Source organism: Roseicella sp. DB1501, assembly GCF_013112485.1.
GTDB lineage: Bacteria > Pseudomonadota > Alphaproteobacteria > Acetobacterales > Acetobacteraceae > Paracraurococcus.
Genome location: NZ_JABFHG010000020.1, coordinates 1 through 56,556 on the forward strand (window position 1 = coordinate 1; position 56,556 = coordinate 56,556).

The following is a 56,556-nucleotide window of genomic DNA, read 5'->3' on the forward strand; positions in this document are numbered from 1 at the left end:
AGCGCGCCGCCGACGCACGGGCTGACGCGCCCGAGCCGGCAACATCGATAACCCTGGCCCGAAGATCGTCCGAGTATGCCCGCGCCATCACCGCCTCCCTCCAATGGAGACGGTGAACCACACTCAGTCTCCGCCGTCACTCAGATCGTGAACCGGTGTTCAACGGACACGCTCTAGGTGCGGACCAGCGGGCAGCCGCCCTCGCGCAGCGGCCGCCAGGCCTCCTCCGGCGCGATGGAGGTGACCAGCTTGCAGAAATCGAAGCGGTGCCTCGCCTCCGCCTCCGGCTTGACCTGCCAGAGATACATGCGGTGCAGCGTCCGCCCGTCCTCGCGGATGCGCACATCGGCATTGTACATGTCGTTGACCGGCATCGCCTTCATCCTCGCCGCCACGGCATCGGCATCGGTGCCACCGACATCGCGCACCGCCTTCAGCCAGTGCGTCACGCCGGTATACATCGCCGCATGCTGCAACCCTGGCGGCGTCGTCATCCGCGCCATGTAGCGCCTGGCCCAGGCGCGGGTCGCGTCGTTCAGGTCCCAGTAGAAGCTGTCGGTCAGCACCATGCCCTCGCAGGTCCTCTGGCCGAGCGCGACGATGTCGGTGACCTGCACCAGCAGCGTGGCGATGCGGGCGCCGCCGCGCGTCAGGCCGAATTCCGCCGCCTGCTTGATGCAGTTCTGCAGGTCGATGCCGGCCAGGGCGAAGCCGACCACCTTGGCGCCCGAGGCGCGGGCCTGGATCAGGAAGCTGGAGAAATCGGCGTTGTTCAGCGGCGCCCGCACCGCACCGAGCACCTTGCCGCCGGCGGCGCGGACGGCGGCCATGGTGTCGCGCTCCAGCGCATGGCCGAAGGCGTAGTCGGAGGTGATGAAGTACCAGCTATCGCCGCCCGAGCGGGTCAGCGCCGTGCCGGTGCCATGGGCCAGCGCATAGGTGTCGAAGCCGAAATGCATGCCGTAGGGCGAGCACTTGGCCCCGGTCATGTCCGAGGTGGCCGGGCCGGTGATGACGTAGATGCGCTTCTTCTCGCGGCAGACCTCCTGGATGGCGAGGCCGGAGCTGCTGGCCGCGCCGTCGGCCAGCACGTCGATGCCGAGGCTGTCGATCCATTCCCGCGCCAGCGCCGCCGAGACATCGGCCCGGTTCTGCCCGTCCGCCTGCCGGACGGCGACCGGGCGGCCGAGCAGGCTGCCGCCGAAATCCTCGATCGCCAGCTCGGCCGCGACGCGGTTGCCCGGCCCGCCCACATCGCGGAAGGGGCCGCTCATGTCGCTCAGCAGCCCGATCTGCAGCGGTCCCTTCGCTTGAGCGCGCAGCAGGCCCGGCATGGCGAGCGGCAGCGCTCCGGCGCCCGCGAGCAGGGCGCGTCGTTCGATCCTGGACATGCTTGCTTCCTCCGGGGCGCAACGATGCCCCGGAAGCCCGGCCGGAGACAAACGAAACAGGCCCGTCGCAGTCGCCGGGCGGGTTGCTTCGCAACCCTTGGTTACGCCAGACTTGCGGAGGCGCCCATTCCGGCGCTTGGCATGAATGGAACATTCATGCCGCCGGTATCAAGCGGCGAGCCAGTCCCGCAGCAGGGCCGTGACCAGATCGGGCTCCTCAAGCGGCGGCAGGTGGCCGCAGCGCGGGATGCGGTGCAGCCGCGCGCCGGCGATCCCGGCGGCGATCTCCTCGGCCAGCGCCGGCGGCGTCAGCTGGTCCGCCTCTCCCACCGCCACCAGGGTCGGCACCCGGATGCCGGGCAGGTCCGGGCGGTTGTCCGGCCGGCCGAGGATCGCCGCCTGCTGCCGCAGGAAGGCGTCCCGCCCCACCCGCTCGGCCATAGCCATCACCTCAGCCCCGACCGGCCCCGCCAGCCGGTCCGGATGCACGAGCTGCGGCAGCAGCCGCGGCGTCACCCCGCGAAACTGGCCAGTGCGGGTGAGCGCCATCAGCCCGCGGCGGCGGCGCGCCTGCTGCGCGTCGTCCGGCCGGGCGGAGGTGTCGAGCAGCGCCAGCCGGCTGACCCGCCCAGGCGCCTGGCGCAGGATCTCGAAGGCGAGGTAGCCGCCCATGGAGAGGCCGGCCAGGGCGAAGCGCGGCGGCGCGGCGGCCAGCGCCCGGGCGGCCATGGCGCCGAGGCTGTCGTCGCTGACCGTGTCGGCGACCTGGCACTCGGCCAGCCCGGCGAGGCCGGCGATCTGGTCGCGCCAGAGCCGCGCATCGCAGAGCAGGCCGGGCAGGAGGAGGAGGCTGATGGGATCGGGCATGGCGCCGGCCCCCTTACCCGCCGCCATTCCGGGCGACAATCGCCTGCAAAGCTTGATTTCCCGGCGTCGAGAGCGCATATGGCGCGCGGACCTGGAACGGCGGCCCTGGAATCCGGCACGCCGGGCGTCGGTTTTCGGCATTGCGCTGCAGCCCTTGTGCTGGCGCGGAGGCCGCCATGCCGCCGCCGTCCCGGCGAAGGAACCGATCGCACTTGACCGATACCCCCGACCGGCCTGCCGAGGCGGCAGCCGACCTTCCGCACCACATTGCCGAGCAGGCCGAGGGCGCCCCGGCCGAGACCGAAGCCGCTGCGCCCACCGGCTCCGGCGAACCGGCCGCGCCCGATGCGGCGCCGGCGGAACCGGAACCGGCCGCCCCGCAAGTGACGGCGGCGGAACCCGAGGCCGTACCCGAGTCTCTGGCCGAGCCCCTGATGGCGGATGGCGGCGCGGCGGAGGATGCGGCGGCCGAGGCAGCGGAGGCCGCCGAGACCGGGGCCGAGGAAGCGGGGGCCGAGGAAGCGCCCGAGGGCGGCGCCGGGGATGAGGACGAGGCGGAGGACGAGGAACCTGCCGCGCCGCGCGTCACCTTCACCGATCTCGGCCTGTCCGAGCCGATCCTGCAGGCGGTGGCCGAGGCCGGCTACGTGACCCCGACGCCGATCCAGGAGCAGGCCATCCCGGTCGTGCTGATGGGCCGCGACGTGCTCGGCTGCGCCCAGACCGGCACCGGCAAGACCGCCGGCTTCACCCTGCCGATGCTCGACATCCTGGCCAGCGGCCGGGCCAAGGCGCGTATGCCGCGCAGCCTGATCCTCGAGCCGACGCGCGAACTGGCGCTGCAGGTGGCCGAGAATTTCGTGAAGTACGGCAAGCACCTGAACCTGGTGCATGCCCTGCTGATCGGCGGCGAGAGCATGAACGACCAGCGCGCGGTGCTCGAGAAGGGTGTCGACGTGCTGATCGCGACCCCAGGCCGGCTGCTCGACCTGTTCGACCGCGGCCGCATCCTGCTCGCCGATTGCAAGGTGCTCGTCATCGACGAGGCCGACCGCATGCTCGACATGGGCTTCATCCCGGATGTCGAGCGGATCGTCTCGCTGCTGCCGGGGATGCGGCAGACGCTGTTCTTCTCGGCGACCATGGCGCCCGAGATCCGCAAGCTCGCCGACGCCTTCCTGCAGAACCCGAAGGAGATCAGCGTCTCCGCGCCGGCGAGCGTGGCGACGACGATCACCACCGGCCTGCTCTGGACCCGCGAGCTCGACAAGCGCGAGGCGCTGCGCCGGCTGATCCGGCGCGAGGATGTGCAGAACGCGCTGATCTTCTGCAACAAGAAGATCGAGGTCGACATCCTCTACAAGTCGCTGAAGCGGCACGGCTTTTCGGTCGGCGCCCTGCATGGCGACATGGACCAGGCGAGCCGCTTCGCGACGCTGAACCGCTTCAAGGCGGGCGAGCTGCAGCTACTGGTCTGCTCGGATGTCGCGGCGCGCGGCATCGATATCGGCGGCCTCAGTCACGTCTTCAACTTCGACGTGCCCTATCGCGACGAGGACTATGTCCACCGCATCGGCCGCACCGGCCGCGCCGGGCGGCAGGGCCATGCCTATACGATCGCCACCGTGGACGATGCCCGCAACGTCGCCGCGATTGAGAAGCTGACCGGCATGCCGATCCCGCGCATCGAGATCGAGGGCCTCGATCCGGTGAGCAACGAGGAGATCGCCGAGGCGGCGGCGCGGCCGAAGGGCCGAGGGCGCGGCGGCCGCGACACCGCCCGCGGCCGCGAGCGCGACCGTCCCGGCCGCTCGGAGCGCGGACGCCCGGAGCGCAGCGGCCGCGACAGGCCGGAGCGCAGCGACCGGGATCGTGTGGAGCGCAGCGACCGGGATCGTGTGGAGCGCAGCGACCGGGATCGTGTGGAGCGCAGCGACCGGGACCGCGCCGAGCGCAGCGACCGGGATCGCCCGGAGCGCAGCGACAGGGATCGTCCTGAGCGCAGCGGCCGTGACAGGCCGGAGCGGAGCGACCGGGACCGTCCTGAGCGCAGCGACCGGGATCGTGCCGAGCAGCACGAGCGCGGCGACCGCGACCGGCGGGAGCGCGACGAGCCGCGTGACCGGGGCACCGGCCGCGAGCGCGCCGCGCGGCCCGAGCAGGACCGACCGGAGCGTTTCGAGCGCGATCGCGGCCATCCGCGCGAGGACCGTCGCCGCGACCGCGATCGCGACGAGTATCGCCGGCGCGACCGCGACGATCTCGGCCCGGCGGTGCGCGGCTTCGGCGATGCCGTGCCCGCCTTCATGCTGATCCCGATTCCCCGCCCCCGCCGCGATGCGGGGTCGGAGCCGGAGCAGGAAGCGGCCTGACCTCTCCCCCCGCAGCGCCGCCCGGGCGGCGCCGTGGGGACCCAGTCTCGCCCGTCTCGCCCCCGTCCCTTGCCTGCCCGGCCCCTCGGCGCGGGGCCGCTGCCGGTCCCCGACGCACCGGTTGCGGGCCGGCTCCCGCCACGCCAGATTGCGCCCATTCGCAAGACGCCCATTCGCAAGACGCCCATTCGCAAGACCCGGGGCCACGACCCCTCCGGGCATCCGAGGAGACAGCCATGAGCCTCGCCAACCCCATCACCATTCCCTCCTCGGGTGCGTCCGACACCGCTGTCGTCGCGCCGAAGAGCGCCGCCGTGCGCCGCTCCACCCCGCCCTTCCTCTGGGAGGACCCGCTGCTGCTCGAGGGCGCGCTGACCGAGGACGAGCGCATGGTCCGCGACGCCGCGCATCAGTTCTGCCAGGAGAAGCTGCTCCCGCGCGTGCAGGAGGCGTTCCGCAAGGAGCATTTCCACCGCGAGATCATGAACGAGTTCGGCGAGATGGGCTTCCTCGGCGCCACGCTGCACGGCTATGGCTGCGCCGGCATCAACTACGTCTCCTACGGGTTGATGGCGCGCGAGGTGGAGCGCGTCGATAGCGGCTATCGCAGCGCCTTCTCGGTGCAGTCCTCGCTGGTGATGTACCCGATCTACGCCTTCGGCTCCGAGGCGCAGAAGGAGAAGTTCCTGCCGAAGCTGCGCAGCGGCGAGTTCGTCGGCTGCTTCGGACTGACCGAGCCCGATGCCGGCTCCGACCCTTCCTCGATGCGCACCCGGGCGAGGAAGACGGATGGCGGCTACCTGCTCTCCGGCTCCAAGACCTGGATTACCAACGCGCCGATCGCCGACGTCGCCGTGGTCTGGGCGAAGGACGACGAGGGTATCCTGCGCGGCTTCATCCTCGAGCGCGGCATGAAGGGCCTCTCCTTCCCGAAGATCGAGGGCAAGTTCAGCCTGCGCGCCTCCGTCACCGGCATGATCATGATGGACGAGGTCTTCGTGCCGGAGGAGAACCGCCTGCCGGGCGTGAAGTCCCTCGCCGGCCCCTTCTCCTGCCTCAACCGCGCCCGCTACGGCATCGCCTGGGGCGCCCTGGGCGCGGCCGAGGATTGCTGGCACCGGGCGCGCGACTACACGATGCAGCGCAAGATGTTCGGCCGGCCGCTGGCCCAGACGCAGCTGATCCAGAAGAAGCTCGCCGACATGCAGACCGAGATCACGCTCGGCCTGCATGCCGTGCTGCGCGTCGGCCGGCTGTTCGACGAGGACAAGGCGGCGCCGGAGATGATCAGCCTGGTCAAGCGCAACAATTGCGGCAAGGCGCTCGACATCGCCCGCGTCGCCCGCGACATGCATGGCGGCAACGGCATCGTCGACGAGTACCACGTCATCCGCCACGTCATGAACCTCGAGACGGTGAACACCTATGAGGGCACGCATGACGTGCATGCGCTGATCCTCGGCCGGGCCATCACCGGGCTCAACGCCTTCGGCGGCTGAGGCACGGGACCATCCGCCATGCCCAGCGCCTTCGGCATGGCGGATGTCGCGGAGCTCGAGCGCGCGATCCAGCTGGCGATCGCGCCCGCCTTCCTGCTCACCGGGATCTTCAGCTTGCTGAACGTCCTGGCGGGCCGGCTGGCCCGGGTCATCGACCGGGAGCGGGCGATCCGCCGCGATGCCGGCCTCGCCCTGCCCGGCGAGGGCCGGCGGCTGGGGCAGCGCGCCCAGGCCGCGCATGCGGCGATCGGCGGCTGCGTGCTGGCGGCGATCCTGCTCTGCTCGCTGATCGTCACCTCCTTCACTGGCATCTTCCTCGGGCTGCATCTCGCCTGGGTGATCGGCCTGCTGCTGGTCGCCGCCATGCTGGCGATGATCGGCGCGCTCGGCCTCTTCCTGCGCGAGATCCGGCTGGCCTCGCACCATCTGCCGCTCGGCCGGGACGAACTCGACCATGACGATTGAGGTGGGCCGCTTCGCCGTCGAGGCGCTCGGCGCCGCCGGCGACGGCATCGCCCGGCAGGCGGGCCGCAGCATCTTCCTGCCGGGGGCGCTGCCGGGCGAGTTGGTCGAGGCGCGGCTCACCACGCGGCGCGGCGAGGCCTGGGCCGGCGCGGTCGAGGCCATCCTGGAACCCTCCCCGGCGCGCGTCGCCCCGCCCTGCCCGCATTTCGGCCATTGCGGCGGCTGCGCCCTGCAGCATCTGGCGGATGCCGATTACGCCGCCTGGAAGCGCGAGAAGCTGGTCGCCGCCCTCGCCCGCGCCGGCTATCCCGGCGCGCCCGTCGCGGCGCTGGCGCGGACGCCGCCCGGCACCCGCCGGCGGGCGGATCTGGCGCTGCGGCGCGGCGCGGCGGGCGTCGCGCTCGGCTTCCACGCCGCCGGCAGCCGGCAGGTGGTGGACCTCGCCGTCTGCGAGGTGCTCGACCCGCGCCTCGTCGCGCTGCTGGCGCCGCTGCGGGAAATGGCGCACCGCCTGCCGGCGCTGCGGCGCGAGGGATCGGCGGTGCTGAACCTGCTCGATACCGGGCCCGACCTGCTGCTGCGCACCGACGGGCCGCTGGAAGCGCCGGGCCGGGCGCTGCTCGCCAGCTTCGCCGCCGCGCATGGGCTGCCGCGCATCGCCTGGGCGCAGGGCAATGGCCCGGCCGAGACGGCGGCGCAGCTCGGCCCGGTCGGCATCCGCTTCGGCGCGGCGGTGGTGGCGCCGCCGCCCGGCGCCTTCCTGCAGGCGAGCCCAGGGGGCGAGGCGGCCATCGTCGCGGCGGTGCTGGCGGGGCTGCCCGAGCGATTGCCGGCCCGCGCCCTGGTCGCCGATCTCTTCGCCGGCAACGGCACCCTGACCTTCCCGCTCGCCGCGCGGGTGCGCGTCACCGCCTTCGAGGGCGCGCCGGACAGCGTCGCCGCCCTCGCCGCCGCGGCCGGCAAGGCGGGCGCGCGCGTCACCGCGGTGCGGCGCGACCTCGACCGGCAGCCGCTGCTGGCGAAGGAGCTGCAAGGCTTCGCCGCAGTGGTGCTCGACCCGCCCTATGCCGGCGCTGCGGCGCAGATCCCGCTGCTCGCCCGCGCCGGGGTGCCGCGGATCGTCTATGTCTCCTGCAACCCGGCGGTGCTCGCGCGGGACCTGCAGCCGCTGGCGGGGGCCGGCTACCGCCTGCTGGCCGCGACCCCGGTGGACCAGTTCCTCTGGTCGCCGCATCTGGAGAGCGTGGTCGTCCTCGGGCGTTAAGGCGCCCCGCAAAGCCGCTTCGCGGCTTTGCGAAGGCCCCATGGAAGCCCTTGTTGCCCAAGAATCGTCACAGCCTGCCGCGGCGAAGCCGCGGCAGGACAACGGGCAACGACGGCTTTGACAGGCGCTTTTGAACCCGCATCGCGCTTGCGCCCGGCCGCGGCCGAGTTCTTCATGGCGGCAACGGCTTTCGAGGAACGTCCCATGCATCAGACGCTGCGTCGCCGAATGGCGATGGCGGGCCTGCCTGCCCTGCTCGCCGCGCCCTCCCTGCTCCCCCGGCCGGCCCTGGCGCAGGCGGCGGTCGATCCTGCCCCGAGGCCGGCCCCGATGCCGGCCCCCACGCCAGCCCCCACGCCAGCTCCCACGCCAGCCCCGGGCTTCTACCGCTTCCGGCTCGGCGGCTTCACCGTGACGACGGTGCATGACGGCTTCCGCGACGTCCCGTTGCAGGGCTTCGTGCGCAACGCGCCGCTCGAGGCGGTGCAGGCGCTGCTTGCCGAGAGCTTCCTGCCGACCGAGCACTACCGCATCCCCTTCACCGTCACCTTCCTCGATACCGGCCGGCAGCTCGTCGCCTTCGACACCGGCAATGGCGTGACGCCGCCCGGCGCCACGATGGGCCGGCTGCCGGAGACCATGCGCGCCGCCGGGATCGACCCGGCGAAGGTCGATCTCGTCGTCCACAGCCATTTCCATGCCGACCATATCAACGGGCTGCTGAATGCCGAGGGTGGCCGCGCCTTCCCGAATGCCGAGGTGGTGGTGCCCGCCGCGGAATGGGCCTGGTGGCGCGACCGCGGCAACGAGAGCCGCAGCCCGGAGGGGCAGCGCGCCACCTTCGCCAACACCGCCCGCTGCTTCGCGCCCTATGAGGGGCGCATCCGGCCGCTGGCGGAGGGCGCCGAGGTGATCCCTGGCCTGCGTGCCGTCGCGGCTCCCGGCCATACGCCGGGGCACACCGCCTATCACGTCGCCGATGGCGCGGCGGAGATGATCTTCGTCGCCGACACCACGAACCGCCCCGAGCTCTTTGCCCGCCGGCCGGATTTCCACGCTGTCTTCGACTTCGACGCCGATCTCGCCGAGGCCACGCGCCGCTGCCTCTTCGACCGCATCGCCGCCGACCGCATCCGCATCACCGGCTACCACTTCCCCTTCCCGGCCAATGGCTACCTGGCAAGGGAAGGCGCGGGCTACCGCTTCGTGCCGGCGGATTGGTCGAGCGCCTTGTGACGCCGACGGTCGTCGGGATCAGAAATCCGCGTCGACGAATTCCCGGAGGCTGGCGCCGCCGGCCAGGACCTTGGCGGCGAGGGAGGAGGTCTCGGGCAGGACGCGCTGCATGAAGAAGCGCGCCGTCGCCAGCTTGGCGCGGTAGAAGGCCTCCTCCTCGGCCCGCGGCAGCGCGATATCGGCCATGCGGGCCCAGGCATAGGCGAGCGCGGTGAGGCCGAAGAGGCGGAGATAGTCGCTCGCCCCCGCCCCGGCCTCGAAGGGGTCGCGCAGGCCGCGCTGCGCCAGCTCCGCCGTCACCTGCTGCAGCCGGCCGAAGGCCTTGGCCAGCGGCAGGATGAAGGGCTCCATCGCCGGCATGTCCTGCCGCGCCTCGATGAAATCGAGCACCGGATGGAAGAAGCGCCGCAGGTAGCGCCCGCCATGCGCGCCGAGCTTGCGGCCGACGAGGTCGAGCGCCTGGATGCCGTTGGTGCCCTCGTAGATCTGGGTGATGCGGACGTCGCGGGCGAACTGCTCCATGGCGTTGTCGCGGATATAGCCATGGCCGCCCCAGACCTGCATGCCGAGCACAGCCGCCTCCCAGCCGGCATCGGTGAAGAGCGCCTTGATGACCGGCGTCATGAGCTGCACGAAATCGTCCGCCGCCTGCCGCGCCTCGGCCTCGGGATGGCGCAGCGAGACGTCGTGCTCGAGCGCGGTGAGGGCGCAGAGCGCCCGGCAGCCCTCGGTCATCGCCCGCATCGTCAGCAGCATACGGCGGATGTCGGGATGCACGAGGATCGGGTCGGCCGGCTGGTCGGGCGCCCGCGTGCCGTCCAGGGCGCGGCCCTGCAGCCGCTCGCGCGCATAGGCGACGGCGTTCTGATAGGCGATCTCGGCGATGCCAAGCCCCTGCACGCCGACGCCGAGCCGCGCCTCGTTCATCATGGTGAACATGGCGGCGAGGCCCCGGTGCGGCCGGCCGACGAGCCAGCCCGTCGCCTCCTCGAAGGCAAGCGCGCAGGTGGCGCTGGCGCGGATGCCCATCTTGTGCTCGAGCCCGGTGCAGGTGACGCCGTTGTGCGCCCCCGGCCTATGCTCCCCGGGCCGGCCATCCTCCGCCGGCAGGAATTTCGGCACCAGGAAGAGCGAGATGCCGCGCGTGCCGGGCGGCGCATCCGGCAGCTTCGCCAGCACCAGGTGGACGATGTTCTCGGCCAGGTCGTGCTCGCCGGCGCTGATGAAGATCTTCGCCCCGGTGATGCGGTGGCTGCCGTCCGCGGCCGGCACCGCGCGGGTGCGGATAAGCCCGAGATCGGTGCCGCATTGCGGCTCGGTGAGGCACATGGTGCCGGACCAGGCGCCGCTGGCGAGCTTCGGCAGGTAGAGCGCCCGCTGCGCCGGCGTGCCATGCATCTCGATCGCCCGGTAGGCGCCGTGCGAGAGGCCAGGATACATGCCGAAGGCCATGTTGGCCGAGCAGACCATCTCCTCGACCAGCAGCCCGACCGAGCGCGGCAGCCCCTGCCCGCCATGCGCCGGATCGGCGCCGAGCGCCGTCCAGCCGCCCTCGCAGAAGGCGCGATAGGCGGCGGGGAAGCCGGCCGGCGTGCGCACCACGCCGTTCTCCAGCCGGCAGCCCTCGGCATCGCCCGTCTGGTTGAGCGGCAGCAGCACCTCGCGGGCGAAGCGCGCCGCCTCCTCCAGCACCGGGCCGGTCAGCTCGGGCGTGACCTCCTCGCAGCCCGGCAGGGCGCGCAGCCGGCCGGCATCGGTCAGCTCGTCGAGGAGGAAGCGCATGTCGCGCAGCGGCGCGTCATAGACGGGCATCGGTTCTAATTCCGCAGGGGCCGGCCGGTCTCGAGCATGTGCTCGACCCGCGCCAGCGTCGCCGGCAGGCGCAGCAGCGCCATGAAATTGCGCCGCTCCAGCGCATGCATCTCGGCCTCACCCACCGGCTCGACCGGGTCCTTGCGGCCGCCGGTCAGCGTCTCGGCCAGATGGTCGCAGACCACGAGGTCGTGCGGCGTCGCCCGGCCGAGCGCCGCCTGCTGCCGCACCGCGAGGCCGAGGGCGACGCGCCCGCTCGCTCCCGGCAGGTGCAGCGGCGCCGGCGCCGCGGGCGGGGCGTAGGCCTCGGCCAAGGCCAGGGCGCGCGCCTTCGCCTCGGCCAGCACCCGGTCGCGGTTGAAGGTGATGCCGTCGGTCGGGCGCAGCAGCCGCATCTCACGCGCCTCGAAGGCGGATTTCGCCACCTGCGCGGTCGAGATCGCCTCGAAGGCCTTGGCGACCGGCGGCATCGGCCCCTTCGGCGCGCGTGGATCCTCGGCCCAGCGGCGCAGCAGGCTGGTGCAGCCGCCCCAGCCAGGGATCAACCCGACCCCGGCTTCGACCAGGCCGATATAGCTCTCGGCATGCGCCTGCACCGCATCGCAATGCAGCAGGATCTCGCAGCCGCCGCCGAGCGCCATGCCGGAGGGGGCGCCGACCACCGGGAAGGGCGCGTCGCGCAGCGCCCGCATCGCCTTCTGCCCCTGCTCGATCATGCCCTCGATCTCGCCCCAGGCGGCGATGTTGGCGGCGAAGAGGGCGAGGCCGAGATTGGCGCCGACCGAGAAATGCTCGCCCTCATTGTGGATCACCAGCGCCCGGAAGGCGCCCTTCTTGCCCATCGCCACGGATGTGCCGAGCATCTCCAGCGTGCCGGGATCGAGGGCGTTCATCTTGCTGTGGAATTCGAGGCAGGCGACGCCCTCGCCGAGATCCCAGAGCGAGGCCGAGCCGTTGCGCGCCAGCGGCGCCGCGCGGCGCTTGATGTCGGCGAGCAGCAGCACGCCCTCCGGCCGCGGCACCGGATGATAGGCGCCATCGACGCCGAAGGCCTCCAGCCGCCCGGCCTCGACGCGGTAGAAGCCGCCCTCCCCCACCCGCTCCAGCAGCGGCGGCACCGGCCGCCCCGCCTCGGCGAGCGCCGACCGCAGCCAGGAGGCGCCGAGCCGGTCGATCAGCTCGAAGGGTCCGTAGCGCCAGTTGTAGCCGAGCCGCATCGCCGCATCGACATCGGCGATGCCCTCGGCCACCTCCGGCACCAGCGCGGCGGCATAGCCGAGCAGGTCGAGCAGCACGGCGCGGACATAGCGCCCGCCGCGATCGGGATGCCCGGCGAGCGCCCGCAGGTCGCGCAGGGCGAGGCTCTCCAGCAGCGGCTTCTCGCTGTCGCGATAGGTGCCGGTGGCGAGGTCCACCGTGCGCTTCAGCCGCTCGCCGCCCGGGCCGCGCTCGCGCGCATAGAAGCCGCCCTTGCCCTTCCGCCCGGTGCGGCCCCCGGCGATCATGCCGAGGATCACCGGATGCTCGCGCATCGCCCGCACGTAAGGGTCCTCGGCGGGCAGCGCCGCCTTCATGCTGGCCGCGACATGCGGCATCAGGTCAAGGCCGACGAGGTCGAGCAGGCCGAAGACGCCGGTCTTCGGGATGCCCATGGGCCGCCCCATCGCCGCATCCGCCTCCTCGACGGTGAGGCCGAGATCGACCGCATGGTTCACCGCGCTCTGCAGCCAGTGGCCGCCGATGCGGTTGGCGATGAAGCCGGGCCGGTCGCGGCAGGCGATCACCGTCTTGCCGAGGCCGCGATCGGCGAAGCCGGCGATGCGCGCCGCCACCTCCGGCCGCGTCGCCGGTCCCTGCACCAGCTCCAGCAGCCGCATGTAGCGCGGCGGGTTGAAGAAATGCGTGACCAGGAAATGCGCCGCCGCCTCCGCCGCCATGCCCTCGGTCAACGCTGCGAGCGGGATGGTCGAGGTGTTGGAGGAGAGGATCGCGCCCGGCCGCCGCACCGGCTGCAGCCGGGCATAGAGGGCGCGCTTGGCCTCGGCCTGCTCGACGATCGCCTCGCAGATCCAGTCGCAATCGGCGAGCAGCGCCAGGTCGCGGTCGAGATCGCCGCAGGCGACCAGCCGCGCCGCCGCCCTGTGCATGAAGGGCGCCGGCTCGGTCTTCAGCATGCGTGCGACCGCCGTCGCGGCCGCACCCGGGATGATGTCGAGCAGCACCACCGGGATGCCGGCATTCGCCACCTGCGCGGCGATGCCCGCGCCCATCACCCCGGCGCCGATCACGCCGACGCGGCGGATGGGGTCCATCACAGCGCCTCCAGCACAGTGGCGATGCCCTGGCCGCCGCCGATGCACTGCGTCGCCAGCGCGTAGCGCCCGCCCTCGCGCTGCAGCAGCTGCGCCGCCTTGCCGGTGATGCGGGCGCCGGTCGCGCCCAGCGGATGGCCGAGCGCGATGGCGCCGCCATCGAGGTTGACCCGCGCCTCGTCCAGCCCCAGCTCGCGCAGGCAGGCGATGGCCTGGCTGGCGAAGGCCTCATTCAGCTCCACCACGTCGAGCTCGCGCGCGCTGATGCCGGCCCGGGCCAGCGCCTTACGCGTGGCGCCGACCGGTCCCATGCCCATCACCTCCGGCCCGCAGCCGGCGACCGCGACGCTGCGCAGCCGGGCGAGCGGCGTGAGCCCATGCGTCCTGGCGTAATCGCCCGAGCAGACCAGCAGGGCAACGGCGCCATCGGTCAGCGGCGAGGAGGTCCCGGCCGTCACCGTGCCGTCCTGGCGGAAGGCCGGCTTCAGCGCCGCCAGCCCCTCGACCGAGGCATCGGCGCGGATGCAGCCATCCTCCGCCAGCCGCTCGCCGCTGCCGGCGGCCGGCGTCTCGACCGGCACGATCTCGGCCGCCAGCCGCCCCTCGCGCTGCGCCGCCGCCGCCTTCGCATGGCTGCGCAGCGCGAAGCCCTCCTGCTCGGCGCGCGAGACCTGGTGCAGCCGGGCGACGTTCTCCGCCGTCTCGCCCATCGAGATGTAGGCCTGGGGATAGCGGGCGGCGAGGCCGGGATGCGGCATCGGGTTGAAGCCCATCATCGGCACGCGGCTCATGCTCTCGACGCCGCAGCAGAGGAAGGCCTCGCCGGCACCGAGATGGATGGCGCCGGCCGCCTGGTGCACCGCCTGCATGGAGGAGCCGCAGAAGCGGTTCACCGTGGCACCGGCGACGCTCTCGGGCAGGCCGGCGATGAAGGCGATCAGCTTCGCCGCGTTCAGCCCCTGCTCGCCCTCGGGGAAGGCGCAGCCGAGCACGAGATCCTCGATGGTCGCGGGATCGATGCCCGTCTCGTCGACCAGGGCGCGGACCACCTGCGCCGCCATCTCGTCCGGCCGCAGCCGGGTCAGCGTGCCCTTATGCGCCGGCTGGAAGGGGGAGCGGCGGTAGGCCGCGATCACCACATCGGTCATGCTCGCTCCTCTCCGGCCGCGCCAGGTGTCAGCCGCGCCCCGGTCGTTCGGCGGTCCGCTGCAGCAGCTCGGCCCGCAGCTCCTTCTTGGAGAGCTTGCCGATCGGCGTGCGCGGCAGCTCGGCCCGGATCTCGATCAGCTTCGGCATCTCGATCGCCGAGAGGCGGTCCTTCAGGAAGGCGCGCAAGCCCTCCGGCGTCAACGCGCTGCCCGGCCGCAGTTGCACGAAGGCTGCGGGACTCTCGCCCCGATAGGGGTCGGGCTGGCCCACCACCGTCGCCGCGGCGACCTCGGGATGGGTATAGAGCGCCTCCTCGATGGCGCGCGGATAGACGTTGTAGCCGCTGCAGATGATGAGGTCCTTGATGCGGTCGACCAGGGTGACGTAGCCCGCGGCATCCATGATCCCGACATCGCCGGTATGCAGGAAGCCGCCGGCATCGATGGCGGCGGCGGTCTCCTCCGGCCGGTTCCAGTAGCCGGCCATGACGTTCGGGCCGGCGATGCAGAGCTCGCCCCGCTCGCCCGGCGGCAGCGTCCGGCCGGGATCGTCGAGGGCGCGGATCTCGGCGCGGATGCCGGGCAGCGGCAGGCCGATGCTGCCCTCCGGCGTCTCCCCCTCCAGCGGGTTGCAGAAGCAGACCGGCGAAGCCTCGGTCAGCCCATAGCCCTCGACCAGGCGGCAGCCGCTGCGCTCCTCGAATTCCCGCTTCACCTCGGCCGGCAGCGGCGCGCCGCCGGAGATGCAGATGCGCACCGAGGCGAGGTCCTGCCGCGTCGCCCCCTGCTCGATCACCGCCCGGAACAGCGTCGGCACGCCGTGGAAGACCGTCGGGCGGGTCCGCCGCAGCGTGGCGATGAGCTGCTTCGCCTCGAAGCGCGGCAGCATCACCAGCTCGGCGCCCCAGCCGATCGAGGCGCCGAGCACCGCGGTCAGGGCGAAGACGTGGAAGAAGGGCAGCACGGCGAGGGTGCGCTCCTCGCCCGGGCGGCATTGCGGCGACCAGGCCTGCACCTGGCGGAGATTCGCCGCCAGGTTGGCATGGGTCAGCATCGCCCCCTTCGGCATGCCGGTGGTGCCGCCGGTATATTGCAGCACCGCGACATCCTCCGGCCGCGGCTCCGGCTGCGGCACGGCCGGGCCCTGCAGCAGCGCCTCCCAGCGCAGCACGCCGGGCAGCGCCGGGATGCGGGCGATGGCGCGCCGGCGCAGCAGGCGGAACAGCGCCGCCTTCAGCGGCGGCAGCGCCTCGGCGAAGGGGCAGGCGATCACCTGCGTCAGCACCCCCTCCTGCCGCAGCCGCAGCGCCCGGTCGAGGATCGGCGCCAGATCGGGCGCGACCAGGATGCGGGTCTCGGAATCGCGGAGCTGCGCCGCCAGCTCCGCCGTGCTGTAGAGCGGGTTGCAGTTCACCACCGTGGCGCCGCAGCGGAGCGCGGCGAAGAAGGCGATGACGTAATGCGGGCCGTTCGGCAGGCAGAGGCCGATGCGGGTGCCCGGCCCGGCGCCGAGGCGCTGCAGGCCGGCGGCGGCGCGGCCGACCAGCGCGCCCACCTCGCCATAGCTCCAGCGCCGGCCGAGGAAGTCGAGGCAGGGCCGCGCCGCGAAGCGCGCCACGGCGGCCTCGAAGATGCCGGTCAGGGTCTCCGGCGGCAGCGGCATGTCCCAGGCGATGCCGGGCGGATAGGCGTCGCGCCAGCGGGGGGAGGCAGCCGTGGAATGCGTGTCCATGCGGCTGGCCCTTCCCGTCAGAAGGCGAAACTGAGCTGGGCCGAGACGATGTCGACCGAGGTTTGGTAGGTGCCGGTCAGGCTCGTGCGGAAGAGATTGGTGTTGCCCGGCCCGGGATCCTGCAGGTTCACCGAAACGCTCGGCGCGAAGATATGGGTATAGGCGAGGCTCAGCCTGACATTGCGCCGGATCTCGTAACTGGCGCCGGCCGAGAGCCAGTAGCGGTCGCTGTCCGGGATGCGCGGCGTCCGCGTCGCGTCCGGCACCGGCGACTGGTCGTAGGCGAAGCCGGCGCGGAGCGTCAGCGCCTCGCTCCAGCGATACTCGCCGCCGAGCGAGACGAAGACGCTGTCATGCCAGCGCTCCTCGGTGACGGAAGGCGGCCGGCCATTGGCGAACACGACGGTGAGGTCGCGGAAGCGCGACCAATTGGTCCATTCCAGCCCGGCGAGCAGGGTCCAGCGGTCGTCGATCCGCTGCCGCAGGCCGAGCGTCACCGTCTCCGGCACCGTCAGCTTGGCGCGGCCGGCGGTGTTGGCGAAGGCGGGCGAGAGCGCCGCGGGGACGCCCTCGAAGGTCGCGTCGCCTTCGAGGCTGTGGAAGATGGCGGAGCGGAAGGCGAGGCCGAGCCGGGTCCCGGCCAGCGGCTGCCACTGCGCGCCGATCTGCCAGCCGAGCGCGGTGTCGTCGCCGGCGACGGTGGCGCGGCCGTCGCGCGTGCCCGGCACGAAGCCGGGAATGCGCTGCGCCGCGCCGATGGCGCCGAAATCCGTCGCGTTCGAGAGGCGCGCGGTGCTGTACTGGATTTGCAGGCCGAGGCCGAGGGAGAGGCTCGGCGTCGCCTGCCAGGACAGCGCTGGCGCGATGTTCACCGTCTTCAGCGAGGAGGTGAGCGCGTGATAGCGGGCGATGCTGTCCTCGCTGCCCTTGCTGACCAAGCCCCAGGGGCTGGTGACGGCGATGCCGAGATGCCAGTCCGGCGCGAATTGCAGGGTGCCGTAGCTGGCCGGGACGAAGGCATCGATCCCGATATCGCCGCCCAGGCTGCCGGCAACGGGCGAGCCGCCGAGCAGGGCGTTGCGGTTGGCGCGGCCCTCGGTCATCCGGGCCTCCGGGAAGATGCCGGAGCCGATGAGAGCGCCCTGGATCCCCGGCAGCGAGGCCATGGCGGCCGGGTTGAAGAAAAGCATGCTGGGATCGTCGTCGCGGGCCGCGGCGCCGGCGAAGGCGGCGCCCTGGCCGACGGCGCTCTGTTCCCGCAGCTCGTAGCCCGTGGCGCCCGCCCGGCCGGCGAGCAGCGGGTTGCCGAGAAGCAGGTTGGCGAGGACCAGATTGGCGAGGATCGGGCCGCCAGGGCGGCCGGGGCATCGCAGGACGCTCATACTGAGCAGGGCCCTCCCGGCGGCGTTCATTGTCGCTCGTCACCCATGGCCGCGCCGACATCTTCGGGCCCATCGTGGTGCGCCCTGCAACGCCCGGGTGACGCAAGGGGCAAGCTATGCCTGTATCCTGTATAAGATAAGTAACGATGCCAAGGAAGGCAAAACACCCATGGCCGATGCGGCGACCCTGATGGCGGCGATGCAGGAGAAGGCTCCGCTCCTGCGCCGCCTCGGCTACCGGATGCGCTTCGACCTGACCGATCTCGGCGAGAGCGTGCTGCTCGACGCCACCGGGTCCGACTGCACGATCGAGCAGGTCGACGAGACGGCGGAGGCCGATACGGTGCTGCGCATGTCGGCCGACAACCTGGACAAGCTGATGGCCGGCCGGCTCAGCCCGATGCTCGCCTTCTCGACGGGGCGGCTGCGGATCGAGGGATCGAAGGGCGTGGCGCTGAAGCTCGCCAGCCTGCTGGACGAGGAGTGAGCCGGCCTCCGGGCCGGTGCGCCGGACGTCTCGTCCTCGGTTGATCGTCTTGAGGCCATCGCTGGTCAGCCTCGCGACCTGTGACAATTCGGATACGTTTTCCGAACCAACCCGGAGAAAAGCAACCTGTGCGCGCATTGACTATTGTATAACATATTCGTGAGGCGCTAAGGTTTGATCAGGACGCCGATCCCGGCGCCGACGTGCTTCAACGACGAGGCCCTGATCATGACCTTTGTCCGCAGCCCGATGGCCGCCGGCTTCCCCGCCCTCGCCCGCCAGGTCCTGGCCAATGCCAGCCATTCCGGCCGCCCCGCCTCGACGCATGAGACGCTCGACACCGCCTATGACGCCGAGCGCGGGATCTACTGGTGCCGGCTGCGCCCGACCGAGCGGCCCTGCTTCAGCCCCGCCCTGCTGCGCGACATCGCGGCCATGCACGCCGCCATCCCCGAGCTCTTCGCCGCCGATGCGCCTCTGCCGGCGCCGCGTTGGTTCGTCTGCGGCTCGGCCATCCCCGGCATCTTCAACCTGGGCGGGGATCTCGGCCTGTTCCGCCAGCTGATCGCCGCCGGCGACCGCGACGGCCTGGTCCGCTACGGCCATGCCGCGGTGGAGGCGATCCACCGCAACCACACCGCGCTCGACCTGCCGATGATCACCGTGGCGCTGGTCCAGGGCGACGCGCTCGGCGGCGGCTTCGAATGCGCCCTGGCGCACGACCTGATCGTCGCCGAGCGGAGCGCCAAGTTCGGCCTGCCGGAAGTGCTGTTCAACCTCTTCCCCGGCATGGGGGCCTACAGCTTCCTCTCGCGCCGGATCGGCCGCGCCGCCGCCGAGAAGCTCATCCTCTCCGGCACCATCCACACCGCCGAGCAGATGCACGCCATGGGCCTGGTCGATGTCCTGGCCGAGGATGGCGAGGGCGAGGCGGCGCTGCTCGCGCATCTCGACAAGAGCGACCGCTTCCACAATGCGCAGCAGGCCATGTGCCGCGCCCGCCGCAAGGTGGACCCGGTGACGCTGCAGGAGCTGCGCGAGGTGGTCGAGGTCTGGGCCGAGGCGGCGCTGCGCCTGACCGAGCAGGACCTCCGCCGGATGGCGCGCCTCTGCGCCGCCCAGGACCGCCGCATCGGCCTCGCCTGAGGCCCTTCGCTAGAGGTCCCTTGCCTGGGGGCCGTTTGGCCACCCGCCCCGCCGGGGCGTGCGAGACGAGACGCAGATGACGGCGCCGCATCGGCCAGGCGCATCCGAACCATCTCAGCGCGCCCTCGCCCCCGGCCCTGCCGGGCCGCGCCGGCGCGGCTCGTGCGCTCCCCCGCCACGAGCAGGCCGCCAATCTCGGGCGGGCCCGCGCTGCCCAGCCGACGGGCGCCGGATGCCGCATCGCCTTGGCGCAGCGGCCGACCGCAGCCTTCCCATGATCCGCAAGCGTCGCGGACCAGCCGGTCGCCGGCCGCGGGATCCCCGGGCGACGCCCAGCCGCAAGCGCGCATTGGATCCGTCGCCGTCCATTGCCCTGCCGTGGCCTCGCCGCGGCAGGCTGTGACGGATCGCGGTCAGGAGGGGACCCATGGGGCCCCGCGAAGCCGCGCAGCGGTGTCGTGGAGAGTATTAGGCGGCGCCGTCTGCCGCCGCCTGCCCGGCCGCGCGCACGCGCTCGAGCTCCTCGCGCATCAGTTCAGCCTGCTGCCGGCCGGCGGTCGGCACCTCCGGGGCGGGCAGCGCCTCGGCCGCGGTGCCGAGGGCGAAGAGGCCGCGCGCGCCGATATTCGCCGCGCTGCTGCGCAGCCCATGCGCCGCCGCGCGGAAGCGGGCGACATCGCCCTGGTCGAGCGCCGCCTCGAGCCCATTGAGCAGCTCGGCCGCATCGGTGACGAAGTCGCGCGCCAGATCGGCGGCGAAGCGCCGGCCGCCGAGGGCGATCAGATCGGCCGTCACCGCCGGATCGAGCGCCGGCGGCAGCGAGGGCCGGAAGCGCGGATGCGCCTCGATCCGGGTGACCGCCGGCGCCGGCGCCGCGGACGGCGCCGCCGTCTCCGGCGCATAGGCGGCGACCGCCGCGGCGAGCTGCGCCGGCTCGATCGGCTTCACCAGGCAGCCATCCATCCCGGCCTCGCGGCAGCGTTGCGCCGCCTCCGGCGTGGCATCGGCGGTGAGGCCGAGGATGGGCACGTGCCGCCGCCCGAGGGCGTTGAAGCGGTAGAGCTTGGTCGCCGTGATGCCGTCCGTCCCCGGCATGTTCAGATCCATCAGGACAAGGTCGAACTCGCCCGCCTCCAGCATGTCCAGCGCCGCCTCGCCGTCGGAGACCAGGGTGACCCGGTGGCCCTCGCGGTCGAGGATCTTCTGCACCACCAGCCGGTTCACCCGGTTGTCGTCGGCGACGAGCACCCGCATCGGCGCCACCGCGGCGGCCGCCTGAGGCATCGCCGCCCGCACCCGCGGCAGCAGCGCCGAGGCCAGGGCCAGCGGCATGGCCCAGTCGGCGGCCTCCGGCTCGGCCGGCAGGAAGCCGGTCACCTGGCGCCGCCGCGCCTGGTCCGGCAGGCCCGGCCCGGTCCCGCCGCCGACGGCGAAGACCAGCATCTCCGCCGGCCCGGTGCCGCGCAGCCCCGCCGCGATGTCCTCGGTCGCCGGCGGCTGCCCCTCGCCGAGGCAGACGACCAGCATCTGCGGCAGCGGCCCCTCGGCGCCCCAGAGCGCGGCGAAGGTCGCCGGCGACACGGTCCGCGGGGTGGCCGCCATGCCGAGCACGCCGAGGCGGCCGGCAAGGCCGGCGAGGCCGGCCGGGTCGGTGCCGAGCAGCAGCGCCTGCGGCGGCACCATCGGCTCGGCCGCGCCCGGATCGCGGCGGATCGGGAAGAGGACGTGGAAGCAGCTGCCGGCGCCGGGCCGGCTGCGCACGCCGATCTCGCCGCCGGCGAGCTCGACCAGCCCCTTGCAGAGAGCGAGGCCGAGGCCGGTGCCGCCGAAGCGGCCCATGATCGTCTCGTCGGCCTGGGCGAAGCGCTCGAAGATGCGGGCCTGCGCCGCCTCGTTGATGCCGATGCCGGTATCGCTGACCTCGAGCCGCAGGCGCAGCGCATCGCCCTCGCCCGGCTCGGCGTCGAGCGCGATGGTGATGCCGCCGACGGCGGTGAACTTCACCGCATTGCCGCCGAGATTGAGCAGCAGGTCGCGCAGGATGGCGGCATCCGAGAGGATGCGGGTCGGGGTGCGGGCGGTGACATGCAACCGCAGCCGCAGCCCCTTCTCCCGCGCCTGGGCGAGCAGCAGCCCCCGCGACTCGGCGAGCAGGGCGGACAGGTCCACGCTCTCGGAACGCATCACCGTGGCGCCAGCCTCGATCCTCGATATGTCCAGCAGTCCGTTGATCTGCCCGAGCAGGCCCCGCGCCGCCAGATCGATGGTCTGTGCCATCTCCTGCTGCTCGCGGTCCAGCACCGTTCCGCGCAACAGCCCGCCCATGCCGATGATGGCGTTGAGCGGGGTGCGCAGCTCGTGGCTGACGCCGGCCAGGAAGCGGGTCTTCGCCTCGCTCGCCTGCTCCGCGGCGAGACGCGCCTGGGACAGCTTGCGGATCAGCCGACCGGCATAGAGAGCGAGGATCACCGGCCCGACCAGCAGGCCGATCGCCAGATGCGGGATCGCCTGCCAGTAGGGCGTGGTCAGTGCCACCGCCCCGAAGCCGGCTATGAAGACCAGCATGCCGGCGAGCAGCCAGGCCGGCCCGAAGCGGAAGCCGTTGCCGAGCACGACCCAGAGGTAGACCGGGAAGAAGGGCGCGGCCTGGGCGCCGCCGAGATGCAGGAAGCCGGAGAGGACGCCGATGTCGAGCAGCAGGGCGAAGGCCCGGCGCGGCGTGTTCGGCGCCGGCGACAGCCGGATATGCGCCGCGATCAGCAGCCCGCACAGCGCCCAGACGACGAGGAGCGGCAGGCTGACAGCGAGGATCGGCGCGCCGAGGGTCGGCAGGTAGAGCGCGAAGACGGCGGTGAAGACGAGCCGGTTGACGCTCATCTCCTGTTCCGTCCCGACGCGCCCGCGTGCCCGGCCGAGAATCGGGGCGCGCGACGCGGCGGGCGGGCTCACCGTTCCGGCTCCGGCCCCAGCGGAATCGAGGTGGTGATGACCGCCATGATCTCGCCGCTCGGATCACGGAGCGGCGCCTTGGTGGTCAGCAGCTGGCCGTCGGCGCCCTCCTCGCGATAGGGCGGCAGCGAGGCGCCGGTCGCCAGCACCGCGAGATCCGCGGCGCGGCTGCGCTCGGCCCGCCGCGGCCCGAAGAGCGTCGCGGCCCGCACCCCCATCAGCTCGGTCGGGCGGGCGCCGAGCGCCGCGGCCATCGCCGCATTGGCGTAGATGCACCGGCCGTCGCGGTCGATGGCGCTCACCTGCGCGGGCAGGTTGTCGAGGATGCGGACGAGATTCTCGGCGCCCTGCGCCTGCAGCAGGTCGGAGCCGGGCGGCAGGGGCGGCGCCGGCGGCGACTCGGCGAGGCCCGGCGGATAGCCCGCCGCCGGCTCGCGCCGGCCGAGCGCCAGCAGGTTGCGCGCCCGCGTCACCAGCTCGAAATGGTCGATCGGACTCTGCAGGAAATCGGTCGCGCCGGCATCGAGCGCGCGGACGCGAAAGCCGCGATCGTCATGCGCGGTCACCACCAGCACCGGCACCGAGGACTTGCCCGGCAGGGCGCGCAGGCGGCGGGTGAACTCGGCGCCGTCCATGCCGGGCATCTTGAAATCGGTGATCACCAGGTCGATGCGGTTGCCCTCGAGCCATTCCAGGGCATCGAGCGGATCGCCGAACACCTCGACCGACACGCCGTCCTCGATCACCGTCGCCAGCCGGGCATAGATGCTCCGGTTCGTCGCACGGTCGTCGAGGATCAAAATCATCGCCATGGCAGGCCCTTCAGGCGCGGCGTCCGCTCTCCGCCCGGGTCACGACGCGACCAAGCGGCAGTTCCATAAGACAAACGAGACCGGTCGGTTGCCACTCGAAGGACACCTCGCCGCCAAGCTGATCATGGATGGTGGTCCGAATGACCCGCGAGCCGAAGCCGCGCCCGCGGGGCGGGCCGGCAAGCGGCGGGCCGCCGGATTCGGCCCAGCGCAGCCGCAGCCGGTCATGCGCCGGATCGGCGCTCCAGCGGAGCTCGAGCGTGCCGCCCGGCGCCGAGAGGCTGCCGTATTTCGCCGCATTGGTGGCGAGCTCGTGCAGCGTTATCGAGAGCGGCTGCGCCGCCATGGGCGAGACGGTCAGCGGCGGGCCGTCGAGGATCACCCTTGTGCTGCCGGCATTGCCGAGGAAGGGATCGAGCTCGCCGCGCAGCATGGCGTTGAGATCGGCGCCCATCCAGCGGCTCTCGGTGAGCAGGGTCTGCGCCCGGGCCAGGGCGGCGACGCGCCCCTCGATGGCGCGGCCGAACTCCTGCGCATTGTCGGCCTTGGTCAGCCGCAGCACCGCCTGCACCACGGCGAGGGCGTTCTTGGCCCGGTGGTCGACCTCGCGCATCAGCAGGGATTGCCGCTCCTCCGCCTCCTTGCGGGCGGTGAAGTCCATATGGACGCCAAGGATCGGGCCGACGCGGCCGGCCGGGCCCGGCATCCGCCGGCCGCGGCCGAGCAGCCAGCGCATCTCGTCGCCGCCGTCGCGCCCGGGCCGGATGATGCGGAACTCGGCCTCGTACTCGCCGCTCTCGAGCGCCCGCCAGGCGCCGGCGCGGACCGCGGCGCGGTCGTCCGGATGCACCAGGCCGAGGAAGCCCTCGAGCGTCACCGGCATCGCCGCCGCGGCGCCGCCGAAAAGGGTGGAATGCTCGGGCGACCAGAGGAAGCGGTCGGCCTCGGGGTCCCATTCCCAGGTGCCGATGCCGGCCACTTCCTGGGCCAGGCGCAGCCGCGCCTCGCCAGCCCTGAGCGCCGCCTCGGTCGCCTTCAGCTCGGTCGCATCGGCATGCACCTCGACCACCGCGCCGGCATTGGTGCCATGGCGCAGGATCCAATGCGCCGCGACGACCACGGGCAGGCCGCCGCGGCGGCGGTGCCGCAGCTCGCCTTGCCATTCGCCGCTGCCGAGCAGGCTGTCCTGCGCCGCCCGCCGCCCGCCATCGGGGAAGCGGGTGCCGAGCAGTTCATGGGCGCGCTGGCCGATCGCCTCGGCGGCGGTGAAGCCGAAGAGCCGCTCGCAGCCCGCCGACCAGTGGCGGATGGTGCCGTCGGCGTCGCGCAGCATGACGGCGCTGAGCTCGAAGGCGTGCGAGAGGTCGGCGACGGTCTGCAGCCGTTCCTCGAGCGCCGCCTTCTCGCGCTGCAGGGTCTTCTCCCGCAGCCGGGCGCGGTGCAGCACGCCGGCGCCGAGCAGGGTCGGCGCGGCCAGGGCGAGGCCGCCCCAGAGGATGGGCAGGCCGATCATCTCCGAGGTTTCGAGCGTGCCGGCGATCGGCACGGCGAAAAACAGGGCGAGCAGGCCGGCCATCGCAGCGAAGGCAATCATCAGGGCAGACATGGCAACCGGACCGCCGGAGGCCTCGGAAGGGGTGGACCACAGGAGGCTGGAGCGATCGCCTACGCGCCAGGGGCTGGACATGACGCCTCCGGTTAAGGCTTGCGACCGGGGCCGACGAGGCTCGGCCGATTCATTCGTTGCGCCGCGCGGGTCTCGCCCGACGGCAGCCTCGCAGACAAGGCGCGAGCATCGCACGCTTGTGTACAATACTCAATCACGAAAGCGCAGGGTGAGGCGACAGGTGCGAAACCGTTCCATTCTGCCGCTTTGCTCCGGTCCCCGCCCGCTCCCGCCAGCGGCGGTCCCGACGCCTTGCAGCAGTTGCGCAAGGGCCGCCGGGACCGGGTGCCGGGCCTAGCGCATGCCTGCCGCGAAGTAGCCGGTCTGCGCGATGGGCAGCAGCACCTGCAGGAATTTCAGCAGGTCGGTGCTCGGCGCGTTGGAGACGAAGATGAGGTCATTGTGCCGCATCTGGAAGCGCTGGGCCAGGAACATCGAGGCGGGGTTGAGCAGGTCGGCCCGGTAGACCGTCGGGACCTCCTCCCCTTGGAAGCGCGCCGTGGCGATGCCCATGCGCTCGAGCGCCGGCCGGCGCTCGAAGCGGAAGAGGAAGACGGCGCTCGGATTCGCCCGGTCGTCCTGCAGGCCGCCGGCCCGCGCCACGGCATCGGCCAGGCTGAGGCGGCGGTCCTCGAAGGGGAAGCGCCGGTTGAGCTGGGTGATGCTGGCGCTCTGGCCCACCGCGCCGAGCGCGAGGAAGTAGCGCTGCTGGCGCGAGACGATGATGGTGTCGTCCGGCGCGAGTTGCAGGTTCAGCCGCGGGTTATCGACGATCTCGGCCATGATCGCCGATTCCGAGACGCCGCCGCGCTGCAGCGTCACCAGCGTCTCGTGCGGCGCGAAGCGGGTGCCGCCGGCGCGCGCGATGGCGCCGAGCAGCCGCTCGCCGCCGGGATCGAGCGAGAAGCGCAGCGACTGGTCGACATCGCCGACGACCGAGACGCTGGCCGAGCGCCGCTCGACGAGGGAGACGATCACCTGCGGCTCCAGCGCGCGCTGGCGGAGCCGGCCGGCGATCGCCCGCTCCAGCTCCCCCGCCGTGCGGCCGAGCGCCGGCACCGTGCCGGCGAAGGGAATCGTGACCAGGCCGGTGCGGCCCACCTGCTGCTGCGGCAGGGTGATGAAATTGCCCGGCCGCGTGCCGGCATCGGCCGGGATGAAGAGGCCGCCGGACTGGGTTTCGAAGATGGTGATGGCCAGGATGTCGCCGACGCCGAAGCGTACCTCGGCGGCGCCATGGGCCTGCAGCCCGACGCTGAAGAGCTTGCCCGGCCCGTCCGGCTCGGCCGCGGCGACGACGCCGGGATCGAGGGTCAGCAGCGCATAGTGCAGAGTGGGGTCGGAGTCCGGGCCGGGATCGCCCGCCCGCTCCGTCGCCGGCCCGACGATCCCATTGATGCGCGGCCCGCTGCTCGGGAGGAAGCTGTTGCAGCCCGTGCTCGCCAGAACCGCGGTCGTGGCGCCGGCGCGAAGCAGGACGCGCCGCGAGAGGGGCCGGGCAATATCCGAGGCTGACATCCGGTGTCCTTATCGAGCGCCGGGCGCACCGCCGTCCTCGTGCCTGCGCCGGGCCTGGCTGCGGGCCAGCCGGGTGCCGGCGCGGGACGAGCGGCCTCCCCGGCGGTCCGTCGGGGGCCGGAAGCGGGACCCCGGGGGCTGGCGCCGAAGGATGGGATGCGGGCTCCGCGGCGGTTTCGCTGAAACGTGAAAACTACAAGGCTCAAGCTATCGTCACTACTGCGTGAATTCAACCATGCGGTGCAGCATTTCCGAAGTTTCCGCGCGTGGCGGCACCGCTGCCACGCTCGGGCAGCGGTCCTTGGTCCGGGATCTGTCCAGCATGGTCGCTTGAGGTGAAGCACCGAAAAGCGTGACTCACGCGATCAAACAACGGCCTGGACCATGGTCCGTGCATCGGAGCGAACGGATCATGGTCTAGCCGATCGGATAGCCCTCGCTGACCCGCGCCGGCGTCGGCGCCGGGGCGCTGGCCGACGCCTCGACCGCCGCGGCGCGATTCGGCGCGGCGGGCACGATGATCGGCGCTCCCGGCCCGCCGCGCCGCGCCGCGCTCCGCAGGAAGCCGGTCGCCCAGCTCAGATGCATGGTGAGCAGGGCAGGCCCGGCGGCGAGCAGCCAGGCATCCCGCGCCCGCGCCGCCTGCAGCGCCCCCCAGCCGAGGCAGGCGGCGGGATAGGCGGCGGCGGCGAGGCCGAGCATCGGCTCGATGGCGGTGCCGAGGAGGCCGGCGAGGCTGCCGCCCAGCGCCATCACCGGCGCCATCTGCCGCGGCCGCGGCCGCAGCCGGTGCTTCAGCAGGGTGCGCGCCCGCCCCGCCCCGTGCCGGTAATACTGCCGGGCAAGGGCGGGGAGATCCTTGCGCGGGTAGTAGGTGACCGCCTCCTCGGCGCACATCCAGACCCGGCCGCCGGCGCGCTGCGCCCGGTGGTCCAGCTCGGCATCCTCATTATGGGTGAAGCTCTCGTCATAGCCGCCGATCGAGAGGAAGAAGTGACGGTCGAAGGCAGCGTGGTGGCCGTGATCGACGAAGCCGGAGCGCGGCCGGGCGCGATGCGCTGAGCCGCCATTGCCGAGCCGGCTCGACTGCGCCGTGGCGATGGCGCGTTGCAGCCCATGGCCCTGCTGCGCCTCGTTGCGCATCGGTACCACGACCGAGGTCGCCCCGGTGCGCAGCAGGTCGGCGACGCAACGGCGCACGAAGCCGCTTGGATAGCTGGCATGCGCATCGGCGCGGATCAGGATGGTCGAGCGCGGCGAGGCCAGGCGGGCGGCGAGGTTGACGGCGGCGGACTGGATCCTCTGCGGATTCGGCAGTGTCCGGATGCTCGGATGGTCGGGGACGGGATGGCGGCTGGCGAAGGCCTCGACCAGGGCCAGCGTCGCGTCCCGGCTGCCGCCATCGATCACCAGGATCTCGCAGGCGGCAGCCGGCCACTGCCTCACCAGGCTGGCGAGGCAGGATTCGATGTAGCCGGCCTCGTTCAGGGTCGGCACCACGATGGTGACGAAGGGATGGGTGGCCGGCCCCTCCCCGCTGATCGTCCGGGGCAGCGGCGATTCGGGCGGGCGCCGGGCCGGCGCGGCCTTCTGTGGGAGCGTCCCGATGGCGAGCGTCATGCGGTGCCTCTTTTCGGCGGACGGGCGCCCGTGGCGGGCCGGCGGCATGAGGCCGGCCCGAGGGCGGAAGGGTGGACGGACGGGGGGCGGGAGAAGGGGCCTGAGGGGCGCAGCCGGGACGGGCCGTGCCCGCGGTCAGATCGCGCCGCGGCGCTGCAGCACGGCGGGGAGGGTGCGGAGCAGGATGCGGAGATCGAGGTTGAGCGACCAATCCCGGGCGTAGCGGGTGTCGAGCGCGACCCGCTCGACATAGGTCGTGTCGCTGCGGCCGCTCACCTGCCAGAGCCCGGTGATGCCGGGGCGCATGGCGCAGTAGGCCTCAGCCGCCGCCGGGCTGTAATGCAGGTCGAGCTCCTGCTGCACGACCGGGCGGGGGCCGACGAGGCTCATCTCGCCGCGCAGCACGTTGAGGAGCTGCGGCAGTTCGTCGAGGCTGGTGCTGCGCAGGAAGGCACCGATGCGGGTGATGCGCGGATCCCGGGCGAGCTTGCGCCGCACCGCCCATTCCGCCGCCGCGGCCGGATCCTCGGCCAGCAGCTTCGCCAGCCGCTCATCGGCATTGGTCACCATGGAGCGGAACTTCAGGCAGCCAAAGCTTCGGCCCCCGAACCCGATCCGGGGATGGCTGAAGAGCGCCGGGCCGCCGTCGCAGCGGATCGCCAGGATGATCACGGCCATCAGCGGCAGGATCAGCAGCAGGATCGCGCCGGCGCCGAGGATGTCGATGGCCCGCTTGATGCTGGCCTGAAGGCCGGCCTGCCGGGTGACGCGATGGTGCCGCAGAAGCCTGGCGGCAGGGGACGCGCCCCGACCTGCAAACGTGGTTTCCGACATGAGCGCCCCGTTGTCTGATGTGCCGCGCCCAGTCGAACCTGGCTGGTTCGCTTCGGGACGCTAACCGGCGCCACCCTCGTTCAAGGCAAGATAAGAAGCAAGATATTCTCTCTTTTGGTTTGCGCCACCATGTCCCAGGGCGCCTCCCGAAAGCCGAAGAGTTGTCGCACGTACCACAACTTTTGGTAGATTTACGCGTTTCGTCTCATCCGACCGACAGGCCGGACGCAAACGGCAGCGGCCAGCCAAGGGAGGCACGATCCGGGTTTTGCACCCACGCCTTTGAGCAGGGCATTACCGATTTGGTCTCTTATTTAAGATCTTTTTCGCGTTCTGGTACGCTTGAAATCACCTTTTTGTGATGTTGCAGAGCGGAATGCTGGATGAGCCGGCATCCGCCATCCAGAAGACCCAACCCCTGGTTATCACGGCCCCGGTCAAGCAACTCCCGATCTGCCGCCCTCCGGTCCTGCCTCCGCCCCGGCATGGCCATGATTGCCATTCAGAAACGCTCCAGCACCCCCCGGATGGTCCAGACCGCCGGGAGGAGCGGCAAAGGAGGAGAAGAGGCCATGACCCAGGCCAGGCTGCCCGACCCGGATGGCGGTGACGCAGGGACCGTGCCGCATCCCATCGCCGCGCCGGGCCGGGACGTGGCCAGCCGAATCGAACGCCGGCAGGAACGCGAGGACGAGGCGCTGTGGCAGACCATTGCTATTCGCCGCCGCGACGGCACGCTCTGGACCGCCTTTGCGCGGCGCTTGGTCCTGCCGCGCGATCCGGGCCTCGCCAATCGCGTCGAGCAGCGTGCCGCCTGCGTGCTGGCGTTGACCGCGGGGGCGCTGGAAGCGGTCGATGCGGCGCGGCAGGCGCGCAGCGCCATGCTGGACGGGGACGAGGCGCCGCCCGCCTGGTCCGTGCATCTCGCGGACGCGCCCTGACGCCAGCGACACGCCTCGGGCGACGCGGTCCCTGACGTCACCCGTCCCGTCACGCTGCCATCGCTTTCGGCATTGACTGCCCGCGGCGCTTGCAGCTGCGGCGCGAAAGTCCCTTCGCCGCAGCCTCCTTCATTGGCATGCCGCTTGCTAATCGCCCGTGCAGCGCAGCGCCGCACCAGCGGCAGCTTCGGTCGGCGTGCCAGCGTCATCCGGAACAGGAGGGACGGGCCGACCGCATCGCCCGACCCTGGAGGGGACCAGCGATGTGTGACCGATACGGAACTTCGATCCTTCCCGACTATGCCGCCATCGGCCGCGCCCAGGACCACAGAGGCCAGGACCGCATAGGCCAAGCCTGCATGGGCCAGGACGGCGCGGCGATGCGCCGCCGCGGCGTGCTGCAGGCGACGGCGGCCAGCGTGCTGACCATCGCCGGCTTCGGCGGCCCGGCGCATGCCCAGGCCAAGGGCAGCCTGAAATCGACGCACGGCACCGGCTTCTGCAACCTCAACCTCTTCCTCGCCCATGCGCTGCAGCTGGCGAAGGCGGACGGGCTCGAGATCCAGTTCGTCAACACGCCGACCTTCGCCGAGCAGGTGACCTTCCTCGGCATGGGCCAAGTCGATCTCGGCCTGATGCCCTACACCTCCTTCATCGCCCTCTTCAATGCCGGCGCGCCGGTGAAGATCGTCGCCGGCGGCGGCATCGAGGGCTGCAGCATCGTCGCCCGCCCCGGCCTCGACAGCGCCGCCAAGCTGAAGGGCAAGACGCTCGGCACCTTCCAGCTCGATACGCTCGAGGTCATGCCCTATGACTGGCTGAAGAAGCACGGCGTCAGCTTCAAGGACGTGACGGTGCGCTACATGGGCAACACGCCCGAGGCGGTGGAGGCCTTCAAGGCCGGCGCCATCGACTGGATCTGCACCATCGAGCCCTATGCGACGGCGCTGGTGAACGACGTGCCCGGCGCCGTCCGCCTCTCCGACGGCCGCGACATCTACGGCGCCGGCTACACCGATTGCGTCCTCGCCTGCCGCGCCAGCCTGATCAAGGAGAATCCGGCGGCGCTGAAATCGGTCATCAAGGCGATGATGAAGGCCCAGGCCATGGCCGAGGCGAAGCCGGAGGAGGTGCTGCCGAAGCTGGTCGGCACCTACTACAAGACCTCGATGCCGAATGCGCAGCTGGCGATGGAGAAGCAACCCGCTGTGGTCGACGCCCGCAGCCAGACCGATTTCATCCTGCAGCGCACCGACAGCCTGGTGGAGATGGGCTACATCAAGAACAAGCCGGGCCGCGATGCCATCGACTGGTCGCTGCTCGAGCAGGTGATCGCCGAGAACGCCGCGCTCTACGCCTCGCTCAAGCTCAAATCCGCCTGAGGCAGGCCATGCGCAGCACCATGGCAAGCATGGCGGCACTGCCGCGCCCGGCGACCCTGCTGGCGAGCCTTGGCCTCTCGCCGGGGCTGCGGCGCAGCCTGGCGCGGTTCGGCTGGGCGGCGCTCTCGGTCGGGCTCTTCGCGGGGATCTGGGAACTGCTCTGGGCGATCGGCTGGGCCGATCCCAAGCTGCTGCCGCCGCCGCACATCTTCCTCGGCAACATCCCCGACCAGGCGCGCTACTTCAACACCGCGACGCGTTGGCAGATCGGCGTCAACCCGGCCGACGGCCCCTCCCCCTACGAGGCGGTGGCGATGACCATCGGCGCGACCGGTCTCAGGGTGATGGTCGGGCTGCTGATCGCCGCCACCCTCTCGATCGCCATCGGCGTGCTGATCCGCTATTTTGGCCTGTTCGAGAAGCTGGTGCTGCCGACCATCACCCTGCTCTCGCCGGTCTCGCCCATCGCCTGGCTGCCGGTCGCCATCTTCATCTTCGGGATCGGCAACGCGCCAGCGATCTTCATGGTCGTCATCGCCCTGTTTTTCCACATGGTGCTGTCCACCATCAGCCAGATCGACAATGTCAGCCGCGCCTTCATCAACGTCGCCCGCACCATGGGCGCGAGCAAGCGGCAGATCTATGCGCGAGTGATCGTGCCGGCGATCCTGCCGCAGTTGCTGATCGTGCTGCGGCTCAACCTCTTCGGCGCCTGGATGGTGGTGCTGGTCGCCGAGAGCACGGGCGTCGGCTTCGGCCTCGGCCAGGTCATCATGATGGCGCGCAACACCTTCAACCCGTCGCTGGTCTTCTTCACCATCGCGCTCATCGGCCTGCTCGGCTTCCTCTCGGACTGGCTGCTGCGGCTGGTGCAGAAGCGCGTTCTCTACTGGGTGCCGGAAACGGCGGGGGTGCTGCGTGGCCTCTGACAGCTATGCCGACTGGTCCTCGCAGGATGCCGTGGTCTGCCGCGGCGTCGGCAAGACCTGGGCCGAGGGCACGGCGCGGGCGCATGAGGCGCTGCGCGGCATCGATCTCGACGTCGCGCCGGGCGAGTTCGTCGTCCTGCTCGGCCCCTCGGGCTGCGGCAAGTCCACCCTGCTCTACCTGATCGCCGGGCTGGAGCGGCAGACGTCGGGGCGGATCTGGGCCTTCCGCGATCCGGTCGAGGGTCCCTCCCCCGACCGTTCGCTGATCTTCCAGGAAACCTCGCTCTTTCCCTGGCTGACGGTCTGGCAGAACGTCTCCTTCGGCCTCTCCATCAAGGGCGCGCCGGAGGCGGAGCGGCGGGCGGTGGCGCGCGAGGCGCTGGCCCGCGTCGGCCTCTCGGAAGCCATGGACAAGCGCCCCGACGAGCTCTCGGGCGGCATGCGCCAGCGCGTCGCGGTGGCGCGGGCGCTGGCGATGCGGCCGAAGGTGCTGCTGATGGACGAGCCCTTCGCCGCGCTCGACGTCCAGACCCGCGCGAAGATGCAGGATTTCCTGCTGGATGTCTGGCGCGACAGCGGCGCCTCGGTGCTCTTCGTCACCCATCATATCGACGAGGCGGTGGCGCTGGCCGACCGGGTGGTGATCTTCACCGCCCGCCCCGGCCGCATCAAGAGCATCATCCCGGTGACCCTGCCGCGGCCGCGCGATCCCTTCGCTCCGGAGAGCGAGGCGCTGCGGCGCCTGCTGACCGAGGAGCTGCGGAGCGAGGTGGACCGCGCCTTCGCCGAGCAGGAAGCCCTGGCGGCGGGCTGAGCCCCGCCGCCCGCCATCCGACGAACACAACCCATCTGATCAGAACGAGGAGGAGAACGGCATGGCCGTGTCCCTGGTGCGCAGCCGCGCGATGATCACCCGCACCCTGTCCGCCACCGAGTGGGAGGAGATCCCGGACGGCGCGGTGCTGCAGGAGGACGGCATCATCACCGCCATCGGCACCTATGCCGATCTGCAGGCCCGGCATCCCGGCGTGCCGGTGATCGGCAGCGGGCGCGAGATCCTGCTGCCGGGCTTCGTCAACGGCCACCACCATGTCGGGCTGACGCCGGTGCAGCTCGGCTCGCCCGACATGCCGCTCGAGCTCTGGTTCGTCACTCGCATGGTGGCGCGCAACCTGAACCTCTATCTCGACACGCTCTACTCCGCCTTCGAGATGATCGCCTCCGGCATCACCACCGTGCAGCACATCCATGGCTGGATGCCGGGGACGCTGCCGGAGGTGGAGGCGCGCTCGAACGAGGTCATCCGCGCCTATGAGGATATCGGCATGCGGGTGTCCTACTGCTTCGCGCTGCGCGACCAGAACCGCCTCGTCTACCAGGCCGATGAGGAGTTCGTCGCCAGCCTGCCACAGGAGCTGCGCGGCCCGATGCAGCGCTGGTTCGAGCGCTTCCGCATGGGGCTGGAGGAAAGCCTCGACCTGTTCCGCAACCTGCATCGCGGGCATGCCGACAAGCGCCGCGTGAAGGTGCAGCTCGCCCCGGCCAACCTGCACTGGTGCTCGGATGCCGCACTGGCGGCGCTGGCCGATCTCTCCCGCACCCATGACGTGCCGATGCACATGCATCTGGTCGAGACCGCCTATCAGAAGGAATACGCCCATCGTCGCGGCGGCGGCACGGCGCTCGACTATATCGAGCGCTTCGGCATGCTCGGGCCGAACCTCACCCTCGGCCATGGCGTCTGGCTGAACGAGCGGGACATCGAGAAGGTGGCGGCGAGCGGCACCTGCATCTGCCACAACTGCTCCTCCAATTTCCGCCTGCGCTCCGGCGTCGCCGCCCTCAACCGCTTCGAGGCGATGGGGGTGAACACCGCCATCGGGCTGGACGAGGCCGGCATCAACGACGACCGCGACATGCTGCAGGAGATGCGGCTGGTGCTGCGGGCGCATCGCGTGCCCGGCATGGTGGAGAGCGAGGTGCCCGGCATGGCGCAGGTGCTCCGCATGGCGACGATCGGCGGCAGCCGCACCACGCCCTATCGCGAGACCCTCGGCACGCTGGAAGTGGGCAAGGGCGCCGACCTCTCCCTGGTCGACTGGCAGGCCGTCTCCTACCCCTTCCTCGACGAGCTGACCCCGACCCTCGACGCCGTCATCCAGCGCGCCAAGGCCAGCGCCGTCACCACGGTGATGTGCGACGGCGAGGTAATCTACAAGGACGGCACCTTCACCCGCGTCGACCGCGAGGGCGCGCTGAAGGCGCTGCATGACGACCTGGCGCGAGCACTCTCGGATGACGAGGTGGAGCGGCGCCAGCTCTCCAAGGCGCTGCTGCCGCATGCGCGACGCTTCTATGCCGACTACATCGACCCCTCGCGCCACGAGCCCTTCTACCGTCCAAGCTCGCGGGTCTAGGCCGGTGGCGCGGCCTTACAATGCGCGGATCCAGCCGCCATCCACGTCGAGGATGGCGCCCTGGATGTAGCCGGCCTCGGCGCTGGCGAGGAAGGCGACCGCCGCGGCGATCTCCTCCGGCTCGCCGAAGCGCGCGACGCCGGTGGCCCGGGCCAGCGCCGCGGCGGCGGCCGGCTCGTCCAGCCCCTGCTCGCGCATCACCGTGGCGATGCGGCCGGTCAGGCGGTCGGTGCGGATGCTTCCGGGATTGATGCAGTTCACCCGCACGCCGTCCCGCACGCCGCGATCGGCCAGCGCCTTGGTCAGGTTCATCAGCGCCGCATTCACCGAGCCGCCGATGGTGAAATCGGCGCTGGCGATCTTGCCGCCCGCCCCGGCGATATGCACCACGCTGCCCGCCGCCGCCTGCAGATGCGGCCAGGCGGCGCGGCTGAGCCGGACCGCGGCGAAGAATTTCCCGGCGAAGCTGTCCTGCCAGGCGGCATCGTCCAGCGCCAGGAAGTCGCCGCGCTGCGTCGCGCCGGCGCTGTTCACCAGCAGGTCGAGCCGGCCGAAATCCGCGACGGCCCGCGCCACCACGGCGGCCGGCGCCGCCGGGTCGCGCAGATCGGCGGTGAGACCGATCGCGCCCGGCACCGTGCAGCCGCCGCGCGCGACGCCGAGCACCTGCATCCCCTCCCCCACCAGGCGCTCGACAATTGCACGCCCAATGCCCTTGCTCGCGCCGCTGACCAGCGCCACCTTGCCCTGCAACCCGCGCTCCATGCTCGCCTACTCCGCCTTGATGCCGGCGCGCCGGATCACTGCCTCGGTGCGCTCGAGATCGGCGCGCAGGAAGGCGCCGAATTCTGCCGGCGTGCCGCCGACCACCTCGGCGCCGAGCTCCAGCAGCTTCGCCCGCCCCTCCGGCGTGCCGATGATGGCGAGGATCTCCCGGTTGAGGCGCGCCGCGATCTCCGGCGACAGGCCGGCCGGGCCGATCACCGCATACCATTCCGCGACCTCGAAGCCGGGGATCGCCGCCTCGGCGATGGTCGGCAGGCCGGGCGCATAGGCCTGCCGGTGCGCGGCCGTGACAGCGAGCGGCCGGACATCGCCGGCGCGGACGAAAGGCAGGGTCGAGCTGGCATTGCCGAACATGAGCTGCAACTGCCCGCCGACCAGATCGGCAAGCGCCGGCCCGCCGCCGCGATAGGGCACATGCACCATCTCGACGCCCGCTGCCTGCTCGAACATCACGCCCGAGAGATGCACCGAGGTGCCGATGCCGGGCGAGCCGTAGGAGAGCCGGCCGGGATGTGCCCTGGCATAGGCGATGAGCTCGCCGACGCTCGTCACCGGCAGCGCCTTGTTCACCACCAGGATGTTGGCGACATTCGCCAGGTGCAGGATCGGCGCGACATCCTGCACCGGGTGATAGGGCTGGCGCGTCAGCAGCGCCGCGGTGATGAGGGTGCTGATGGTGATGGCGATGGTATGGCCGTCGGGCGGCGAGCGCAGCGTCTCCACCACGCCGACCGCGCCGGCACCGCCGCTGCGGTTCTCGATCACCACATTCTGCCCGAGCGCGTTGGACAGCGGCGGGGCGATGAGGCGGGCCAGGATGTCGGTCGTGCCACCCGGCGGGAAGGGGATGACGAGGCGGATCGGCCGGGACGGCCAGGGGGCCTCGGGGCGCGCCGTCACGGCCGGCGCCGCCAGGCCTGGCATGGCCACAAGCGCGGCGATCAGGCCGCGTCGTCGCATGGGCATCCTCGTCCCTCCCCTCGCCCATTCATTCCATGCCCGCCCGCCGAGGCAAAGAGCCTGGGCAAAGGGATGGCGGCCAGCCGGCAATGGTCTATGCCGGACGGGTCCAGGACAGAGATCGCAGCGCATGCCCGACCCCACCGCCACCGAGGCGCTCGGCAGCTTCGTCGCCACCTCCCGCTGGGCCGAGATCCCGGACGGGCTGCGGCACGAGGCGAAGCGCGCCCTGCTGAACCATCTCGGCTGCGCCCTCGGCGTGGCGCGGGACCCGGCGGTGAAGACGGCGCTGCGGGTGATGCAGGGTCTCGGCGGCCGGGCCGAGGCGACGGTCTTCGGCCAGGGTGTGCGGCTCGACGTCATGGGCGCCGCCTTCGTCAACGCCGTCGCCGGCAACCTGCTCGACTATGACGACACGCATCTGGACACGGTGATCCACCCCGCCGCGCCGGTCGCGCCCCCGGCCCTGGCGCTGGCCGAGCAGCGCGGCCTTTCCGGCGCCGAGGCGCTGCACGCCATCCTGCTCGGCGGCGAGGTGGCCTGCCGCATCGGCCTGGCGGTCTCGCCGGGGCATTACGACCGGGGCTGGCACATCACCGCGACCTGCGGCGCCTTCGGCGCGGCGGCGGCCTGCGCCAGGCTGCTCGGGCTGAGCTGGCCGCAGGCGGCGTCGGCGATCGGCATCGCCAGCAGCGCGGCGGCGGGCACGGTGGAGAACCTGCCGACCGCGGCGAAGAATCTCGGCGTCGGCAACGCCGCGCGGCACGGGGTGCTCGCCGCGCTCTTCGCCGCCGAGGGCTGGCAGGCGGCGCCGCAAGCGATCGAGGGGCCGCTCGGCTGGGCCCGGGCCTCCGGCGACGCGCCCGACCTCGCCGCCATCACGGCAGGGATCGGGGAGCGCTGGGAGATCGCGCGCAACACCTACAAGCCTTATCCGGCCGGCATCGTCTTCCATGCGGTGATCGATGCCTGCCTGGAACTGCGCGCCCGGCTCGGCCTGGCGCCGGAGGCGATCGACAGCGTCACCGTGGCCGGCGACGCCCTGCTGCTGGCGCGCGGCGACCGGCCGGTGCGGAGCGCGCGCGACGCCCGGGTCAGCATCCACCATGCCGCGGCGCTCGGCCTGCTGCGCGGGCGCGCCGGCGTCGCCGAGTTCGAGGCGGCGGCCGTGGCGGACCCGGTGCTGGCCGCCTTCCGCGCGCGGGTGCGCGCGGTGCGGGACGAGACGCTGCCGCGCGGCGCGGCGCGCGTCACGCTGCGCCTCGTCGATGGCCGCAGCGAGGAAGCGGTGGTGCTGACGCCGCGCGGCAGCGAGGCACGACCGCTCAGCGATGCCGAGCTCGAGGCGAAATTCCACGAGAATGCCGCGCTCGGCGGCTGCGCCGGGCGTGCGGCGGCGCAGATCGCGGCGATCTGGGCGCTCGACACGGCGCCCGACCTCACCGCTCTCATGGCGCTGCTCGCCTGAGAGGTCCGTGGCGTCGTGAGAAGCGGCTAGCGCCAGGGCGCCCGGAAGGGTGGCGGCGGCGGCACCTGGAAGACGTTGAGCTGCATCGCCAGCAGGCTGTAATAGCCGACCAGCCCGGTGAGCTCGACCGTGCTCTTCTCGCCGAGCAGCGCAACCGCTGCCCGGTAGATCTCATCGCCGACCTGGCCGCTGCGCAACAGCTCGCGCACGAAGCCGACCACGACGTGGTCGGGCTCGGCATCGAAGGGGATCTCGGCCGCGCCGCGGCCGATGGCCGCGATCACCGCCTCCGGCACGCCCTGCTTCGCCGCGATCGGCGCATGCGCGTACCACTCGTACTCCGCCTTCCAGTGCTGCCCGACGCAGAGGATGGCGATCTCGCGCAGCCGCATCGGCACGCTGCACTCGTAGCGGATGAAGACGCCGAGCTGCTCGACCCGGGCGCAGAGCTCGGCGCTGCTGATCAGCGCCGTGAAGGGCCCGCCGACGCCACCCCGGGCGCCGGAGGCGATGCGGTCCCAGACCGCCTGCTGCGCCGGGTCGAGCGCGTCGCGGGTCGGGGTGGCGAGGCGGGGCATGGCTGTCTCCTCCTGGAACGGGTGGTTCTACCGGCCTGCCATCAAGTCTGGCTCGCAGCCGGCGGCGCGCCTGAACGGGCGTCACACCGCCAAGCCGCCGGCGACGGCGAGCATTGATGCGGCAACGTCACTGCGCGCCGGATCCGGCCGCGAAGGCCGGCATGACCTCGCGGGCGAAGGCGCGGAGCCGCCCGGGCGAGGCCTCGGGGTCGATGAGCAGGATATTCGTCGCCCCGACCGCCTCGAGCTGGCGCAGCCGGGCGATGATCTCCGCCGGCAGGCCGAGCAGCGGCGCGGTATCCTCCTCGACGCGGCGGGCGAGCGGCCCGCGCGCCAGGTCGCCGATCACGCCGAGCACCCGCCGGCGGGTCTCGTAGGCGGCCGGGCGCTCCGCCTCCTCGTGGATCATCTGCAGCGCCCGGGCAGTGCCGATCATCTCGGGGCGGAAGGCGCGTCCCGCCCGCCGGCATTCGGCACGGATCAGCGCGATCCGTTCGCCGATCTGCTCGATGGAGGCGAGCTGGTCGAGCAGCAGGTTATAGCCCTCGCGCGCCGCGCGGCGGATGCTCTCCCCGCTGCCGGCGGCGAGCCAGAGTGGCGGATGCGGGCGCTGCTGCGGCGCGGGCTCCACCAGCATGTTCTCGAAATGCCAGCGCCGGCCGTGATGGCTGAAGCGACCGCCGGCGGTCCAGGCCTTGCGGATCACCGCCATGGCCTCGTCGAAGCGCTCGCTCGCCTCCTCGATCGGGATGCAGAAGGCGTCGAACTCGGCGCGGCGGTAGCCCTTGCCGACGCCGAAATCGAAGCGCCCGCCGCTCAGCAGGTCGAGGGTCGCCGCCTGCTCGGCGATCAGCACCGGATTGTGCCAGGGCAGCACCACCACGGCGGTGCCGAGGCGAATCCGGCTGGTCCGGGCGGCGAGATAGGCCAGCAGGGTCATGGAGGCCGAGACCTGGCCCTGGCCGGTCGCGTGGTGCTCCACCATGAACATGTGCCGGAAGCCGAGGCGATCGGCCTCCATCACGTAGTCGATGAAGCTCTCATAGCCCTGGCTGTCGGCAAGGTCGGCGCCTGGCCCATGGCCTGACCGAACGCCTGTCCCGGTGCGGGCGCCGCCGAACAATCCGAACTGCATCCTGGCTCCCCATGATCGCGCGGCGCGCGCCGTTCCGTCCCGCCGGCATGGTGGGCAGGCGCGGCGCGGATGGGAAGGCCGGCCCGGACCCGGCAGGGGACCGTGGCAGGCCCGCGCCCGCATGGCATGCTCGATCTCCGGAAAGGGAGGGCGGCATGGCCGGGATCGGGAAGGTGGCGCTGCTGACCGGTGCCTCGCGGGGCATCGGCCGGGAGAGCGCGGAGGCGCTGGCGGCGAAGGGGTTGAGCCTGTTCCTCGTCGCCGAGGGGACGGAGGCGGAGCTGGCCGAGGCCGAGGCGGCCTGCCATCGCGCCGGGGCGCCGGAGGTCGCCACCGCCATGCTCGACCTCGCCGCGCCCGGGGCGGCGGAGGCCATGGTCGCGGCGGCCCTCGAGCGCTTCGGTCGGGTGGACGTGCTGGTGAACAATGCCGCGATCCGCTGCCGCAAGCCCTTCGGCAGCTTCACGCGGGAGGATGTCACGGCGCTGGTCTCGGTCAACTTCGCGGCCGCCTTCTTCGCCAGCCAGGCGGTGCTGCCGGCGATGCGGCGACAGGGCGGCGGCCGGATCATCCATGTCGCCAGCCAGGCGGGCCGCGTCGCTTTCGAGGACAACGCCCTCTACGGCAGCATGAAGGCGGCGCTGATCCAGCTCACCCGCAACATGGCCTATGAGCTGTCGAAGGACGGGATCGAGGTAAACTCCGTCAGCCCCGGCCCGATCGCCACCCAGTACAATATCGAGAGCTATGGCCGCATCCCGGGGCGGACCGAGCAGATGGCCGGGCGGGTGCCGCTCGGCCGGCTCGGCCAGCCGCGCGAGATCGCCGAGGTGATCGCCTTCCTGGCGACGGCCGAGGGGCATTTCATCCAGGGTCACGACCTGGTGGTGGATGGGGGCTACACGATCCAGTAGCCCGCCCCCCGATCGCCGCCCTGGGACAAGGTCGGGCGACCGTCCGGGGCTGCGCCCGCCGGCAGCGGCTGCTATCCTCCGCCCAAACGGACGGAGGCGACGATCCCATGCCCGATACCATGATGCAGCCCGCCCCGCGCGCCGGCGCGGCGGAATTCGATGCCATCGTCATCGGCGCCGGCTTTTCCGGCATGTACCAGCTCCACCTGCTGCGGGACCGGCTGGGGCTGAAAGTGCGGGTGCTGGAGCAGGGCGGCGGCGTTGGCGGCACCTGGTACTGGAACCGCTATCCCGGGGCCCGTTGCGATTCCGAGAGCCATTCCTACTGCTTCACCTTCTCCGAGGCGCTCTACAAGGAATGGGAATGGAGCGAGCGCTATCCCGGCCAGGCCGAGATCATGCGCTACATGAACTGGGTCGCCGACCGGCTGGACCTGAAGCGCGACATCGCCTTCGACACCCGCGTCACCGCCTGCCGCTACGACGCGGCGGCCAATCTCTGGGCGGTCGAGACGGCAACCGGGGAGCGGCTGACCGCGACCTGGCTGATCACCGCGGTCGGCTGCCTCTCCACCGCCAATGTGCCGAAGATCCCCGGCCTCGAGAGCTTCCAGGGGCGCTGGTACCATACCGGCCAATGGCCGCATGAGGGGGTGGACTTCACCGGCGCCCGGGTCGGGCAGATCGGCACCGGCTCCACAGGCATCCAGGCCGTGCCGGTGATCGCCGCCGAGGCGAAGCACCTCACCGTCTTCCAGCGCACCGCCAATTACAGCGTGCCGGCCCGCAACGGCCCGCTCGCGGCCGAGTTCAAGGCCTGGGTGCGGGAGAATTGGCAGTCGATCCGCGAGACGACGCAATCCACGCCGAACGGCCATCCCTTCATCATCGCCGACCGCTCCGCCTGGGACGTGACGGAGGCCGAGCGGCAGGCGATCTACGAGGCCGCCTGGGAGAAGGGCGGGCTGCAATTCCGCGCCGCCTTCCGCGACCTGCTGGTGGACAAGGCGGCGAACGACACCGCGGCCGCCTTCCTCAAGGCCAAGATCCGCGAGATCGTGCAGGATCCGGAGACGGCGGCGAAGCTCGCCGATATCGACCATCCCTATGCGGCGAAGCGGCCGCCGATCGACACCAATTATTTCGAGACCTTCAACCGCGACAATGTCGCGCTGGTCGATGTCCGCGCCAACCCGATCGAGCGCATCACGCCACGGGGCATCCAGTTGCGCGACGGCACCGAGCATGCGCTCGACATCATCGTCTTCGCCACCGGCTTCGACGCCATGACCGGGCCGCTGCTGCGGCTGAACATCACCGGCCGCGACGGGCTGCCGCTGGCCGAGGCCTGGGCGGCCGGGCCGTGCACCTATCTCGGCCTGCAGGTGGACGGCTTCCCCAACCTCTTCACCATCACCGGCCCGGGCAGCCCCTCGGTGCTCTGCAACATGCCGGTCTGCATCGAGCAGCATGCGGAGTGGATCGCCGACTGCATCGCGCATCTGCGCGAGCAGGGCATCGCCCGGATGGAGCCGGAGCCGGCGGCGGTCGAGCGCTGGGTGGCGCATGTGAACGAGGCGGCGAACGCGACGCTGCTGCCGCAGGCGGGGCATTCCTGGTATCTCGGCGCCAATGTGCCGGGCAAGCCACGGGTCTTCATGCCCTATGCCGGCGGCATGGCCCGCTATCGCGGCATCTGCGCCGAGGTCGCGGCCAAGGGCTATGAGGGCTTCCGGCTGGAGGCGCCGGCCACGGCCTGACTGTTCCCCGCGAAGCCGCTTCGCGGCTTCGCGGGGGCCCCATGGAGTCCCTCCTGTCCCGAGAGCCGTCACAGCCTGCCGCGGCGAAGCCGCGGCAGGGCATCGGGCAGCGACGGTTCCAGGGGGCGCTTCAAGGCGATGCCGGCCGCGCCGCCCCGCCTTCGCTCAGGCGGGCTTGAACTGTGGATAGGGCGGCCCGTCGCCCTGGGTCGGGCGCCAGGTCAGCGCCACCGCCTGGCCGATGGCCAGCGCATCGAAGTCGCAATCGACGATGTTGGTCATCATCGTCGGGCCTTCCTCCAGCGTGACATAGGCGACGGCGTAGACCTCGGGCGCGCGCTTCATGACGCTGACGCTGTAGATCTCGCCGCGGCCCGAGGCCTCCCGCCATTCCGTCTTCTCGCTCATGCAGAAGGGGCAGACGGCGCGCGGATACCAATGCGCCCTGCCGCAGGCGGTGCAGGCGCGCAGCAGGAAGCGGCCCTCGCGCGCGGCGGCCCAGAAAGGCTCGGTCTCGGGGTTGGTCAGCGGCGCGGGGATGGAACGCTCCTTGGCCATGCGGGTCACTCCCGTTCCATGATGAGGGTTGCCGCGCCGTGCCGGCTGCCGAGCAGCCCGCCGGTGCCATGCGCCAGGGCGAGGTCGCAATTCGGCACCTGGACCTTCGGATGCGCCTCGCCGCGGAGCTGCCGCACCGCCTCGATCACCTTGGTGATGCCGCCGCGATTGGCCGGATGGTTGTTGCAGAGCCCGCCGCCATCGGTGTTCCAGGGCAGCTTGCCGGTGCCGGAGATGAGGTTGCCGTCGGCGACGAACCTGCCGCCCTGGCCCTTCTCGCAGAAGCCGAGATCCTCGAGCTGGATCAGCACCGTGATGGTGAAGCTGTCGTAGACGCTGGCGTATTTGATGTCCTTCGGCGTGACGCCGGCCTCGGCGAAGGCGGCGGGCCCGCTGCGCACCGCGGCGGAATAGGTGAGGTCCACCGCCCCGCCCATCTGCCCCTTCATGCTCTCGCCGGCGCCGAGCACCTTCACCAGCGGCCGCTTCAGGCTATGGGCGATCTCGGGCGCCACCACGACCAGCGCGCCGCCACCATCGGAGACGACGCAGCAATCGAGCCGGTGCAACGGGGTTGCGATCAGCGGGCTGCCCACCACCTGTTCGACCGTGATCACGTCGCGCAGCATGGCGTGCTCGTTCCATTGCGCATGATGGCTGGCCGCCACCTTGATCCAGGCGAGCTGCTCGGCGGTGGTGCCGTACTGGTGCATGTGCCGCGCGGCGCACATGGCATAGGCGTTCACGGTGGCGACGCCGGTCGGGAATTCCCACTGCGTGTCCGGAGCATCGGCGCCGCGGACCCGTGGCACGGCGCCGGAATGCCCCTCGGAGCGCGGCCGGCCGGCGAGGGTGATCAGGGCCACCCGGCATTTGCCCATGGCGATCGCCTCGGCCGCATGCGCGACATGGGCGATGTAGGAGCAGCCGCCGACATCGGTGCTGTCGAGATGGCGCAAGGTCAGGTTCATGTAGTCGGCCATGGCCAGCGGCCCGAGGCCGGGCGCGTCGCCGGCGCAGAAATAGCCGTCCACATCTTCCTTGGTGAGACCGGCATCGCGCAGCGCGCCGAGCGCACATTCGGCGTGGAGCTGCGCCACGCTTTTGTCCCTGGCCAATCGCGTCGGGTGCTCGAAGGCCCCCGCGATATAGGCCTTGCCTTTGATCGTCATGGCCGCATCCCCTCCTTGCGCCGCATGGTGCGCGCATCCGGCCGGGAGGGCCAGCCGGGGCGGCGCGGTCGCCGGATCGGCCGATCGGTGGCAATCCGGGATGCCATGCCGCCTCGATTGCAGCGAGGACAGGGTTGAAAAATTTCAACCCGGATTTCTTATTGGCGCAGGCGCTCAATATTACGCCTCCTCAAATACAATCCGCCCACGACGCGGCCCGGATTGCCCCAGTAAGCAGCGGCCCCAGCGCACAGCCTCAAGCAAGCCTGGGCAATAAGGAAAGAAGAAACGCAGAGCTGTCGGAGACGGGATCATGCCGCTCGTCTGGACCAGATTGTAACGACCGGTTCCGTTGCGTCGACATGACGAGGTCTGCGGATATCACCGACTGCGCGGTTCGTGGCGCAGGCTTTCCATGAATTGCCACTTCAACGGCGATTTCCTCGCATTCTTGCGAAATCCAGCGGCGTATCTCGGGACGCCATGTGCGAGGGATGCCTCGTCGCAAATCCAATGCGCCCGCGGCGAATGCAACCTTGAGGTTCTGATCCGCTCAGATTGTCGCGGAATCAGGCATCGCTCTTCAAGGAGGAAAACGATACGCGATTGAACCTTGCAACAAATGATTGGGGTTTGTTGGTACTCGTTAGTGCGGCAGCGGCATTTGCGCCGCTGCCCCATGAACGGGAATGGAAAATGACGGCCCTCAATTCTTACACGAACTTCATCTCGACCGAGCAGCCCGGCGTCTCGGTCGCTGCCCCGCCGGATCCCCGGGTCCGCATGGCGGCGCGCCTGCCCCGCGCCCTGCAGCCCTTTCTCACCTGGTTGACCGCCAAGCCGGCACCGGGCGAGGCGGCGCCCGGCCGGTCCGCCACCACCTTCATCCTCGGCGCCCTGGCCTGGATCCTCAGCGGCGTCATCCTCGCGGCGCTGCCCCTCCTGCTCGCCGATCCGCCGCTGCTGGCCTGGCTGCTGCTGCCGGCCGGCTGGCTGGCGAGTTGCTGCGGCCTCGGCCTCTTTCAGGTCGTGGTGTTCCACCACTGCTCGCACGGGACCGTGCTGAGCACCCGCGCCGCCAACCGCCGCGTCGGCCGCCTGATCTCGGCGCTGCTGCTCTTCAAGCGTTTCGAGGACTATCAGCGCGAGCACATGCTGCACCACAGCCCGAACAAGCTGCTGACCGAGGAGGATGAGTTCGCCGATTTCGTCCTCGGCATGTGCGGCCTGGAGCCGGGTCTGCCGAAGCGCGTTCTGTGGCGCCGGGTCCTGTCCAACACCGCCTCGCCGGTCTTCCACTGGCGCTTCCTGCAGCGCCGGCTGCGCGCCAGCATGGTCACCGGCGACCGCCGCCATGATCTTGTCAGCCGCGGCTTCTGGCTCGGCGGCTTCGGCCTCGCCGCCGCGACCGGCACGCTGCCGGCCTTCCTGCTCGCCTGGGTGCTGCCGGTGACGGTGCTGCTGCAGGTGGCGACGGTCTTCCGCATCCTTTGCGAGCACCGCTTCCCCGAGCCGGAGACGATGCAGAAGCGCGACCGCAACTTCGTCTGCCACGCCACGGCCGGCGTCTTCCCCGGTGCCCTGCCGCCGGCCCAGCGCGCGAACACCCTGCCGGGCGCCCTCCGCTGGACGGCCTGGTGGGCGGAGATGCTGACCGTGCATCTCTTCGTGCGGCTCTTCGTGCTGGTCGGCGATGCGCCCTGCCACGACTTCCACCACCGCAAGCCGGCGACGCGCCGCTGGGCCGACTACATCCATGCCCGGCAGCAGGACCTGGAGGCGGGTTCGCCGGGCTTCCCCGCCGGCTATTTCGAGAATTGGGGGCTGTTCCAGGCGATCGACCACAACCTCGCCAGCCTGGCCGCGACGCCGCGGGAGGCGCTCGGCCGGCACTGACACTACGCCCGCCTGCTCCCCGGTGGCCGGGCTGGCCATCGCGGGAGCCGGCATGGCCGTCCGGGGCCCGCCGGCCTCGACTGATCGCCTAGTCCTCGCGCCGCAGCCGGACGCGTGCCGGCGGCAGGCTGACCGTCGCCGATGTCCCGAGGCCCGGCTGGCTCTCGATCAGCAGCTCGCCGCCATGCGCCTCGACCAGCCGCTTGGCGATCGGCAGGCCGAGGCCGGCGCCGCCGAAGCTGCGCACCGCGTTGTGGTCGAGCTGCTGGAAGGGCTCGAGCGCCCGCGGGATGTCCTCGGGCCGCATCCCGGCGCCGGTATCCCGCACCGTCACCGTCACCCCGCCCCCGGTGGCGCAGGCGGTGATGACCTCGACGATGCTGCCCGCCGGCGAGAACTTGACCGCATTGCCGAGCAGGTTGTGCAGGACCTGGCGGAAGCGCACCGGGTCGATGCAGAGCTCAAGCGCCGGATCGACCTCCGTCGCGGCGATCGCCACCTCACGGCTGCGGCTCTCGCCGGCCGCCACGGCAACCGTGTTGGCGATGACCTTGTCCGCCTGCAGCCATTCCGGCCGCAGGGAGGGCAGCACCTGCTCCAGATAGGAATAGTCGAGGATGCCGTCGGCCAGCTTCAGCAGGTAGTGCGCGGCATCGAGGATCATCTCGGTGTAGCGGCCGCGATCGGCCGGGCTCGGATCGTAGCGCGAGCCGGGGGCCATCATCTCGGAATAGCCGACGATGGCGTTCAGCGGCGTGCGGAGCTCGTGCGTGAGCGTGGCGAGGAAGCGCGCCCGCGCCGCGCTCGCCCGCTCCGCCGCGCTCTTCGCTCCGCGCAGCTCCATCTCCGCCTGCTTGCGGAGCATGATGTCGATATAGACCGAGAGGGCGCCCTCGATCAGCTCCTGGTCGCCCGCCTCGAAGGGCCGGCTGACATTGCTCTCCGAGCGGTTGCCGAGGATGAGGGCGCGGCCGGTCGGCTTGTCATAGGCCCAGAGCACGTAGGGCAGCCGCAGGATGCTGGTGAGCTCGTAGGCCAGCGGCTCGATCGGCGTGCGCGCCGTGGTGAAGAAGAACTCCGGCGGCGAGGGGATCGAGATCGGGTGGGAGGGAACCTCGACGCCGACGCCGATGGCATGGCTGATCCGGAAGCTCTCCCCATCCTCCTCGAGCAGCGCGGCGCCGTCGCACAGCGCGTTCTCGATGATCATCTCGAGCATCGGCGTGCCGATCTCGCCCGGCGTCAGCTCGCCATCCGCCAAGCGATAGGCCTCGCGAATGAGCTTGGCGACGGTGCGGCTGCGCCGCGCCTCGCGGAAGGTCTGGCTCTGCTCCTCCTGCAGGCGGAGCAGCCGGGCGCCGAGGTCGTTGCATTCCCGCCGGTAATAGGCCAGCTCGCGCTCGAGCTGGCCGATCATGATGTCCTGCGCGCCGTCCGACATCAGGCACGCCTCCGCAGCACCGTCAGCACGCCGGTCCAGTCGAGCGGCTTGCTGCGCCCCTCGGCGAAAGGCGCGATCTCGACGCCCGAATAGAAGCCGAGCAGCGGCACGCCGGGATCGAGCCCCATCTGCACCAGCGCCGCCTCCTCGACCGGGGCGCCGCTGCGGGCGCTGCCGCGGCCGGCGCAGTCGATGTAGAGGCCGAACAGCGCATCCGTGCGGGCCACCGCCCGGTTGATCTCCTCGACCCCGCGCCGCACCGATTCCAGCATCAGGGAATTGTCGCGGCTCATGATCTGCACCCGGGTCCCATGGGCGAAATCCTGCTCGAACAGCGTCACCGAGCCGGTTTCCGGATTGGCCCGCAGGATGAGCCGGTTGACATAGGCGTTCTCGTCATAGGGGGCGAAGGGATCTCCCTGCTTCTCGCCGAGCGTCGCGGTCAGCGTGAGCTCATGGCCGCGGGACCCGCCGAGTGGCAGGCCGAGCATCCGCTCGATGACGGTGAGCGCCGGGCGGCCGTCGAGCTCATAGACCTCGGCGCCGTCGATGCGGGTGATCTCCATGAAGGTGCTCACCGGCCGGCAGCCATGCATCACCGCCGTCTCGGCCCGGACCGAGGAGGGGAAGACCAGGGCGACCGCGGCGTGCTTGACCACCTCCTCGCCATCGAAGACCCAGCCGCCGGCGAGGTTCATGTCGGTCAGCAGCCCGCCGCCGATCAGGCAGACCGGCCGCCTGCCGAAGCCGGCATGGAAGCCGTCCACGATCACGCTCGCCGGATGCAGCCGGAGCGGGGAGGCCTGGGCGACGCTGTCGAAGAACAGCAGGACGACGTCATCGGCATTCGCCAGCTCGGCAACCCGCATGCCGAGCGCGGCGCCGCCGGCCCGCTCATCCGGCAGCAGCTCCCGCGTCGTCGCGCAGCGCGGCGTCACGGCGGGGTCGTGGAAGGCGATGATGCCCAGCTCGAAGCCGCTATAGCCGAAGCCCTCGCGCGCCACGGCGCCGGCGGCCGAGCCGCCATAGACCGGCACCGGGCCGAAGGCCTGCCGCAGGGCGCTGCGCACGACGAAAGGATCGTGCTTGCCGCCGCAGAAGACCAGCAGCATCTCCGGCCGGCCGGGCCCGAGAGCCGCGGCGCAGCTCCGCACCGCCATCCCCGGATCGGAGTGCTTGGCATAGGCGACCCTGATCACGCTGGCATCCTTCGGCGGCACGGCGGCCAGCCGGCGGCCGGACGCTTCGGGCCGCGGGTCATGGCATCGGCCCGGCGACCGGCGGCGTGGTGACCGGCGGCGTGGTGACCGGCGGCGTGGTGACCGGCGGCGTGGTGACCGGCGGCGTGGCCGTCAGCGCCGCCAGGCAATCGGCGAGCTCGGAGGGGGAAACCGGCTTGCGGAGCAGGGTGAAGCCGCCGCGGCGCGCCAGCGGCGCGAGATCGGCCATCTGGCCGGTGCCGGTCAGCAGCACGGCGATGAGGCCCGGGCGTCGCTCCCGCGCCGCCTGGATCAGCGCGGTGCCGTCCATGCCCGGCATGCTCAGATCGGAGATGAGGAGGTCGCAGGGCTTCCCCGCGGCCAGGTCGACCAGCGCCTGGCCGCTATCCTCGGCCTCCTGCACCTCCCAGCCCTCATGGCCGAGGCAATCGGCGAGGAAGCGGCGCATCATCGGCTGGTCATCCACCACCAGGACGCGTCGCCGCCGGCTGCCGCCCGATGCCGGCGCCGGCGCCGGCGGCCGCTGCTCGAGCCCGCAGGGGAGCCAGAGCGTCACCCGCGTTCCCTGGCCGGGCGCGCTGTCGATCCGCATCGCGCCGCCCGACTGCACCGCGAAGCCATCCGCCATGGAGAGGCCGAGGCCAGTGCCCTTGTCCCGCGGCTTGGTGGTGAAGAAGGGCTCGGCCGCGCGATGCAGGACCTCCCCGTCCATCCCGATGCCGGTATCGGCCACCCAGAGGCGCAGATACTGCCCGGGCGGCAAGGCCGGCCGGCGCGTCGATGGCGGCTCGTCGGCCGCCACCTCCTCCATCGCGGCGCCGAGGGTGACCGTGCCGCCCTCCGGCATGGCGTCCCGGGCATTGACCGCGAGGTTGATCAGCGTGGTCTCGAGCTGCGCGCGGTCGACGCGCAGCGACGGCAGGGCGCCGGGTGCATCGACGGCGATGCGCACCACCGGTCCGATGGCATTGGCGAGGATGGCGCGGAGGTTGCGCAGCAGCTCCGTCGGCTCGACCTCGCTCGCCCGCAGCTCCTCGCGCCGGGCGAAGGCGAGCATGCGGCGGGAGATGGCGGCGCCGCGCTCGGCCGCCTCGCGCAGCCCGGCGAGCAGCCCCGCCGAGCCCGGCCCGGCGGCGGCGATCGCCTTGCCGTGCCGCTTCTCGAGCAGCGCGATCCCGGCCAGGACCGCCGCCGAGGCATTGTTGAAATCATGCGCCACGCCGCCCGAGAGCTGCCCCAGCGCCTCCAGCTTCTGGGTGTGGCGCAGCCGGTCCTGCGCCGCCGAGCGCGCCGCCGCCTCGGCCGCGAGCTGGGCCGTCCGCTCCACCACGCGGCGTTCGAGCGTCGCGTTCAGCTCGCGTAGCGCCGCCTCGGCCTCCCGCGCCTCGGTGAGGTCGATGTTGCAGCCGATGAAGCCGACCAGCCGCCCGGCGGGATCGAGCTTCGGGGTCGCCTCGCAGCGGTGCCAGCGCGGCGTGCCGTCGAGCAGCCGCACCTCCACCTCGACCCGGAGGGCCGTCTTCCCACGTCTGGCCGCGGCGAGGGCGTTGCGGAAACGCGCCAGCTCGTCCGGCGCCAGGATCGCGGACCAGACATCGGCCGGCAGGGCCGCGGCGGCGAGGCCGAAGGCGGCCGCGAAGCGGCGGTTGACATAGGTGACCCGCCCGGCCGCATCGCCCAGCCAGATCAGCGCCGGCGCCTCATCCGCCACGCAGCCGGTCCCGGACCCGGTCCCGGATCCGACGGGGCCGCCCGCGCGCTCCCCCGGCCGTCGCCGGTGGTCATCCGGGCCGGCGCGACGACCACCAGGATCCGCCCGATGGTCGGCCTGGCCGGCGACAGGTCGCATAGACGCTCGCATCAATTGCCGTTGCCCGCATGAACGGCGCACGCCGCTCACCAAAACGGACGAACACCGATCCTCAGATTAGCATCGACAGTTTTGAGGTCCAAGCAATAGCGGCATGCCGAGCGAGATCGCCACGCTGGCCTGTCCGTGAGCGGCGGCGGAGCCGGGATCAGCCGCCGGGGGAGCCAACGGGGAGAAAAGGCGCGGCCTCGCGATCGTAGTCGCCATAGCCGAGCGCCGCCCGGAGCTCGGCCGGCGGCAGGGCGCTCTCTGCCTCCGCGGCGCCGGCCTGCAGCGCCGCCAGCCCGGCCCGCATGCCGGCGGCGGCCGGCGAGAGCATGGCGGTGGGATAGGTGCCGATCTTGAAGCCGAGCCGCTCGGCCTCGCTCCGCGAGGGGGTGGCGCGGGCCCCGCCCGGCGAGAGGACGGCGAAGGAGGGCCGCCCGCCCGTCGCCGCGACGGCGCGGCGGATCTCCGCCTCGTCGGCCGGGCTGTCGAGCAGGAAGATGTCGGCCCCCTCCGCGGCGAAGGCCTCGATCCGCGCCACCGCCTCGTCGATCCCCTGGGTCGGGCGGCAATCCGTGCGGGCCAGGACGAGGATGCCGGACTCCTTCGCCGCCTGCACCGCGGCGCGGATCTTCATCCGGGCCTCCTCCCGCGGCAGGCAGGGCTTGCCAGCGGCGGTGAGGGCGCGCGGCGTGATCTTGTCCTCGATCAGCACCGCCGCGGCGCCGGCGCGGCCATATTGCCGCACCGTCCGCTGCACGTTCATGGCGTTGCCGTAGCCGTGGTCGCCATCGGCGAGGATCAGCGTCTCCGGCGCCGCGTTGCGGACCATGGTGAAGCTGTCGAACATCTCGCCGAAGGAGACGAGGTCGAGATCCGGGCCGCCGAGGCGGCTCGCGGCGACGCAGGAGCCGGAGAGGAAGGCGGTGCGGAAGCCGGCGCCGGCGGCGAGCTTCGCGCTCAGCCCGTCCCAGACGGCGGGCATCACAACGAAGCCGGGCTCGGCGAGCAGGGCGCGCAGGCGTTCGGGCGGGGTCATGCGTCTCTCCTCATGCGCCCTCTCCCCCTGCGCGCCCCAGGATGCCTCCCTGGGCCTCGGGTCGGGCGTCTCCTGGCCGCGAGCATAGACCGCGGCGCCGATCCGGCCAGCGCCTCCCGCCCTCCCCCGGCGGTTGCCGGCACCGGACAAGGGCGATAGCGTCCCCTCATCTGGTGTCGCGCGGATCGTCGCCCCTGGGATTGCGGGCGGATCGACCAAGGGCCCGACCATGTCCCCGGCCCTGCCGTGAAGCTTCGTGCCCTGGCGCAGGGCGGTGCCCGCTCGCGGGCCCCGCCGCATGCCGGCCCGATCCGCGCCGCGCCGGCCATCGCGGCGCATCCGCCCGCGACAAGACGATCGGGAGAGAGACACCATGGATGTCGGGATGATGATGATCTTCTCCAGCTATGGCTGGGAAGGCTGCCCGGACGGCCAGGTCTGGGAGGAGGAGCTGCGCCTCGCCCGCATCGCGGCCGAGTCCGGCTTCGACTGCCTGTGGTCGGCCGAGCACCATTTCAACGACTACTCCTTCGTGCCCGACAACATCCAGCTCATGACCTATCTGGCGGCGGCCTGCCCGGGCATCGATGTCGGCACCGCCGCGGTCATCCTGCCCTGGCACGACCCGTTGCGCGTCGCCGAGAACGCCGCGGTGCTCGACCTGCTGAGCAAGGGGCGGCTCCGCTTCGGCATGGGCCGCGGCCTGGCGCGGCGCGAATTCGAGGCCTTCCGCGTCAGCATGGATGAATCGCGCGAGCGCTTCGACGAGGCGGCGCCGATGATCCTCGAGGCGCTGCGGACCGGCTTCATCGAGGGCAAGGGCAAGTTCTACAAGCAGCCCCGCACCGAGCTGCGCCCGCGGCCGCAGCACAGCTTCGACGGCCGCATCTATGCCGTGGCGTCCAGCGAGGATTCCGTCAATTCGGCCGCCAAGCTCGGCGCGCATATGGTGATGTTCGCCGACCGGCCCTGGGAGATGCGCCAGCCGGTGATCGAGCGCGGCCGCGCGCTGCACCGGCAATATCACGGCACCGAGCCGCCGACCCTGATGATGACCGAGTTCGTGATCTGCGGCACCGACCTCGCGCGCTGCGAGGAGGAGGCCTGGCGCTACCAGGGCAAATTCGTCGAGAGCAACTTCCATCACTACGAATTCCTGGGCGAGCACTTCGCCAGCGTGAAGGGCTACGACTCCTACCAGCAGAAGGCTGATCTGGCGCGCAAGGCCGGCGGGCTCGAAGGCGCGGTGAAGGGCTTCATGCAGGCGGCGAGCTGGGGCACGCCGGAGAAGATCCTGCGCGGGCTGGAGGCGCGGCGGACACTGCTCGGCGATTTCGAGCTGAACGTCTCCTTCCGCTTCGGCGGCACGCCCTATGACGTCGCCGAGCGGGGCCTGCGGCTCTTCGCCAAGGAGGTGCTGCCGGTGCTGAAATCCTGGGGCAAGGCGCCCACCGGCCAGGCGGCGGCCTGACGCCGCCGCGGGAGGGACCCCTGCCCTCCCGCCTCAGCCCCCGGCGAGGCGCAGCACCGGCAAGGCCTGCCCCTCGCCATTGTCCTCGATGCCGATGCGCAGCACCGCGCCAAGGCGGAGCGCCTCCGGTCCGGCATCGCGGAGCTGCGCGACCAGCCGCACGCCCTCCGGCAGATCGGCGGTGACGAGGGTATAGGGCAGCTCGGCGCGGAAGGCCGGATGGTAGGGATGGTGCGCGACCGTCCAGCCATGCACCCGCGCCTCGCCCGAGGCCGGCACCCAATCCGCCTCGAAGGAATGGCAGGCGTCGCAGAGCGGCCGAGGATAGTGGCGGATGCGGCCGCAGCCGGCGCAGCGCTGCAGCAGCAGCCGGCCTTCGGCGAGGCCGTCCCAGTAGGGCTTCGTCTCGGGCCCTGGCTCGGGCACGGGCTTCCGCGGCATCTCCGTCATCGCCCCAGCCATCCTCCTCAGCCCCGTGCCATGATGGCGACGGTGCCGTCGCCGAGATCGCCATAGCCGGTGACGAGGCCGAGCCGGGCCCCTTCGACCTGCGCCGCCCCCGCCTCGCCGCGGAGCTGCCGCACCAGCTCGATCACATGGTTCATGCCCGCCATGTGCGATTGCGAGAGCAGCCCGCCATGCGTGTTCACCGGCAGCCGCCCGCCGAGGCCGAGCGCGCCGCCCTCGACGAAAGCGCCCCCCTCCCCCTTGGCGCAGAAGCCGAGATCCTCGATCTGGCACAGCACGATATAGGTGAAGCAGTCGTAGATCTCGGCGACCTGGATATCGGCCGGCGTCACCCCGGCCATGGCGAAGGCGCGCGGCGCCGCCTTGGCGAGGCCGAGCCGCGTCATGTCGGGGCGCTGGGTGATGGCGCTTGGGCTGTCCGGATGCCCCTCCGCCACCCCGGTCACCAGCACCCGCGGCCGCGGCATGTCGCGGGCGATATCGGCCGCGCTCACCACCACCGCCGCGGCGCCGTCGCTCTCCAGGCTGCAATCGAGCAGCCGCAGCGGATCGGCGATCAGGCGCGAGGCCTGGTGGTCCTCGATGCTCATCGGCCGGGTCATGCTGGCATTGCCGTTGAGGATGGCGTGCCGGCGCGTGGTGACGGCGATCTCGGCGAGTTGGCGGCTGGTGGTGCCGTAGAGCTCCATGTGCCGCCGCGCCATGGGCGCGTAGTACTGCGCCGGAGCGAGGGCGCCGGCCGGCGCCTCGAACTCGCCGACGGTGCGGAATTGCGGCATCTGGTGGATGCGCGCGCCGATGCGGCTGCCGGTCCGCCCGGTGCGACCGAGCGGCAGCAGCACGTGCCGGCAGAGCCCGGCCGCGACCGCCGCCACGGCGCATTGCACCGCCGCCACCGCCCCGGCGCCGCCGAGCGGCGTGGTGGTGGAAAGGCGCAGATCGGGGATGCCGAGATTGGTGACGAAATCCTCGGCGACGGTGCCGCCGGTGCCCATCGGCAGGACGATGCCGTCGATCTCGCGCGGCGCCAGCCCGGCATCGGCGATGGCGGCGAGCGAGGCCTCGAGCTGCAGCCGCAGCACGCTGCGGCCGCCGGCATCGCGCCGGTAGTCGGTCTCGCCGATGCCGGTGACGGCGGCCTGGCCGGAGAGGCTCATGCCGGGATCGCCCGCCGCCCGCCATGGCGGCCCCTGGCCGGATACCGGGACATGGCGCGTTCCTCCTCCGCGGCCGCGGGTCGGGATGCCCGCGGGCCTTGCCGCAGGCGACCATGCGTCGCCGGAGTGGTCAAGCAGCGGGCAATGGCGCCTGTCGGAACCGTCGCGGCCCGTTGTCCCGTCGCGGCTTGGGCAGGAGGGACCCTATGCGGCCCCCAAGACGCCGCGAAGCGGTTTCGTGGGGTGTTCTAGAACAGCCCGGCCTGGTGGCGATGCAGCGGCGGCACCGGCTTGCGCCGCGGCAGGGCCGGGCCCGGCGGCGCGCCCGGCACATGCGGCGCCGGCCCGGCATAGCCGTCATCGGCGATCAGCCGCAGTTGCTCCGCCGCGCCGGCGCTGGCCGGCGGCAGCTCGAGCGGCACCGGCCAGAAGCACTCCACCCGCTCCTCGCCGCGCAGCGCCAGGAACACCACGCGATCGACGCGGCCGCCCTCGCCGGTCTCGACCGCGAAGCGGAAGACCAGCCCCTCGGCCGCCTCCTCGCCGAGGGCGAGGGAAAGCTGCTCGGATTCCGTCTCCTGCCGCCGCAGGGTGCGGTCGGTCGGGTCGTCGGCGGCGCCGCGATAGAAGCGCACCGGCACGCCCTGGCCGTTGCCGCCGATGACGAAGACGAAATGCGCGCTGTCGTCCAGCACCTCCAGCCAGGGATAGTCGCCGGATTCGGCGGCGCGGCGCAGCCGGTGGCGGCCGAAGGCGAAGGCGCGGCAGCCGACCGACCAGGGGTCGTCGCCGAGCTCGTAGCTCGCCATGGCCAGGGCGTCGCGCCGGGCGTTGGCCAGCATGCGGGCGCAGAGGCGGAGCCGCTCCTCGGTCAGGGCGGGGTGGAAGTCCCACGGCATGCGCGCGGGAGCTTGGGCGGCAGGCTGCGACTCGGCGGCGGGCTGCATGGGGCGAGCATAGCCCGAGTCGCGGCCCGCCGCAGCAGCCTATGCAGCACCGAGGCGGCCCGGTGACCGCCCCGCCCGCCGCTGCATCCTGTCGTCGTTGCCCGTTGCCCTGCTGCGGCCTTGCCGCGGCAGGCTGTGACGGCTCCCGGGTCCGGGGCGAACCCCGGGGCTCCGCGGCGGCGCGCCAGCGACGTCGTGGGGAAAGCTAGCGCACCCACTCGCCGCCGCGCATCAGCGGCTCCGCCCGCCCCTCGGCATCGAGCCCGTCCACCTCCGTCTCCGCCGAGCCGATCATCCAGTCGACATGGATCAGGCTGCGGTTGGCGCCGCGCGTCGCCAGCTCGGCCTCGGTCAGCTCCTTGTCGAGGAAGCATTTCGAATAGGCCTGGCCGAGCGCGATATGGCTCGCCGCATTCTCGTCGAAGAGCGTGTTGTAGAAGAGCAGCCCGCTCTGCGCGATAGGGTTGGAATGCGGCACCAGCGCCACCTCGCCGAGCTGCCGGGCGCCCTCGTCGGTGCCGATCATCCGCTCCAGCACCGGCAGGCCGGTGCGCGCCGTGGCGCTGGTGATGCGGCCAGCCTCGAAGCGCACGGCGATGTCCTGGATCAGCGTGCCCTGATAGGCGAGCGGCTTGGTCGCGGCGACGACACCTTCCACCCGCTCCTTGTGCGGCGTGGTGAAGACCTCCTCGGTCGGGATGTTGGGGTTGCCGGTGATGCCGTTCTTCGCGGTGGAGAGGCCGCCCATCCAGGCATGGCCATCGGCCAGGCCGACGCGGAGATCGGTGCCGGGGCCGCGGAAGTGCAGCGCCGCGTAGCGCCGCTCGTTCAGCCTCTCGCGGCGGGCCATCAGCGCCGCATTGTGCGCCGCCCAGTCGCCGACCGGATCGGGCCGGTCGGCGCGCGAGGCGGCGAGGATCGCGTCCCAGAGCCGCGCCATCGCCTCCGCCTCGGGCAGCTCCGGGAAGACCGCGGCGGCCCAGGCCGGGGTTGCGGCGGCGACCAGGGTCCAGTTGATGGCGGTTGCCGAGATCAACTCCAGCGCCGGGCGATAGGCCTTGGAGCGGGCGCGGTTGGCGCGCGCCACGCGGTCGGGATCCTGGCCGGCGAGCAGCGCCGGGTCGTCGCCGACGATCGCCAACCGCGCCGCGCCGTTGCGGAAGGCCGTTGCCATGCCGTCATAGAGCCAGCCGGCGGCGGTATCGAAGCTCTCCTCCCGCGCATGGCGGTAGCGCGCCAGCACCGCCTGGTCGTCGGCCAGCAGGGTCGTCACCAGCGAGGCGCCGGCGCGATAGGCCTGCTCGGTGATCCGGCGCGAGAGGTCGAGCGCCTCGACCGGCGCCGTCATCACCAGTTCCTGCCCCGGCGCCAGGTTCAGCCCGACGCGGATGGCGAGCTCCGCCAGCCGGTCCAGCCGCGCCGAGCGCGCCGCCGCCTGGTCCAGGCCGATATGGGTGTCCATGCTGCTTCGCATCCCTGTCCGATCCACCCCAGCATAGCGCATCCCCGGCCCTGCGCCGCCCTTGCGGCGAGCACCGGGTGTCGGCTTG

General features: G+C 71.9%; 44 protein-coding genes. 17 read left to right on the forward strand and 27 right to left on the reverse strand.

The annotated features are described in order from the left end of the window. Nucleotides 1-173: 173 nt before the first annotated feature. Both HJG45_RS26030 and HJG45_RS26035 read right to left on the reverse strand, forming a co-directional pair. On the reverse strand, nucleotides 174-1,391 hold the full coding sequence (locus HJG45_RS26030; protein WP_171616591.1) for an ABC transporter substrate-binding protein: 1,218 nt from the start codon (nucleotides 1,389-1,391) through the stop codon (nucleotides 174-176). Nucleotides 1,392-1,559: 168 nt separating this feature from the next. Continuing rightward, nucleotides 1,560-2,258 carry an alpha/beta fold hydrolase gene (locus HJG45_RS26035; protein ID WP_171616593.1) on the reverse strand — a complete coding sequence of 233 codons (699 nt, stop codon included), beginning with the start codon at nucleotides 2,256-2,258 and terminating at the stop codon, nucleotides 1,560-1,562. Between the two features lie 434 nt (nucleotides 2,259-2,692). Here HJG45_RS26035 and HJG45_RS26040 point away from each other — a divergent pair, with 434 nt between their 5' ends. The 5 genes from HJG45_RS26040 to HJG45_RS26060 all read left to right on the forward strand — a co-directional run bounded on the left by HJG45_RS26040 (nucleotide 2,693) and on the right by HJG45_RS26060 (nucleotide 9,094). Beyond that, complete coding sequence (locus tag HJG45_RS26040) at nucleotides 2,693-4,630, forward strand: DEAD/DEAH box helicase (protein ID WP_408902039.1); 1,938 nt, start codon at nucleotides 2,693-2,695, stop codon at nucleotides 4,628-4,630. A 236-nt stretch (nucleotides 4,631-4,866) separates the two neighbouring features. After that, nucleotides 4,867-6,129: an acyl-CoA dehydrogenase gene (locus tag HJG45_RS26045; protein WP_171616597.1), complete on the forward strand. Its 1,263-nt coding sequence runs from the start codon at nucleotides 4,867-4,869 to the stop codon at nucleotides 6,127-6,129. Between the two features lie 18 nt (nucleotides 6,130-6,147). Continuing rightward, nucleotides 6,148-6,594 carry a DUF2721 domain-containing protein gene (locus HJG45_RS26050; protein ID WP_171616599.1) on the forward strand — a complete coding sequence of 149 codons (447 nt, stop codon included), beginning with the start codon at nucleotides 6,148-6,150 and terminating at the stop codon, nucleotides 6,592-6,594. Further along, nucleotides 6,584-7,858, forward strand: coding sequence for a class I SAM-dependent RNA methyltransferase (locus HJG45_RS26055; RefSeq protein ID WP_171616601.1), 1,275 nt, complete (start codon nucleotides 6,584-6,586; stop codon nucleotides 7,856-7,858). Before HJG45_RS26050 ends, HJG45_RS26055 begins: the two co-directional genes overlap by 11 nt. A gap of 204 nt (nucleotides 7,859-8,062) precedes the next feature. After that, the gene (locus tag HJG45_RS26060; protein WP_171616603.1) at nucleotides 8,063-9,094 is read left to right on the forward strand and encodes an MBL fold metallo-hydrolase; all 1,032 of its coding nucleotides are present in this window, start codon (nucleotides 8,063-8,065) and stop codon (nucleotides 9,092-9,094) included. 18 nt (nucleotides 9,095-9,112) lie between these two features. Here the strand turns inward: HJG45_RS26060 and HJG45_RS26065 are convergent, their stop codons facing one another. The 5 genes from HJG45_RS26065 to HJG45_RS26085 are packed head-to-tail and all read right to left on the reverse strand — an operon-like array spanning nucleotide 9,113 to nucleotide 17,480. Then, a complete protein-coding gene (locus HJG45_RS26065; RefSeq protein ID WP_171616605.1) occupies nucleotides 9,113-10,906 on the reverse strand; it encodes an acyl-CoA dehydrogenase C-terminal domain-containing protein in 1,794 nt (597 codons plus the stop codon). Nucleotides 10,907-10,911: 5 nt separating this feature from the next. Next, on the reverse strand, nucleotides 10,912-13,218 hold the full coding sequence (locus HJG45_RS26070; RefSeq protein WP_171616607.1) for a 3-hydroxyacyl-CoA dehydrogenase/enoyl-CoA hydratase family protein: 2,307 nt from the start codon (nucleotides 13,216-13,218) through the stop codon (nucleotides 10,912-10,914). Beyond that, entirely contained in the window at nucleotides 13,218-14,366 is a 1,149-nt protein-coding gene (locus tag HJG45_RS26075; RefSeq protein WP_171616608.1) for a thiolase family protein, read from the reverse strand. Before HJG45_RS26075 ends, HJG45_RS26070 begins: the two co-directional genes overlap by 1 nt. Before the next feature lie 28 nt (nucleotides 14,367-14,394). Continuing rightward, nucleotides 14,395-16,098 carry a long-chain fatty acid--CoA ligase gene (locus tag HJG45_RS26080; RefSeq protein WP_171616610.1) on the reverse strand — a complete coding sequence of 568 codons (1,704 nt, stop codon included), beginning with the start codon at nucleotides 16,096-16,098 and terminating at the stop codon, nucleotides 14,395-14,397. 17 nt (nucleotides 16,099-16,115) lie between these two features. After that, the gene (locus tag HJG45_RS26085) at nucleotides 16,116-17,480 is read right to left on the reverse strand and encodes an OmpP1/FadL family transporter (protein WP_171616612.1); all 1,365 of its coding nucleotides are present in this window, start codon (nucleotides 17,478-17,480) and stop codon (nucleotides 16,116-16,118) included. A gap of 169 nt (nucleotides 17,481-17,649) precedes the next feature. On the opposite strand from HJG45_RS26085, the gene HJG45_RS26090 reads away from it, so the two are divergent. Continuing rightward, nucleotides 17,650-17,967 carry an SCP2 sterol-binding domain-containing protein gene (locus HJG45_RS26090; protein WP_171616614.1) on the forward strand — a complete coding sequence of 106 codons (318 nt, stop codon included), beginning with the start codon at nucleotides 17,650-17,652 and terminating at the stop codon, nucleotides 17,965-17,967. Between the two features lie 228 nt (nucleotides 17,968-18,195). Further along, nucleotides 18,196-19,113: a crotonase/enoyl-CoA hydratase family protein gene (locus HJG45_RS26095; protein WP_254452799.1), complete on the forward strand. Its 918-nt coding sequence runs from the start codon at nucleotides 18,196-18,198 to the stop codon at nucleotides 19,111-19,113. Nucleotides 19,114-19,581: 468 nt separating this feature from the next. Here the strand turns inward: HJG45_RS26095 and HJG45_RS26100 are convergent, their stop codons facing one another. The 6 genes from HJG45_RS26100 to HJG45_RS26125 form a co-directional block, all read right to left on the reverse strand. Further along, nucleotides 19,582-21,990 (reverse strand): response regulator, encoded by a 2,409-nt coding sequence (locus tag HJG45_RS26100; protein ID WP_171616616.1) that lies wholly within the window; start codon nucleotides 21,988-21,990, stop codon nucleotides 19,582-19,584. A 68-nt stretch (nucleotides 21,991-22,058) separates the two neighbouring features. Then, the gene (locus HJG45_RS26105; RefSeq protein ID WP_171616618.1) at nucleotides 22,059-22,874 is read right to left on the reverse strand and encodes a response regulator; all 816 of its coding nucleotides are present in this window, start codon (nucleotides 22,872-22,874) and stop codon (nucleotides 22,059-22,061) included. A gap of 10 nt (nucleotides 22,875-22,884) precedes the next feature. Further along, nucleotides 22,885-24,480 carry a sensor histidine kinase gene (locus HJG45_RS26110; RefSeq protein ID WP_171616620.1) on the reverse strand — a complete coding sequence of 532 codons (1,596 nt, stop codon included), beginning with the start codon at nucleotides 24,478-24,480 and terminating at the stop codon, nucleotides 22,885-22,887. 354 nt (nucleotides 24,481-24,834) lie between these two features. Next, nucleotides 24,835-26,058, reverse strand: coding sequence for a polysaccharide biosynthesis/export family protein (locus HJG45_RS26115; protein WP_171616622.1), 1,224 nt, complete (start codon nucleotides 26,056-26,058; stop codon nucleotides 24,835-24,837). A gap of 417 nt (nucleotides 26,059-26,475) precedes the next feature. Next, nucleotides 26,476-27,678 (reverse strand): glycosyltransferase family 2 protein, encoded by a 1,203-nt coding sequence (locus HJG45_RS26120; RefSeq protein WP_217363044.1) that lies wholly within the window; start codon nucleotides 27,676-27,678, stop codon nucleotides 26,476-26,478. Between the two features lie 135 nt (nucleotides 27,679-27,813). After that, nucleotides 27,814-28,512, reverse strand: coding sequence for a sugar transferase (locus HJG45_RS26125; RefSeq protein ID WP_171616624.1), 699 nt, complete (start codon nucleotides 28,510-28,512; stop codon nucleotides 27,814-27,816). A 572-nt stretch (nucleotides 28,513-29,084) separates the two neighbouring features. On the opposite strand from HJG45_RS26125, the gene HJG45_RS26130 reads away from it, so the two are divergent. The 5 genes from HJG45_RS26130 (at nucleotide 29,085) to HJG45_RS26150 (ending at nucleotide 34,181) form a co-directional block, all read left to right on the forward strand. Further along, entirely contained in the window at nucleotides 29,085-29,453 is a 369-nt protein-coding gene (locus HJG45_RS26130; protein WP_171616626.1) for a hypothetical protein, read from the forward strand. A gap of 359 nt (nucleotides 29,454-29,812) precedes the next feature. Further along, complete coding sequence (locus HJG45_RS26135; RefSeq protein WP_171616628.1) at nucleotides 29,813-30,835, forward strand: ABC transporter substrate-binding protein; 1,023 nt, start codon at nucleotides 29,813-29,815, stop codon at nucleotides 30,833-30,835. 8 nt (nucleotides 30,836-30,843) lie between these two features. Next, nucleotides 30,844-31,764: an ABC transporter permease gene (locus HJG45_RS26140; protein WP_171616630.1), complete on the forward strand. Its 921-nt coding sequence runs from the start codon at nucleotides 30,844-30,846 to the stop codon at nucleotides 31,762-31,764. Continuing rightward, a complete protein-coding gene (locus HJG45_RS26145; RefSeq protein ID WP_171616632.1) occupies nucleotides 31,754-32,578 on the forward strand; it encodes an ATP-binding cassette domain-containing protein in 825 nt (274 codons plus the stop codon). The genes HJG45_RS26140 and HJG45_RS26145 overlap by 11 nt, the downstream gene beginning before the upstream one ends. 61 nt (nucleotides 32,579-32,639) lie before the next feature. Then, nucleotides 32,640-34,181 (forward strand): amidohydrolase family protein, encoded by a 1,542-nt coding sequence (locus tag HJG45_RS26150; protein ID WP_171616634.1) that lies wholly within the window; start codon nucleotides 32,640-32,642, stop codon nucleotides 34,179-34,181. A gap of 15 nt (nucleotides 34,182-34,196) precedes the next feature. Here HJG45_RS26150 and HJG45_RS26155 read toward each other — a convergent pair whose 3' ends face one another. Continuing rightward, entirely contained in the window at nucleotides 34,197-34,946 is a 750-nt protein-coding gene (locus tag HJG45_RS26155) for an SDR family oxidoreductase (protein WP_171616636.1), read from the reverse strand. Nucleotides 34,947-34,952: 6 nt separating this feature from the next. Beyond that, on the reverse strand, nucleotides 34,953-35,927 hold the full coding sequence (locus HJG45_RS26160; RefSeq protein ID WP_171616638.1) for a tripartite tricarboxylate transporter substrate binding protein: 975 nt from the start codon (nucleotides 35,925-35,927) through the stop codon (nucleotides 34,953-34,955). A gap of 130 nt (nucleotides 35,928-36,057) precedes the next feature. Here HJG45_RS26160 and HJG45_RS26165 point away from each other — a divergent pair, with 130 nt between their 5' ends. After that, complete coding sequence (locus HJG45_RS26165) at nucleotides 36,058-37,395, forward strand: MmgE/PrpD family protein (RefSeq protein WP_171616640.1); 1,338 nt, start codon at nucleotides 36,058-36,060, stop codon at nucleotides 37,393-37,395. Nucleotides 37,396-37,421: 26 nt separating this feature from the next. Here HJG45_RS26165 and HJG45_RS26170 read toward each other — a convergent pair whose 3' ends face one another. Beyond that, entirely contained in the window at nucleotides 37,422-37,973 is a 552-nt protein-coding gene (locus HJG45_RS26170; RefSeq protein WP_171616642.1) for a carboxymuconolactone decarboxylase family protein, read from the reverse strand. Between the two features lie 127 nt (nucleotides 37,974-38,100). Next, nucleotides 38,101-39,108 (reverse strand): LLM class flavin-dependent oxidoreductase, encoded by a 1,008-nt coding sequence (locus tag HJG45_RS26175; protein WP_171616644.1) that lies wholly within the window; start codon nucleotides 39,106-39,108, stop codon nucleotides 38,101-38,103. A gap of 155 nt (nucleotides 39,109-39,263) precedes the next feature. On the opposite strand from HJG45_RS26175, the gene HJG45_RS26180 reads away from it, so the two are divergent. Beyond that, nucleotides 39,264-40,022 carry an SDR family NAD(P)-dependent oxidoreductase gene (locus tag HJG45_RS26180; RefSeq protein WP_171616646.1) on the forward strand — a complete coding sequence of 253 codons (759 nt, stop codon included), beginning with the start codon at nucleotides 39,264-39,266 and terminating at the stop codon, nucleotides 40,020-40,022. Between the two features lie 107 nt (nucleotides 40,023-40,129). After that, a complete protein-coding gene (locus HJG45_RS26185) occupies nucleotides 40,130-41,782 on the forward strand; it encodes an NAD(P)/FAD-dependent oxidoreductase (RefSeq protein WP_254452800.1) in 1,653 nt (550 codons plus the stop codon). Nucleotides 41,783-41,947: 165 nt separating this feature from the next. Here the strand turns inward: HJG45_RS26185 and HJG45_RS26190 are convergent, their stop codons facing one another. Continuing rightward, the gene (locus HJG45_RS26190; RefSeq protein WP_171616648.1) at nucleotides 41,948-42,340 is read right to left on the reverse strand and encodes a Zn-ribbon domain-containing OB-fold protein; all 393 of its coding nucleotides are present in this window, start codon (nucleotides 42,338-42,340) and stop codon (nucleotides 41,948-41,950) included. A 5-nt stretch (nucleotides 42,341-42,345) separates the two neighbouring features. Then, complete coding sequence (locus tag HJG45_RS26195; RefSeq protein ID WP_171616650.1) at nucleotides 42,346-43,512, reverse strand: thiolase domain-containing protein; 1,167 nt, start codon at nucleotides 43,510-43,512, stop codon at nucleotides 42,346-42,348. Between the two features lie 696 nt (nucleotides 43,513-44,208). Here HJG45_RS26195 and HJG45_RS26200 point away from each other — a divergent pair. Continuing rightward, nucleotides 44,209-45,408 carry a fatty acid desaturase gene (locus HJG45_RS26200; RefSeq protein WP_171616652.1) on the forward strand — a complete coding sequence of 400 codons (1,200 nt, stop codon included), beginning with the start codon at nucleotides 44,209-44,211 and terminating at the stop codon, nucleotides 45,406-45,408. Between the two features lie 88 nt (nucleotides 45,409-45,496). Here HJG45_RS26200 and HJG45_RS26205 read toward each other — a convergent pair whose 3' ends face one another. The 4 genes from HJG45_RS26205 to HJG45_RS26220 form a co-directional block, all read right to left on the reverse strand. Further along, entirely contained in the window at nucleotides 45,497-46,849 is a 1,353-nt protein-coding gene (locus HJG45_RS26205) for a sensor histidine kinase KdpD (RefSeq protein ID WP_171616654.1), read from the reverse strand. Then, on the reverse strand, nucleotides 46,849-48,048 hold the full coding sequence (locus HJG45_RS26210) for an FIST N-terminal domain-containing protein (protein WP_171616656.1): 1,200 nt from the start codon (nucleotides 48,046-48,048) through the stop codon (nucleotides 46,849-46,851). Before HJG45_RS26210 ends, HJG45_RS26205 begins: the two co-directional genes overlap by 1 nt. Before the next feature lie 58 nt (nucleotides 48,049-48,106). Next, complete coding sequence (locus HJG45_RS26215) at nucleotides 48,107-49,780, reverse strand: response regulator (protein WP_171616658.1); 1,674 nt, start codon at nucleotides 49,778-49,780, stop codon at nucleotides 48,107-48,109. Nucleotides 49,781-50,087: 307 nt separating this feature from the next. After that, entirely contained in the window at nucleotides 50,088-50,963 is an 876-nt protein-coding gene (locus HJG45_RS26220) for an oxaloacetate decarboxylase (protein ID WP_171616660.1), read from the reverse strand. 373 nt (nucleotides 50,964-51,336) lie between these two features. On the opposite strand from HJG45_RS26220, the gene HJG45_RS26225 reads away from it, so the two are divergent. Further along, nucleotides 51,337-52,434, forward strand: a complete 1,098-nt coding sequence (locus tag HJG45_RS26225) for an LLM class flavin-dependent oxidoreductase (RefSeq protein ID WP_171616662.1) — start codon at nucleotides 51,337-51,339, stop codon at nucleotides 52,432-52,434. A gap of 33 nt (nucleotides 52,435-52,467) precedes the next feature. On the opposite strand, the gene HJG45_RS26230 is transcribed toward HJG45_RS26225, so the two are convergent. The 4 genes from HJG45_RS26230 to HJG45_RS26245 all read right to left on the reverse strand — a co-directional run bounded on the left by HJG45_RS26230 (nucleotide 52,468) and on the right by HJG45_RS26245 (nucleotide 56,480). Beyond that, nucleotides 52,468-52,884 carry a Zn-ribbon domain-containing OB-fold protein gene (locus HJG45_RS26230; RefSeq protein ID WP_171616664.1) on the reverse strand — a complete coding sequence of 139 codons (417 nt, stop codon included), beginning with the start codon at nucleotides 52,882-52,884 and terminating at the stop codon, nucleotides 52,468-52,470. 17 nt (nucleotides 52,885-52,901) lie between these two features. Next, nucleotides 52,902-54,059, reverse strand: coding sequence for a thiolase C-terminal domain-containing protein (locus HJG45_RS26235; RefSeq protein WP_171616666.1), 1,158 nt, complete (start codon nucleotides 54,057-54,059; stop codon nucleotides 52,902-52,904). A 248-nt stretch (nucleotides 54,060-54,307) separates the two neighbouring features. After that, on the reverse strand, nucleotides 54,308-54,958 hold the full coding sequence (locus HJG45_RS26240; protein WP_171616668.1) for a hypothetical protein: 651 nt from the start codon (nucleotides 54,956-54,958) through the stop codon (nucleotides 54,308-54,310). Between the two features lie 253 nt (nucleotides 54,959-55,211). Next, a complete protein-coding gene (locus HJG45_RS26245; protein ID WP_254452802.1) occupies nucleotides 55,212-56,480 on the reverse strand; it encodes an aminopeptidase in 1,269 nt (422 codons plus the stop codon). Between the last annotated feature and the right edge of the window lie 76 nt (nucleotides 56,481-56,556).

What these genes read in the sequence shown, in the direction of transcription:
- HJG45_RS26030 (WP_171616591.1), bottom strand. Translation starts at nt 1,391, where the DNA reads ATGTCCAGGATCGAACGACGCGCCCTGCTCGCGGGCGCCGGAGCGCTG.
- HJG45_RS26035 (WP_171616593.1), bottom strand. Translation starts at nt 2,258, where the DNA reads ATGCCCGATCCCATCAGCCTCCTCCTCCTGCCCGGCCTGCTCTGCGAT.
- HJG45_RS26040 (WP_408902039.1), top strand. Translation starts at nt 2,693, where the DNA reads ATGGCGGATGGCGGCGCGGCGGAGGATGCGGCGGCCGAGGCAGCGGAG.
- HJG45_RS26045 (WP_171616597.1), top strand. Translation starts at nt 4,867, where the DNA reads ATGAGCCTCGCCAACCCCATCACCATTCCCTCCTCGGGTGCGTCCGAC.
- HJG45_RS26050 (WP_171616599.1), top strand. Translation starts at nt 6,148, where the DNA reads ATGCCCAGCGCCTTCGGCATGGCGGATGTCGCGGAGCTCGAGCGCGCG.
- HJG45_RS26055 (WP_171616601.1), top strand. Translation starts at nt 6,584, where the DNA reads ATGACGATTGAGGTGGGCCGCTTCGCCGTCGAGGCGCTCGGCGCCGCC.
- HJG45_RS26060 (WP_171616603.1), top strand. Translation starts at nt 8,063, where the DNA reads ATGCATCAGACGCTGCGTCGCCGAATGGCGATGGCGGGCCTGCCTGCC.
- HJG45_RS26065 (WP_171616605.1), bottom strand. Translation starts at nt 10,906, where the DNA reads ATGCCCGTCTATGACGCGCCGCTGCGCGACATGCGCTTCCTCCTCGAC.
- HJG45_RS26070 (WP_171616607.1), bottom strand. Translation starts at nt 13,218, where the DNA reads ATGGACCCCATCCGCCGCGTCGGCGTGATCGGCGCCGGGGTGATGGGC.
- HJG45_RS26075 (WP_171616608.1), bottom strand. Translation starts at nt 14,366, where the DNA reads ATGACCGATGTGGTGATCGCGGCCTACCGCCGCTCCCCCTTCCAGCCG.
- HJG45_RS26080 (WP_171616610.1), bottom strand. Translation starts at nt 16,098, where the DNA reads ATGGACACGCATTCCACGGCTGCCTCCCCCCGCTGGCGCGACGCCTAT.
- HJG45_RS26085 (WP_171616612.1), bottom strand. Translation starts at nt 17,480, where the DNA reads ATGAGCGTCCTGCGATGCCCCGGCCGCCCTGGCGGCCCGATCCTCGCC.
- HJG45_RS26090 (WP_171616614.1), top strand. Translation starts at nt 17,650, where the DNA reads ATGGCCGATGCGGCGACCCTGATGGCGGCGATGCAGGAGAAGGCTCCG.
- HJG45_RS26095 (WP_254452799.1), top strand. Translation starts at nt 18,196, where the DNA reads ATGACCTTTGTCCGCAGCCCGATGGCCGCCGGCTTCCCCGCCCTCGCC.
- HJG45_RS26100 (WP_171616616.1), bottom strand. Translation starts at nt 21,990, where the DNA reads ATGAGCGTCAACCGGCTCGTCTTCACCGCCGTCTTCGCGCTCTACCTG.
- HJG45_RS26105 (WP_171616618.1), bottom strand. Translation starts at nt 22,874, where the DNA reads ATGGCGATGATTTTGATCCTCGACGACCGTGCGACGAACCGGAGCATC.
- HJG45_RS26110 (WP_171616620.1), bottom strand. Translation starts at nt 24,480, where the DNA reads ATGTCTGCCCTGATGATTGCCTTCGCTGCGATGGCCGGCCTGCTCGCC.
- HJG45_RS26115 (WP_171616622.1), bottom strand. Translation starts at nt 26,058, where the DNA reads ATGTCAGCCTCGGATATTGCCCGGCCCCTCTCGCGGCGCGTCCTGCTT.
- HJG45_RS26120 (WP_217363044.1), bottom strand. Translation starts at nt 27,678, where the DNA reads ATGACGCTCGCCATCGGGACGCTCCCACAGAAGGCCGCGCCGGCCCGG.
- HJG45_RS26125 (WP_171616624.1), bottom strand. Translation starts at nt 28,512, where the DNA reads ATGTCGGAAACCACGTTTGCAGGTCGGGGCGCGTCCCCTGCCGCCAGG.
- HJG45_RS26130 (WP_171616626.1), top strand. Translation starts at nt 29,085, where the DNA reads ATGACCCAGGCCAGGCTGCCCGACCCGGATGGCGGTGACGCAGGGACC.
- HJG45_RS26135 (WP_171616628.1), top strand. Translation starts at nt 29,813, where the DNA reads ATGGGCCAGGACGGCGCGGCGATGCGCCGCCGCGGCGTGCTGCAGGCG.
- HJG45_RS26140 (WP_171616630.1), top strand. Translation starts at nt 30,844, where the DNA reads ATGCGCAGCACCATGGCAAGCATGGCGGCACTGCCGCGCCCGGCGACC.
- HJG45_RS26150 (WP_171616634.1), top strand. Translation starts at nt 32,640, where the DNA reads ATGGCCGTGTCCCTGGTGCGCAGCCGCGCGATGATCACCCGCACCCTG.
- HJG45_RS26155 (WP_171616636.1), bottom strand. Translation starts at nt 34,946, where the DNA reads ATGGAGCGCGGGTTGCAGGGCAAGGTGGCGCTGGTCAGCGGCGCGAGC.
- HJG45_RS26160 (WP_171616638.1), bottom strand. Translation starts at nt 35,927, where the DNA reads ATGCGACGACGCGGCCTGATCGCCGCGCTTGTGGCCATGCCAGGCCTG.
- HJG45_RS26165 (WP_171616640.1), top strand. Translation starts at nt 36,058, where the DNA reads ATGCCCGACCCCACCGCCACCGAGGCGCTCGGCAGCTTCGTCGCCACC.
- HJG45_RS26170 (WP_171616642.1), bottom strand. Translation starts at nt 37,973, where the DNA reads ATGCCCCGCCTCGCCACCCCGACCCGCGACGCGCTCGACCCGGCGCAG.
- HJG45_RS26175 (WP_171616644.1), bottom strand. Translation starts at nt 39,108, where the DNA reads ATGCAGTTCGGATTGTTCGGCGGCGCCCGCACCGGGACAGGCGTTCGG.
- HJG45_RS26180 (WP_171616646.1), top strand. Translation starts at nt 39,264, where the DNA reads ATGGCCGGGATCGGGAAGGTGGCGCTGCTGACCGGTGCCTCGCGGGGC.
- HJG45_RS26185 (WP_254452800.1), top strand. Translation starts at nt 40,130, where the DNA reads ATGCCCGATACCATGATGCAGCCCGCCCCGCGCGCCGGCGCGGCGGAA.
- HJG45_RS26190 (WP_171616648.1), bottom strand. Translation starts at nt 42,340, where the DNA reads ATGGCCAAGGAGCGTTCCATCCCCGCGCCGCTGACCAACCCCGAGACC.
- HJG45_RS26195 (WP_171616650.1), bottom strand. Translation starts at nt 43,512, where the DNA reads ATGACGATCAAAGGCAAGGCCTATATCGCGGGGGCCTTCGAGCACCCG.
- HJG45_RS26200 (WP_171616652.1), top strand. Translation starts at nt 44,209, where the DNA reads ATGACGGCCCTCAATTCTTACACGAACTTCATCTCGACCGAGCAGCCC.
- HJG45_RS26205 (WP_171616654.1), bottom strand. Translation starts at nt 46,849, where the DNA reads ATGTCGGACGGCGCGCAGGACATCATGATCGGCCAGCTCGAGCGCGAG.
- HJG45_RS26220 (WP_171616660.1), bottom strand. Translation starts at nt 50,963, where the DNA reads ATGACCCCGCCCGAACGCCTGCGCGCCCTGCTCGCCGAGCCCGGCTTC.
- HJG45_RS26225 (WP_171616662.1), top strand. Translation starts at nt 51,337, where the DNA reads ATGGATGTCGGGATGATGATGATCTTCTCCAGCTATGGCTGGGAAGGC.
- HJG45_RS26230 (WP_171616664.1), bottom strand. Translation starts at nt 52,884, where the DNA reads ATGACGGAGATGCCGCGGAAGCCCGTGCCCGAGCCAGGGCCCGAGACG.
- HJG45_RS26235 (WP_171616666.1), bottom strand. Translation starts at nt 54,059, where the DNA reads ATGAGCCTCTCCGGCCAGGCCGCCGTCACCGGCATCGGCGAGACCGAC.
- HJG45_RS26240 (WP_171616668.1), bottom strand. Translation starts at nt 54,958, where the DNA reads ATGCCGTGGGACTTCCACCCCGCCCTGACCGAGGAGCGGCTCCGCCTC.
- HJG45_RS26245 (WP_254452802.1), bottom strand. Translation starts at nt 56,480, where the DNA reads ATGCGAAGCAGCATGGACACCCATATCGGCCTGGACCAGGCGGCGGCG.